50 protein-coding genes and 5 tRNA genes are annotated in these 57,015 nt (G+C 64.3%); 17 read left to right on the forward strand and 38 right to left on the reverse strand.

Annotation, left to right across the window (positions count from 1 at the left end; translation table 11 throughout):
• Positions 1-3: 3 nt before the first annotated feature.
• From AC07P1_RS00340 to apbC, 7 genes are all read right to left on the reverse strand, one after another.
• A tRNA-Ala gene (locus tag AC07P1_RS00340) sits at positions 4-79 on the reverse strand.
• A gap of 67 nt (positions 80-146) precedes the next feature.
• A tRNA-Glu gene (locus tag AC07P1_RS00345) sits at positions 147-222 on the reverse strand.
• Between the two features lie 44 nt (positions 223-266).
• Positions 267-342 (reverse strand) — tRNA-Ala (locus tag AC07P1_RS00350).
• Positions 343-471: 129 nt separating this feature from the next.
• Positions 472-547: transfer RNA gene (locus AC07P1_RS00355), tRNA-Glu, on the reverse strand.
• Positions 548-607: 60 nt separating this feature from the next.
• Positions 608-683 (reverse strand) — tRNA-Ala (locus AC07P1_RS00360).
• An 83-nt stretch (positions 684-766) separates the two neighbouring features.
• Positions 767-2,173: a glutamate--tRNA ligase gene (gene gltX / locus AC07P1_RS00365; protein WP_494693985.1), complete on the reverse strand. Its 1,407-nt coding sequence runs from the start codon at positions 2,171-2,173 to the stop codon at positions 767-769.
• Positions 2,174-2,375: 202 nt separating this feature from the next.
• Positions 2,376-3,464: an iron-sulfur cluster carrier protein ApbC gene (gene apbC / locus AC07P1_RS00370; RefSeq protein WP_494693986.1), complete on the reverse strand. Its 1,089-nt coding sequence runs from the start codon at positions 3,462-3,464 to the stop codon at positions 2,376-2,378.
• A gap of 133 nt (positions 3,465-3,597) precedes the next feature.
• Here apbC and metG point away from each other — a divergent pair, with 133 nt between their 5' ends.
• From metG to AC07P1_RS00390, 4 genes are all read left to right on the forward strand, one after another.
• The gene (metG, locus tag AC07P1_RS00375) at positions 3,598-5,763 is read left to right on the forward strand and encodes a methionine--tRNA ligase (protein WP_494693987.1); all 2,166 of its coding nucleotides are present in this window, start codon (positions 3,598-3,600) and stop codon (positions 5,761-5,763) included.
• Positions 5,764-5,776: 13 nt separating this feature from the next.
• Complete coding sequence (locus AC07P1_RS00380) at positions 5,777-6,256, forward strand: GNAT family N-acetyltransferase (protein ID WP_494693988.1); 480 nt, start codon at positions 5,777-5,779, stop codon at positions 6,254-6,256.
• A 526-nt stretch (positions 6,257-6,782) separates the two neighbouring features.
• On the forward strand, positions 6,783-8,519 hold the full coding sequence (locus AC07P1_RS00385) for an extracellular catalytic domain type 1 short-chain-length polyhydroxyalkanoate depolymerase (RefSeq protein WP_494693989.1): 1,737 nt from the start codon (positions 6,783-6,785) through the stop codon (positions 8,517-8,519).
• Positions 8,520-8,665: 146 nt separating this feature from the next.
• The gene (locus AC07P1_RS00390; protein ID WP_494693990.1) at positions 8,666-9,055 is read left to right on the forward strand and encodes a hypothetical protein; all 390 of its coding nucleotides are present in this window, start codon (positions 8,666-8,668) and stop codon (positions 9,053-9,055) included.
• Positions 9,056-9,109: 54 nt separating this feature from the next.
• Here the strand turns inward: AC07P1_RS00390 and AC07P1_RS00395 are convergent, their stop codons facing one another.
• From AC07P1_RS00395 to AC07P1_RS00410, 4 genes are all read right to left on the reverse strand, one after another.
• Complete coding sequence (locus AC07P1_RS00395; RefSeq protein ID WP_494693991.1) at positions 9,110-10,174, reverse strand: porin; 1,065 nt, start codon at positions 10,172-10,174, stop codon at positions 9,110-9,112.
• A gap of 16 nt (positions 10,175-10,190) precedes the next feature.
• On the reverse strand, positions 10,191-13,814 hold the full coding sequence (locus AC07P1_RS00400; RefSeq protein ID WP_494693992.1) for a hydantoinase B/oxoprolinase family protein: 3,624 nt from the start codon (positions 13,812-13,814) through the stop codon (positions 10,191-10,193).
• A gap of 43 nt (positions 13,815-13,857) precedes the next feature.
• Positions 13,858-15,135, reverse strand: coding sequence for an MFS transporter (locus AC07P1_RS00405; protein WP_494693993.1), 1,278 nt, complete (start codon positions 15,133-15,135; stop codon positions 13,858-13,860).
• An 84-nt stretch (positions 15,136-15,219) separates the two neighbouring features.
• Positions 15,220-16,008 carry a putative hydro-lyase gene (locus tag AC07P1_RS00410; RefSeq protein ID WP_494693994.1) on the reverse strand — a complete coding sequence of 263 codons (789 nt, stop codon included), beginning with the start codon at positions 16,006-16,008 and terminating at the stop codon, positions 15,220-15,222.
• 137 nt (positions 16,009-16,145) lie between these two features.
• Here AC07P1_RS00410 and AC07P1_RS00415 point away from each other — a divergent pair, with 137 nt between their 5' ends.
• Positions 16,146-17,081, forward strand: coding sequence for a LysR family transcriptional regulator (locus tag AC07P1_RS00415; RefSeq protein WP_494693995.1), 936 nt, complete (start codon positions 16,146-16,148; stop codon positions 17,079-17,081).
• Between the two features lie 163 nt (positions 17,082-17,244).
• Here AC07P1_RS00415 and AC07P1_RS00420 read toward each other — a convergent pair whose 3' ends face one another.
• Both AC07P1_RS00420 and AC07P1_RS00425 read right to left on the reverse strand, forming a co-directional pair.
• Entirely contained in the window at positions 17,245-18,219 is a 975-nt protein-coding gene (locus AC07P1_RS00420; protein WP_494693996.1) for a pyridoxamine 5'-phosphate oxidase family protein, read from the reverse strand.
• Between the two features lie 3 nt (positions 18,220-18,222).
• A complete protein-coding gene (locus AC07P1_RS00425; protein WP_494693997.1) occupies positions 18,223-18,846 on the reverse strand; it encodes a glutathione S-transferase family protein in 624 nt (207 codons plus the stop codon).
• 121 nt (positions 18,847-18,967) lie between these two features.
• Here AC07P1_RS00425 and AC07P1_RS00430 point away from each other — a divergent pair, with 121 nt between their 5' ends.
• On the forward strand, positions 18,968-19,879 hold the full coding sequence (locus AC07P1_RS00430; RefSeq protein WP_494693998.1) for a LysR family transcriptional regulator: 912 nt from the start codon (positions 18,968-18,970) through the stop codon (positions 19,877-19,879).
• On the opposite strand, the gene AC07P1_RS00435 is transcribed toward AC07P1_RS00430, so the two are convergent.
• Positions 19,876-20,778 carry a DMT family transporter gene (locus AC07P1_RS00435; RefSeq protein ID WP_494693999.1) on the reverse strand — a complete coding sequence of 301 codons (903 nt, stop codon included), beginning with the start codon at positions 20,776-20,778 and terminating at the stop codon, positions 19,876-19,878. The two genes, AC07P1_RS00430 and AC07P1_RS00435, sit on opposite strands and share 4 nt — an antisense overlap.
• 136 nt (positions 20,779-20,914) lie before the next feature.
• Here AC07P1_RS00435 and AC07P1_RS00440 point away from each other — a divergent pair, with 136 nt between their 5' ends.
• Genes AC07P1_RS00440 through panC form a run of 3 tightly spaced genes read left to right on the forward strand, consistent with a single transcriptional unit; the run spans position 20,915 to position 22,953 of the window.
• Positions 20,915-21,124, forward strand: a complete 210-nt coding sequence (locus AC07P1_RS00440) for a DUF3460 family protein (protein WP_090315205.1) — start codon at positions 20,915-20,917, stop codon at positions 21,122-21,124.
• An 18-nt stretch (positions 21,125-21,142) separates the two neighbouring features.
• Positions 21,143-22,063: a segregation and condensation protein A gene (locus tag AC07P1_RS00445; RefSeq protein ID WP_494694000.1), complete on the forward strand. Its 921-nt coding sequence runs from the start codon at positions 21,143-21,145 to the stop codon at positions 22,061-22,063.
• Between the two features lie 50 nt (positions 22,064-22,113).
• Positions 22,114-22,953, forward strand: a complete 840-nt coding sequence (gene panC / locus AC07P1_RS00450) for a pantoate--beta-alanine ligase (protein ID WP_494694001.1) — start codon at positions 22,114-22,116, stop codon at positions 22,951-22,953.
• Here panC and AC07P1_RS00455 read toward each other — a convergent pair.
• The 18 genes from AC07P1_RS00455 to flhD all read right to left on the reverse strand — a co-directional run bounded on the left by AC07P1_RS00455 (position 22,950) and on the right by flhD (position 38,477).
• Positions 22,950-23,381 carry a hypothetical protein gene (locus AC07P1_RS00455; protein ID WP_494694002.1) on the reverse strand — a complete coding sequence of 144 codons (432 nt, stop codon included), beginning with the start codon at positions 23,379-23,381 and terminating at the stop codon, positions 22,950-22,952. The genes panC and AC07P1_RS00455 overlap by 4 nt on opposite strands.
• A gap of 13 nt (positions 23,382-23,394) precedes the next feature.
• Entirely contained in the window at positions 23,395-23,808 is a 414-nt protein-coding gene (locus AC07P1_RS00460; RefSeq protein ID WP_494694003.1) for a hypothetical protein, read from the reverse strand.
• Between the two features lie 84 nt (positions 23,809-23,892).
• Positions 23,893-25,107, reverse strand: coding sequence for an EAL and HDOD domain-containing protein (locus AC07P1_RS00465; RefSeq protein ID WP_494694004.1), 1,215 nt, complete (start codon positions 25,105-25,107; stop codon positions 23,893-23,895).
• 66 nt (positions 25,108-25,173) lie between these two features.
• Entirely contained in the window at positions 25,174-25,842 is a 669-nt protein-coding gene (gene cheZ / locus AC07P1_RS00470; protein ID WP_494694005.1) for a protein phosphatase CheZ, read from the reverse strand.
• Complete coding sequence (gene cheY / locus AC07P1_RS00475; protein ID WP_008450066.1) at positions 25,842-26,231, reverse strand: chemotaxis response regulator CheY; 390 nt, start codon at positions 26,229-26,231, stop codon at positions 25,842-25,844. Before cheY ends, cheZ begins: the two co-directional genes overlap by 1 nt.
• Before the next feature lie 174 nt (positions 26,232-26,405).
• Positions 26,406-27,476: a protein-glutamate methylesterase/protein-glutamine glutaminase gene (locus tag AC07P1_RS00480; RefSeq protein ID WP_494694006.1), complete on the reverse strand. Its 1,071-nt coding sequence runs from the start codon at positions 27,474-27,476 to the stop codon at positions 26,406-26,408.
• Positions 27,477-27,541: 65 nt separating this feature from the next.
• Complete coding sequence (gene cheD / locus AC07P1_RS00485) at positions 27,542-28,138, reverse strand: chemoreceptor glutamine deamidase CheD (protein ID WP_494694007.1); 597 nt, start codon at positions 28,136-28,138, stop codon at positions 27,542-27,544.
• A gap of 3 nt (positions 28,139-28,141) precedes the next feature.
• Complete coding sequence (locus tag AC07P1_RS00490) at positions 28,142-29,017, reverse strand: CheR family methyltransferase (protein ID WP_494694008.1); 876 nt, start codon at positions 29,015-29,017, stop codon at positions 28,142-28,144.
• Between the two features lie 49 nt (positions 29,018-29,066).
• The gene (locus AC07P1_RS00495) at positions 29,067-30,788 is read right to left on the reverse strand and encodes a methyl-accepting chemotaxis protein (protein ID WP_494694009.1); all 1,722 of its coding nucleotides are present in this window, start codon (positions 30,786-30,788) and stop codon (positions 29,067-29,069) included.
• Between the two features lie 131 nt (positions 30,789-30,919).
• The gene (locus tag AC07P1_RS00500) at positions 30,920-31,408 is read right to left on the reverse strand and encodes a chemotaxis protein CheW (RefSeq protein WP_315214975.1); all 489 of its coding nucleotides are present in this window, start codon (positions 31,406-31,408) and stop codon (positions 30,920-30,922) included.
• 28 nt (positions 31,409-31,436) lie between these two features.
• On the reverse strand, positions 31,437-33,632 hold the full coding sequence (gene cheA, locus AC07P1_RS00505) for a chemotaxis protein CheA (protein ID WP_494694010.1): 2,196 nt from the start codon (positions 33,630-33,632) through the stop codon (positions 31,437-31,439).
• A gap of 39 nt (positions 33,633-33,671) precedes the next feature.
• Positions 33,672-34,037 carry a response regulator gene (locus tag AC07P1_RS00510; RefSeq protein ID WP_090314352.1) on the reverse strand — a complete coding sequence of 122 codons (366 nt, stop codon included), beginning with the start codon at positions 34,035-34,037 and terminating at the stop codon, positions 33,672-33,674.
• Between the two features lie 84 nt (positions 34,038-34,121).
• Positions 34,122-34,670, reverse strand: coding sequence for a chemotaxis protein (locus AC07P1_RS00515; protein ID WP_494694011.1), 549 nt, complete (start codon positions 34,668-34,670; stop codon positions 34,122-34,124).
• Between the two features lie 67 nt (positions 34,671-34,737).
• Positions 34,738-35,700 carry a flagellar motor protein MotB gene (gene motB, locus AC07P1_RS00520; protein ID WP_494694012.1) on the reverse strand — a complete coding sequence of 321 codons (963 nt, stop codon included), beginning with the start codon at positions 35,698-35,700 and terminating at the stop codon, positions 34,738-34,740.
• Between the two features lie 53 nt (positions 35,701-35,753).
• The gene (motA, locus tag AC07P1_RS00525; protein ID WP_494694013.1) at positions 35,754-36,614 is read right to left on the reverse strand and encodes a flagellar motor stator protein MotA; all 861 of its coding nucleotides are present in this window, start codon (positions 36,612-36,614) and stop codon (positions 35,754-35,756) included.
• A gap of 132 nt (positions 36,615-36,746) precedes the next feature.
• A complete protein-coding gene (locus AC07P1_RS00530) occupies positions 36,747-37,547 on the reverse strand; it encodes an SAM-dependent methyltransferase (RefSeq protein WP_494694014.1) in 801 nt (266 codons plus the stop codon).
• Positions 37,544-38,089 (reverse strand): flagellar transcriptional regulator FlhC, encoded by a 546-nt coding sequence (gene flhC, locus AC07P1_RS00535; protein ID WP_494694015.1) that lies wholly within the window; start codon positions 38,087-38,089, stop codon positions 37,544-37,546. Before flhC ends, AC07P1_RS00530 begins: the two co-directional genes overlap by 4 nt.
• Positions 38,090-38,159: 70 nt before the next feature.
• A complete protein-coding gene (gene flhD / locus AC07P1_RS00540; RefSeq protein WP_463449917.1) occupies positions 38,160-38,477 on the reverse strand; it encodes a flagellar transcriptional regulator FlhD in 318 nt (105 codons plus the stop codon).
• Positions 38,478-39,106: 629 nt separating this feature from the next.
• Here flhD and kynU point away from each other — a divergent pair.
• The 3 genes from kynU to AC07P1_RS00555 all read left to right on the forward strand — a co-directional run bounded on the left by kynU (position 39,107) and on the right by AC07P1_RS00555 (position 42,058).
• A complete protein-coding gene (gene kynU, locus AC07P1_RS00545) occupies positions 39,107-40,357 on the forward strand; it encodes a kynureninase (protein ID WP_494694016.1) in 1,251 nt (416 codons plus the stop codon).
• 10 nt (positions 40,358-40,367) lie between these two features.
• The gene (kynA, locus tag AC07P1_RS00550; protein WP_494694017.1) at positions 40,368-41,264 is read left to right on the forward strand and encodes a tryptophan 2,3-dioxygenase; all 897 of its coding nucleotides are present in this window, start codon (positions 40,368-40,370) and stop codon (positions 41,262-41,264) included.
• 248 nt (positions 41,265-41,512) lie between these two features.
• Entirely contained in the window at positions 41,513-42,058 is a 546-nt protein-coding gene (locus AC07P1_RS00555; RefSeq protein ID WP_494694018.1) for an RBBP9/YdeN family alpha/beta hydrolase, read from the forward strand.
• A 191-nt stretch (positions 42,059-42,249) separates the two neighbouring features.
• On the opposite strand, the gene htpG is transcribed toward AC07P1_RS00555, so the two are convergent.
• Positions 42,250-44,169, reverse strand: a complete 1,920-nt coding sequence (gene htpG / locus AC07P1_RS00560) for a molecular chaperone HtpG (protein WP_494694019.1) — start codon at positions 44,167-44,169, stop codon at positions 42,250-42,252.
• Between the two features lie 93 nt (positions 44,170-44,262).
• The gene (locus tag AC07P1_RS00565) at positions 44,263-45,906 is read right to left on the reverse strand and encodes an aminotransferase-like domain-containing protein (RefSeq protein ID WP_494694020.1); all 1,644 of its coding nucleotides are present in this window, start codon (positions 45,904-45,906) and stop codon (positions 44,263-44,265) included.
• A 224-nt stretch (positions 45,907-46,130) separates the two neighbouring features.
• Here AC07P1_RS00565 and AC07P1_RS00570 point away from each other — a divergent pair, with 224 nt between their 5' ends.
• The 4 genes from AC07P1_RS00570 (at position 46,131) to AC07P1_RS00585 (ending at position 50,547) form a co-directional block, all read left to right on the forward strand.
• Positions 46,131-47,018 carry a DMT family transporter gene (locus AC07P1_RS00570; RefSeq protein ID WP_494694782.1) on the forward strand — a complete coding sequence of 296 codons (888 nt, stop codon included), beginning with the start codon at positions 46,131-46,133 and terminating at the stop codon, positions 47,016-47,018.
• Between the two features lie 101 nt (positions 47,019-47,119).
• A complete protein-coding gene (locus AC07P1_RS00575) occupies positions 47,120-47,581 on the forward strand; it encodes a RidA family protein (protein WP_494694021.1) in 462 nt (153 codons plus the stop codon).
• Between the two features lie 108 nt (positions 47,582-47,689).
• Positions 47,690-48,883 carry an aminotransferase-like domain-containing protein gene (locus AC07P1_RS00580; protein ID WP_494694022.1) on the forward strand — a complete coding sequence of 398 codons (1,194 nt, stop codon included), beginning with the start codon at positions 47,690-47,692 and terminating at the stop codon, positions 48,881-48,883.
• Positions 48,884-49,188: 305 nt separating this feature from the next.
• A complete protein-coding gene (locus AC07P1_RS00585; protein WP_494694023.1) occupies positions 49,189-50,547 on the forward strand; it encodes a diguanylate cyclase domain-containing protein in 1,359 nt (452 codons plus the stop codon).
• Here the strand turns inward: AC07P1_RS00585 and AC07P1_RS00590 are convergent.
• The gene (locus tag AC07P1_RS00590) at positions 50,525-51,727 is read right to left on the reverse strand and encodes an MFS transporter (RefSeq protein ID WP_494694024.1); all 1,203 of its coding nucleotides are present in this window, start codon (positions 51,725-51,727) and stop codon (positions 50,525-50,527) included. The two genes, AC07P1_RS00585 and AC07P1_RS00590, sit on opposite strands and share 23 nt — an antisense overlap.
• A 175-nt stretch (positions 51,728-51,902) precedes the next feature.
• Between AC07P1_RS00590 and AC07P1_RS00595 the strand changes: the two genes are divergently transcribed.
• Entirely contained in the window at positions 51,903-52,982 is a 1,080-nt protein-coding gene (locus AC07P1_RS00595; protein ID WP_494694025.1) for an AraC family transcriptional regulator, read from the forward strand.
• 6 nt (positions 52,983-52,988) lie between these two features.
• Here AC07P1_RS00595 and AC07P1_RS00600 read toward each other — a convergent pair whose 3' ends face one another.
• Genes AC07P1_RS00600 through AC07P1_RS00610 form a run of 3 tightly spaced genes read right to left on the reverse strand, consistent with a single transcriptional unit; the run spans position 52,989 to position 56,810 of the window.
• Entirely contained in the window at positions 52,989-53,864 is an 876-nt protein-coding gene (locus tag AC07P1_RS00600) for an SDR family NAD(P)-dependent oxidoreductase (protein WP_494694026.1), read from the reverse strand.
• A gap of 19 nt (positions 53,865-53,883) precedes the next feature.
• Entirely contained in the window at positions 53,884-55,401 is a 1,518-nt protein-coding gene (locus AC07P1_RS00605; protein WP_494694027.1) for an aldehyde dehydrogenase, read from the reverse strand.
• Positions 55,402-55,409: 8 nt separating this feature from the next.
• Positions 55,410-56,810 (reverse strand): flavin-containing monooxygenase, encoded by a 1,401-nt coding sequence (locus AC07P1_RS00610; RefSeq protein ID WP_494694028.1) that lies wholly within the window; start codon positions 56,808-56,810, stop codon positions 55,410-55,412.
• Positions 56,811-57,015: the final 205 nt, after the last annotated feature.

The raw sequence follows: 57,015 nt of genomic DNA on the forward strand, positions 1-57,015 counted from the left end.
TAATGGTGGAGGTAAGCGGGATCGAACCGCTGACCTCTTGCATGCCATGCAAGCGCTCTCCCAGCTGAGCTATACCCCCCGGGCGCAGAAAGTCTTCTGTCGTACTACGGTACTTCTACATCTACTGCTCGCCAGCCTGGCGAAGCTGGCGTCCCCAGGGGGATTCGAACCCCCGTACTCACCGTGAAAGGGTGATGTCCTAGGCCTCTAGACGATGGGGACCTCGGCACTACGGTTACTACTTTGCCGCTATCATCTCCGCGCGGTGGTGGAGGTAAGCGGGATCGAACCGCTGACCTCTTGCATGCCATGCAAGCGCTCTCCCAGCTGAGCTATACCCCCCGGGCGCAGAAATAATAAAAGCCGCTTGCGCGACTTTTGTTTTCACTACTTGTATCTATCCAGCGTGAAGCCAAACATCAAACAAATCAGTACAAACAACGTCAACTACAACTCTACCGCTTTACAACTTGGCGTCCCCAGGGGGATTCGAACCCCCGTACTCACCGTGAAAGGGTGATGTCCTAGGCCTCTAGACGATGGGGACCGCGAACAACCAAACTGCCACTACGTTTCCGCGCATCTTCAACAAACACCAGGTGTTTCTTGGTGGAGGTAAGCGGGATCGAACCGCTGACCTCTTGCATGCCATGCAAGCGCTCTCCCAGCTGAGCTATACCCCCGTTGGCGCAGAAACAAGAGTATAGCAAAGAAGCCGCACTATGCAAATACCCTTTTGCAACTTTGCTCTGGTTTTAATTCAAACTCAGAGAAATTTCGCCAGACGCGCAACAATCGCCTCGCGGCCGAAGATCTGCAACACCGCGTCGATGGCCGGCGTCTGCAGTTGGCCGGTGACGATCAGGCGCAGCGGCATGGCGATCTGCGGCATCTTCAAGCTGTTCGCGGCCAGCACTTCCTTGATCATCGCGGCCAGCGCTTCCTTGCTCCACTCCACCGTCTTGCAGCGGTCGGCGAACTGCGCCAGCGCCGGCTTGACGGCGTCGGTCAGGTGCTGGGCCAGCAGCGCCGCGTCCGGCTGCGGCGCGCGGTAGAACAGCATCGCCGCGTCGGCCAGCTCGTTGACGGTGTTGGCGCGCTCCTTCATCAGCGCCAGCACGGCCGGTAGATCGGGCGCGCCGTCGAACTCGGCGCCGGCCGCCAGCATGCGCGGCTTGGCCAGCTCGGCCAGGCGTGCGTTGTCGGCCTGCTTGATATAGTGGTTGTTGAGCCAGTTCAGTTTTTCGATGTTGAACTGCGCCGCCGAGTTCGACAGGTGCGAGCCGTCGAACCATGCGATCACCTGCTCCATCGAAAACACTTCGTCGTCGCCGTGGCTCCAGCCCAGGCGCGCCAGGTAGTTCAGGATCGCTTCCGGCAGATAACCTTGCGCCGGGTATTCCATGACGTTGACGGCGTCCTTGCGCTTGGACATCTTCTGGCCGTCGGAACCGAGGATCATCGGCAGGTGGCCGTACAGCGGCAGCGGCGCGCCGATCGCGCGCAGGATGTTGATCTGGCGCGGGGTGTTGTTGACGTGGTCGTCGCCGCGCAGCACGTGGCTGATCTGCATGTCCCAGTCGTCGACGGCCACGCAGAAGTTATAGGTCGGCGTGCCGTCGGGACGGGCGATGACCAGATCGTCCAGTTCCTTGTTGCCGATGGTGATGGTGCCTTTGACGAAATCGTCCCAGGTCACTTCGCCGTCGAGCGGATTCTTGAAGCGCACCACCGGCTTGCGGCCTTCCGGAATCGCCGGCAGGGTCTTGCCCGGCTCGGGACGCCAGGTGCCGTCGTAGCGCGGCTTTTCGCCGGCCGCGCGCATGCGCTCGCGCATCGCCTCGACTTCTTCCGGCGACGAGTAGCAGTGGTAGGCGGTGCCGGCGGTCAGCATCTGCGCCACCACCTCGCGGTAGCGGTCCATGCGCTGCATCTGGTAGAACGGGCCCTCGTCGTGGCTCAGGCCCAGCCATTCCATGCCTTCGATGATCGCTTGCACGGCTTCCGGCGTGGAGCGCTCCAGGTCGGTGTCTTCGATGCGCAGCACGAAGGTGCCGCCGAAGTGACGGGCGAAAGCCCACGCATACAGCGCCGTGCGGGCGCCGCCAAGGTGGAGGAAGCCGGTCGGGCTGGGAGCGAAACGGGTACGGACGGGCGTGGTGGGTGTGGTCATCGAGGTAGGAAAGCTGAGATGTGAAAGCAGCTATTTTACCGCGTTGGCCTGCACACCGGTGGGAGCCCGGCCACCGGTCCACGTAGGGCGGATTAGGCGGAACGCCGTAATCGGCCATGATTGCGTCGCCGACGGCGCAACCATGGCCGATTACGCTGCGCTAATCCGCCCTACGTGATTGCGTGGTCCCGCTCCTTCCACCTCAATCGTTCTTGATGACGATGCTCGGGAACTTACTGGTCATGTCCTTGGCCTTCTCGGACACCTGCACCGCGATCTTGCGGGCGATGTCCTTGTAGATGGCGGCGACCTGGCCGTCCGGATCGGCCACCACGGTCGGCTTGCCGGAGTCGGCCTGCTCGCGGATCGCCATCGTCAGCGGCAGCGCGCCGAGGAACTCGACATTGAAGTCCTTGCACATCTTGGCGCCGCCGCCGGCGCCGAAGATTTCCTCCGCGTGGCCGCAGTTCGAGCAAATGTGCGTGCTCATGTTCTCGACGATGCCCAGGATCGGAATGCCGACCTTCTCGAACATTTTGAGGCCCTTGCGCGCGTCCAGCAGCGCGATGTCCTGCGGCGTGGTGACGATGACGGCGCCAGTGACCGGCACCTTCTGCGACAACGTCAGCTGGATGTCGCCCGTGCCCGGCGGCATGTCGACGATCAGATAGTCCAGGTCGCGCCAGTTGGTCTGCTCCAGCAGTTGCTGCAGCGCCTGCGTGACCATCGGGCCGCGCCACACCATCGGCTCGTCCGGGTCGATCAGGAAGCCGATCGACGACACTTGCACGCCGTGGTTTTCCAGCGGCTCCATCGATTTGCCGTCCTTGGTTTCCGGACGGCCCGACACGCCCAGCATCATCGGCTGCGACGGGCCGTAGATGTCGGCGTCGAGCAGGCCGACCGAGGCGCCCTCTGCGGCCAGCGCCAGCGCCAGGTTGACGGCGGTGGTCGATTTGCCCACGCCGCCCTTGCCCGAGGCGATGGCGATGATGTTTTTCACGTTCGGCATGAGTTTCAGGCCGCGCTGCACCGTGTGCGGGATGACCTTGGTCGTGACGCCGACGCTGATGTTGCCCGCGCCCGGCACCGCCTTGAGGCCGGCGATGACGCTGGCGCGGATGCTGTCGACCTGGCTCTTGGCCGGATAGCCCAGCTCGATATCGAGGGAGATATCACCGTTGTCGACCTTCAAATTCTTGACGGCCTTGCCGCTGACGTAGTCTTTCGTTGTATTTGGATCAATGATTTTGGACAGCGCCGCCTTGACGTCTTCTACAGTAATGCTCATGTGACTCTCCGTGAAATGTGCGCCCATTTTAGCGCATCGCGCCATAATTACCGGGCGCGCCCCATTGCCGGAGTGACCGCTTGCCGCTTCCACTGTTAAAATGCTCCTTTTCCACCCACAAAGTGCATCAACCATGACCCGCAAGCTGTTCGTCACCACTGCCCTGCCCTACGCAAACGCCGCTTTCCATATTGGCCACATGATGGAGTACATCCAGGCCGACATCTGGGTCCGGTTCCAGCGAATGCAGCGCGACGAGGTGAATGGACAACTCGCGCCGCGCACGGTGCACTTCGTCGGCGCCGACGACACCCACGGCACGCCGATCATGATCGCGGCCGAAAAAGAAGGCATCACGCCGCAGGAGTTCGTCGCCAAGATCGCCGCCGGCCGCGCCCAGTACCTCGACGGCTTCCACATCGCCTTCGACAACTGGTACTCGACCGACTCGCCGGAAAACGTCGAGTTGTCGCAGGGCATCTACCGCAAGCTGCGCGACGCCGGCCTGATCCAGACCAAGATCGTGCCGCGCTTCTACGACCCGGTCAAAGGCATGTTCCTGGCCGACCGCAACATCAAGGGCGAGTGCCCGGTCTGCCACGCCAAGGACCAGTACGGCGACAATTGCGAAGTGTGCGGCGCGGCCTACCAGCCGACCGAGCTGATCAATCCGTTCTCGGTGTTCACCAACGCCACGCCGGTGCTCAAGGACTCGGAACAGTATTTCTTCAAGCTGTCCGACCCGCGCTGCTACGAATTCCTCAAGGAATGGCTGAACACGCCCGGCCGTTTGCAGCCGGAAATGGTCAACAAGGTCAGCGAGTGGCTGGGCGAGTCCGGCGAAAAGCTGGCCGACTGGGACATCTCGCGCGACGCGCCCTACTTCGGCATCCCGATTCCCGACGCGCCGGGCAAGTTCTTCTACGTCTGGCTGGACGCGCCGGTCGGTTACCTGGCCAGCCTGAAAAACTATTGCGAAAAGCAAGGCATCGACTTCAACGACCTGTTGAACGACCCGGCCACCGAACAGATCCACTTCATCGGCAAGGACATCGTTTCCTTCCACCTGCTGTTCTGGCCGGCGATGCTGAAGTTCGCCGGCCATCCGGTGATCGACAAGCTCAAGGTCAACGTGCACGGCCACCTGACCGTCAACAACGAAAAAATGTCCAAGTCGCGCGGCACCGGCATCTCGCCGCTGCGCTACCTGAACCTGGGCATGAATCCGGAATGGTTGCGCTACTACATCGCCTTCAAGCTCAACTCGAAGGTGGAAGACCTGGACTTCACCGGCGAGGACTTCGTTGCCCGCGTCAATAGCGACCTGATCGGCAAGTACGTGAACATCGCCAGCCGCTGCGCCGGCTTCATCGCCAAGAAATTCGACGGCAAGCTGGCGGCTTCGCTGTCCGAGGGCGCGCAGGGCTGGATCAAGCGCGCGCTGGTGACGGCCGAGGGCGTAGAGCGCCAGGCCAGCATCGGCGCCAATTTCGAGGCGCGCGAGTTCGGCAAGGCGCTGCGCGAAATCATGGAGATCGCCGACATCACCAACCAGTATGTCGACGAGAACAAGCCGTGGATTTTGGCCAAGGACGAAGCGAAAATTGCGGAATTGCACGACGTCTGCACCGCCGCGCTGATCCTGTTCCGCCAGCTGACGATCCTGTTGTCGCCGGTGCTGCCGGGTGTGGCCGCCAACGTCGCCAAGTTCCTCAACGACGAGCAACTGGCATGGGCCGACACCGATGTCGCCAGCGGCGCCGTCTCCCAGGCCATGCTGGGCCGTACCATCGGCGCCTACAGCCACCTGATGACGCGCGTGGACGCCAAGATGATCGAAGAGCTGTTCGACGCGCCCGCTCCCGCCGCCGCCCCGGCCGTCGTCACGGCCGCCGCCCCCGCCGCTGCGGGCGGCACCGCCACGCCGGCGCCCGCCACCGGCATCGAGGAACTGGCGCCGGAGATCAAGATCGACGACTTCGTCAAGATCGATTTGCGCATCGCCAGGATCGTCAACTGCGAACACGTCGACGGCTCCGACAAGCTGCTGCGCCTGACGCTGGACGTCGGCGAAGGCCGCCACCGCAATGTCTTCTCCGGCATCAAATCGATGTACAAGCCGGAAGAGCTGGTCGGCAAGCTGACCGTTCTGGTCGCCAACCTGGCGCCGCGCAAGATGAAGTTCGGCGTCTCCGAAGGCATGGTACTGGCGGCCTCGGCGGCCGACGAGAAGGCCAATCCGGGCATCTACATTTTGAATCCGTGGCCGGGCGCCGAGCCGGGCATGCGCATCCGTTAAGGACAGTCCAGGCATGAACATCGTAGTGCGTGAAGCGACGGAAGAAGATGCCAAACTGATTGCCGAGCTCACGCGCGCCGCGTGGGCCGGCAAGGTCAGCGTCACCTCCAGCGGACACCGCGAAACCGCCGTCGTCGTTGCAGACCATCTGCGCGACGGCGGCGGTTTTGTTTTATTGGTCGACGACGAGCCGGTCGGCTCGGTGCGCTGGCTGCCGCTCGACGCCGACCCCGACGTCTGGGAAATCTGCCGCATGGGCGTGCTGCCGCGTTACCGTGGTAGCAACCTGTCGCAACACCTGCTGGAGGCGGTGATCCACCACGGCCTGGCCTGCGGCCTCGACGAGGTGCGCCTGGCCGTGCGGGCCGACCAGCCCAAGCTGATCGACTTCTACGCCGCCTACGAATTCGAACTGGCGGAGGAGCTCGAATACTCGCACGCCAATCCGCTGGAAACGCCGCCGCTGGTCATGCGCCGCTCGTTGCGCCACTAAATTTTCCACCGACCGCCCGGCGCCGACCCGCGCCGTTCTTTTTCGCGCGCGGGTGACTGCACACACGCAAGTCATATCCACGCCGCGCGTCGTCGCCTTGCGCCATCGTGTCCCCACGAAAAAAATGTGCGCATACACCATTTTCTCGCGGAACTAATTCCTTTGATCCATGTCAAAGCTTTTGAGAGAAGCGAGACCGGGCCTGCGTGACGACGATATCGTTTGTCGTTTGCGCGTACAAGGCGGCGAATTCAACGAGGTGCCGGCGTCCCCGCGATGCCGTCTCACCATCATCTCGATAGCCATCCACTCCCATGCGAAAGGCTAGCGAACGCGGCCGTAAAGGCTTGCGGGGGCTGGCGCGCTCAGGTTCGGACCCGCCATCTCAAATCGCTCGCAGAAGCGAATCACGCACACAACAGTAGAAATACTGGGGTGCTTGTAAGCATATTTTTTTGCACTAATATTTTCCTCACCCGCTTGCTGAGCGGTCGAAAATATACCTACATAACGGAGACAACAAATCATGGCAATCAACATCAAACGCTTGGTGTCGCGCGCGCTCGCCGCTACCGTCATGCTGGCGTCCGCCTGCATGGCCCACGCCGCTACGGCCGGGCCCGGTACGTGGAGCACGCAGCAAAGCTGGGCGACCGATACCGTCAATGGCGGCAAGCTCACCGGCTACTTCTACTGGCCCGCGTCGCAACCGACCTTGGCCGGCAAGCGGGCGCTGGTCCTGGTGCTGCACGGCTGCCAGCAAACGGCCACCAACGACGTCATCAACAGCGGCACCGACGGCGGCTACAACTGGAAGACGGTGGCCGAGAAATACGGCGCCGTCATCATCGCACCCAACGCCACCGGCAACGTCTACGCGAATCACTGCTGGGACTACGCCAGCACCAACCACAACCGCAGCAGCGGCCACGACGCCATCCTGCTCGACGTCGTCAACCGCTTCGTCAGCGATCCGCAATACGCGATCGATCCCAACCAGGTGTATGTGACCGGCCTGTCCTCCGGCGGCGGCGAGACGATGGCGCTGGGCTGTCTGGCGCCGGATGTGTTCGCGGGTATCGGCATCAACGCCGGCCCGACCCCGGGCACCACCACGTTGCAGATCGGCGCGGTGCCATCGGGCTATACCGCCGCCACCGCAGCCAACCGATGCAAGGCGATGGCCGGTGGCAGCGCCAGCAAATTCTCCACGCAAATTGCCGGCACCATCTGGGGCACCTTCGACTACACCGTGGGGCAAGCCTACGGACCGCTCGGCGCGGCCGCGATGCGCCTGGCCTACGGCGGCACGTATAGCGCGGACCCCGCCGCCTCGGTGCCTGGCGGCGGCAGCAACATCCAATACCGCGACGGCAACGGCAAGGTGCGTACCCACGAAATCACCGTGGCCGGCCTGGGCCACTCGTGGCCGGCGGGCGCCGGCGGGCAGAACATGAACTACGTCGACAGCAGCAAGGTCAACTACCCGGAATTCGTCATGGATTTCTGGTACAAGAACAACCTGCGCGTGTCGAGCGTCGCCGGCCCCACGGTGACGTCTTGCTCGGCCAACGTCATCAGCGCCACCAGCGCGACCATTAGCGGCGCCGCCACCACCCCCAGCAGCGTGGCGAACTACACCGTGGCATTGAGCGGGCCAACCCCGGTCAACGACAACGCGGCAGGCAGCGGCCCGAACTTCAGCAAGACGTATAACCTGAGCAACGGCTACTACAGCGGCACCGTCACCGCCACCGACAACCTCGGCCAGACGTCCGCCGCCTGCGCGGTCCCGCAGTTCCTCGTCGGTAGCGCGCCAAGCCTGCCGGCGCCGTCCGGCCTGAGCGCCGGCAGCGCCAGCGCCAGCGCCGTACCGCTGAGCTGGAACGCCGTCAACGGCGCCACCGGTTACAACGTCTACCGCAATGGCGTCAAGGTAACGGCCACCCCGGTGACCACGCTGACCTATACCGCGACCGGACTGACCGCCGGCACCACGTACAGCTTTGCCGTGTCGTCCGTTGGTCCGGACGGCGAGAGCGCGATCTCGGCACCGGTGAGCGTTACCACGACGTCGGGCTTTATCTGCACGACGTTCACCGCCAGCAACTATGCGCATGTGAAGGCCGGCCGCGCCCACCATGTCGGCGGCTACGCGCTGGCCAACGGGTCCGACCAGGTGATGGGACTGTACAGCATCTTCTTCGTGCGGACTTTGGCGCAGACCTCCGCCGGCTACTACATCGTCGGTAGCTGCCCGTAAGCCATAACTTGCCGTCCCGCAGCAGCATGCGGGACGGCATCTTTAACGCGTCGATTCCGACCATGACGCGAGAAATCGTCCTACGCAATTGTTCAGCTTGCTGTGAAAAAATGGGGCTCCATTCATCGAACAACGAGGAGTCACCCATGAACACCAAATTGACCGTAATGATAGCCGCCATGTGCATGAGCGCGGGCGTGTTCGCACAGACCCAGCCAACCGGCCAGTCCGCAACCGGCCAGTCCACTACCGGCCAATCCGCAACGGCTGCGGGCACCAGCAACACCGGCACGCCAAGCGTGGGCCAGAGCACCAACAATAGCGGCGAGCAGAACGCCACCGCCATGCAAAACAACAGCAACACCCAAAACACGGCGACGCCGCGCAACGCCCAGCGCAAGACCGACAAGGCGATGCAACAATCCAAAGTGAACGCCGATTGCGCCCAAGGCCATACCGACGGCCATGCGACCGCGCCAACGCATAGCGGTACCTCGACCGCCCAGGGTTGCGACACCAAGACCATCCAGCGTTGATATGCGTAACAGCACGTGGGGCTGGTCGGCAACCCGACCAGCCCCACCGCTGTTTCAGAAGACGTGGCGGATGCCGAGGTTCACGCCCCGGTTGCCCGTCCCGCCCTCGATGGCGCTGCCCACCGTGTAGCCGGCGCCGTTCTTGTTGCGAATGTACGCGTACACGCCATACAAGTCCGTGCGTTTCGACAGGTAGTAACGATACCCCCCAGCGAACTGCCGCGCGTCTTGATTAAAGCTACTCTTGTCGTTTTTGCGGATGTACGACGCCAGCCAAACCCCGCTCCCGCGAGGCACCGTCACCCCCAACAGCATCACATCGCTGTCGGCGCTCGGCGTCGGCGCGACCGCGTAGCCGAACGGATTGGCCAGGTTGCGCGGCAGCGCGCTGTTCAAACCCTTGTCGATACCGTAGGCCCCGTGCAGCTTCATGAAGCCTGCATCGTATAACGCCGTTAGCACCGTGTTGTTGGCGGCGCTGGTGTTCTTCAGCGTGGCCGTGTCGTTGTCGCGGTGGTGGGTCGCCAGGCGCAGCGTCAACGGGCCGCGACTGTAGATCAGCGATCCGCCCAACTGGCGGCCGGCCGCGCTGTCGCCGGAGACTTCGCCCGCGCCGTACACCAGCTCCACCGCGACACCGCCCAACACCGGCGACACATACTTGATCGCGTTGTCCATGCGGCTGGCGCTATTGCCGGTCGACGCCATCAGGTTTTTGGTGTCGCCCGCCGTGCCGGAGCCGAAGGGATCGACCGTCGCCACGGCGAGATATTGCGGCGTGTACTGGCGCCCCAGGGTGATCGTGCCCGAACGGGTCTGCAGCCCGACATACGCCTGGCGTCCGAATAGCAAACCGCCCTGCCCCATCGCGCCGGTATCGGACTGGAAGCCGTTCTCCAGCAGGAAAACGGCCGACATGCCGCCGCCCAGATCCTCGATGCCCTTGAAGCCGAGCCGCGACCCGGCCTCGACGCCGCTGGTCAGTTTGGTCGTGGCGGCGATGCCGCCGCTTTCACGCACCAGCGCCATGTCGACGATGCCGTACACCGTCACATTCGATTGGGCGACAGCCGTCGCCGCCGATGCGGCCAGCATCAGCGCAAGCATGGTTTTTTTCATTGTGGACTCCCGATAGTTATTGTTTTGAACCGAAGCCGCCGCCGCCCGGCGTTTCAATCGCGAAGACGTCGCCCGCTTGCATGTCCGTGGTGTGGGTGGCGCCGAATTCCTCCACCGAGCCGTCGCCGCGCTCGACCCAGTTGCGTCCCAGCGCGCCCGGCTGCGCGCCCTCCAGCCCGAACGGGGCGATGCGACGGTGGCCGGCCAGGATGTTGGCCGTCATCGCCTCGAGGAAACGGATGCGGCGCAGCGCGCCGTCGCCGCCACGGTGCGTGCCGGCGCCGCCGCTGCCGCGACGGATCGCGTGCGTCTCGACCAGCACCGGGAAACGCCACTCCAGCACCTCCGGATCGGTCATGCGCGAGTTGGTCATGTGGGTCTGCACCGCCGCCGTGCCATTGAAACCGGGGCCTGCGCCGGAACCGCCGGCGATGGTCTCGTAGTACTGGTGCTCGTCGTTCCCGAAGGTGAAATTGTTCATCGTGCCCTGCGAGGCCGACATCACGCCCAGCGCGCCGTACAAGGCGTCGGTGACGGTCTGCGACACCTCCACGTTACCGGCCACCACGGCGGCCGGGTAGCGCGGATTGAGCATCGAGCCTTCCGGGATGATCAGCTTGAGCGGCTTGAGCACGCCCTCGTTCATCGGAATGTCGCTGTCGATCAGGGTGCGGAACACGTACAGCACCGCCGCCTTGCACACCGACAGCGGCGCGTTGAAGTTGGTCGGCCGCTGCGCGCTGGTGCCGGTGAAGTCGACGATGGCGCCGCCGCTGAAATGGTCGATGGTCAGCTTGACCTTGACCACCGCGCCGTCGTCCATCTCGTAGGCGAAGCTGGCGTCGCGCAGGCCGACGATGGCCTTGCGCACCGCCGCCTCGGCGTTGTCCTGCACGTGGCCCATGTAGGCCAGCACCACGTCCTCGCCATAGGTCGACACAGCCTTCAGCAGTTCATTGGCGCCGGTCTCGCAGGCGCCCAGCTGGGCAATCAGGTCCGAGATGTTCTGGTCGATGTTACGGCTAGGCCAAGGGCCGGCGGCGAACAGGCCGCGCACCAGCGGCTCCAGGAACACGCCCTTGTCGACGATCTTGACGTTGTCCAGCAGGACACCCTCCTCTTCGATGGTGGTGCTATTGGGCGGCATCGAGCCGGGCGTGATGCCGCCGACGTCGCCGTGGTGGCCGCGCGCGGCGACGTAGAACAGCGGCGCGCCCCAGCCGGTTTCACCGTACACCGGACACACCACGGTGATATCCGGCAGGTGGGTGCCGCCGTTGTACGGCACGTTGAGCACATAGGCGTCGCCCGGCGCCATGGTCTTGGCGTGCTGGCGGATCACGCACAACACGCTGTCGCTCATCGAACCCAGATGGACCGGAATGTGCGGCGCGTTGGCGATCAGGTTGCCGTCGCGGTCGAAGATCGCGCAGGAGAAGTCCAGCCGCTCCTTCATGTTGACCGAGTAGGCGGTGTTCTCCAGGGTGGTTCCCATCTGGCGGGCGATGGCCATGAACAGGTTGTTGAAGATCTCCAGGTGGATAGGATGCGCGACGGTCGTCATCTTGTGGGCGCTGCCGGCGGCGCCGCTGCGCTCCAGCAGCAAGGTGCGGTCGGGCAGCACGCTGGCGCTCCAGCCGGCATCGACCACCGTGGTGGCGATCTCCTCGCGGATCAGCGCCGGTCCGGCCACGCGGCTGCCGACCGCCAGGTCGGCGCGCACGTGCAGCGCGATCGGCACGGTCTGGCCGTCGACATAGCTGTAGACTCGGCCGGAACCCGTATCGGTGCCGCCGTTGGCCGGCACCTCGATCACAAAGTCCGCCCCATCGCCGGCGCCGATAGCTTCCGCCGACACCGATTCGATCACCAGCGGCTGGCCCTCCATGACGAAGCCGAACCGGCCGCGATACAGCACAGCAAAGGCCTCGGCCATCTCCTCGACGCCGGCCAGCGCGATGACGAATGCAGAATCGCTGTCCTGGTATTTCAGGCGCGCGCACAGTTCGACGCGGATATCGTCTTCCGCCACCTGCTGCACCAGCAGGTCGGCGTGCGCCTGGCGCGCCAGTTCGGCCAACTGCGGCCGCAGAGCCTCCAGCGAGGCGGCGTTCAACGGCTGTTCGACCGCGCCCTCGCGCATCGCCCGGATGTCGGCCAGTCCCATGCCGAAGGCCGACAACACGCCGGCGAACGGATGGATCGCGATCTTGGTCATGCCCAGCACGTCGGCCACGCGGCAAGCGTGCTGGCCGCCGGCGCCGCCGAAGCAGCACATGGCGTAGCGGCTGACGTCATAGCCGCGCTCGACCGAGATCGACTTGATCGCCTGCGCCATATTGTCGACGGCGACCGCCAGGAAGCCGTCGGCGACGGCCGACGGCGACAGGCGCGTGCCGGTCTCGCGCTCGATCTTCGCGGCCAGTTCGCCAAAGGCGCGCACCACCACGTCGCGGTCCAGCGGCAGATCGCCGTCGGGGCCGAAGACGCGCGGGAAGTGCTCCGGCTGGATGCGGCCCAGCATGACGTTACAGTCGGTCACGGTCAGCGGGCCGCCCTTGCGGTAGCTGGCCGGTCCCGGATTGGCGCCGGCCGATTCCGGCCCGACCTTGAAACGGCCGTTCTCGAAGCTGCAAATCGAGCCGCCGCCCGCCGCCACGGTATGAATGTGCATCATCGGCGCGCGCACCCGTACGCCGGCCACCACGGTCTCGAACACGCGCTCGTAGGCGCCGTCGTAGTGGGCGACGTCGGTCGAGGTGCCGCCCATGTCGAAGCCGATCACCTGTTTCAGACCGATCGCCTCGCAGCTCTTGACGGCGCCGACGATGCCGCCGGCCGGGCCGGACAGGATCGCGTCCTTGCCCTGGAAGCGGCCGGCGTCCGTCAAGCCGCCGTTCGACTGCATGAACATGATGCGGGTATCTCCAGTGTCGGCCGACACGCGGGAGACGTAGTCGCGCAGCACCGGCGACAGGTAGGCATCGACCACCGTGGTGTCGCCACGGCCGACGATCTTCATCAGGGGGCTGACCTGGTGGCTGACCGAGATCTGCGTGAAGCCCGCCTCCTCGGCCAGGGCGCGCAAGCGCAGCTCGTGCTGGGGATAGCGGTAGCCGTGCATCAAGACGATGGCGATGGCGGCGATGCCCTTTTCCCGCAGGCCGGCGAATTGGCGGCGCAGCAGATCCTCGTCCAGTGCCTGCAACACGTCGCCGTGGGCGCCGATGCGCTCATCGATCTCGATCACTTCCTCGTAGATCAGGTCCGGCAGCTCGATGTGCATGGCGAAGATGTCGGGCCGGTCCTGGTAACCGATGCGCAGCTGGTCGGCAAAGCCGCGCGTGATCGCCAGCGCGGTGCGCGCGCCCTTGCGCTCCAACAGCGCGTTGGTGGCGACGGTGGTGCCCATCTTGATCACTTCGATCTGCTCCGACGGCAACGGATCGCCGGCTTTCAATCCCAGCATGTCGCGCATGCCCTGGGTGACAGCGTCGTCGTAGCGCTCCGGGTACTCGGACAACAGCTTGTGCGTCACCAGCTTGCCGTCCGGGCGGCGGGCGACGATGTCGGTGAAGGTGCCGCCACGGTCGACCCAGAATTGCCACAGCATGGATTGGGTAGGAATGTCGTTTTTCATGTTGATGCCTTTGATCTTTTGTACGGTGAAATCAGCTTATTGGTCAGGACTCGAGTTTTTTGCCGGCGGTTTCCGGCAAGGTCAGCGCCGCCAGGATCATCACGCCGTAGGCGGTGCCGGCGAAGACGCCGATCGCCTCGCCCAGCGCCATGGAGTTGCTGCTCAAGCCGATCATCAGCGGGAACAGCGAGCCGATGGCGCGGCCCATGTTGTAGCTGAATCCCTGGCCCGAACCGCGCATCGAGGTCGGGAACAACTCGGTCAGGAAGGCGCCCATGCCGCTGAAGACGCCCGAAACGCAGAAGCCGAGCGGGAAGCCGAGGAACAGCATCACGCTGTCGTTGACCGGCAGCCGGGTGTAGGCCAGGGCGATGCACATCGAGCCGGTGGCGAACAGGATGAAGTTCTTCTTGCGTCCCAGGTAGTCGGTCAGGAAGGCGCTGACGATGTAGCCCACATACGAGCCGACGATGACCATCGCCAGATAGCCGCCGGTGCCCAGCACCGTCAGATGGCGCTCGGTCTTGAGGAAGGTCGGCAGCCAGGTCGTGATGGCGTAGTAGCCGCCCTGGGCGCCGGTGGTCAGCAGCACGGCGCGCACGGTCACGCTGAGCATCTTCGGCGCGAAGATGGCGGTGAACTTGACGCGGTCCTCGCTGTTGACCCGCACTTTGTTTTGCTCGGCGATGAAAACATCCGGTTCATCGACGAAACGGCGGATGAAGATCACGAACAACGCCGGCAAAATCCCCAGCAGGAACAGCGACCGCCACGCCCATTCCGGCGGCAGCAGCGAGAACATCAGCGCGTACAGCAAGGCCGACATGCCCCAGCCCAGCGCCCATCCCGCCTGCACCATGCCGACCGCCTTGCCACGGTCCTTGGCGCGTATCACCTCGCCGATCAGGATGGCGCCGGCGGTCCACTCGCCACCCATGCCAAAGCCCATCAGGCCGCGCGCCCACAGCAACTGCTCGAAGTTCTGCGCGAAGCCGCACAACACGGTGAAGAAGGCGAACCACAGGATGGTGATCTGCAGCGTCTTGACGCGGCCGATACGGTCCGACATGATGCCGGCGATCCAGCCGCCGGCGGCGGAGGTCAGCAAGGTGACGGTGCCGATCATGCCGGCGTCGCCCTTGGACAGGCCCCAGGTGGCGATCAAGGTCGGAATCACGAAGCTGAGGAACTGCGTGTCCATCGCGTCGAGCGCGTAACCGATCTTGCAGCTCCAGAAGGTGCGGCGCTCCTTGCTGGTCAAGGCGTGGAACCAGGCGAAATATCCCTCCGGCTGGCTGGTGCTGGCTACTTTTGTGTTCATCGTGCTCTCCCTTTTTTTAGAATGCGGCGGTCCCCCGGGTGCCTGTGCGGACCCGATAGCGGGGACGTTGCCATGTTGGTTAACTTAGAATGCGGCTAGCGAGGCGTTGCGTATATCCGTCACCAGCATGTAGCCCGGCTGGTGGGTGATCACCAGCGGCAGTCGCGCGTGGCGTATGGCTTCCTGCGGCGTGACGCCGCACGGCCAGAAGACTGGAATTTCGTCGGGCATGACCTCGACCGCGTCGCCGTAGTCGGGTTGGCCGAGGTTGGCGATGCCGATCAGCGCCGGATCGCCCAAATGAATCGGGGCGCCATGAACGGCCGGGAAGCGGCTGGTGATCTGGATCGCGCGGATGGCGTCGGCGGCCTTCATCGGCCGCATCGACACCACCATCTCGCCGCCGAACGGACCGGCGGCCTGGTTTCTGATATTGGTGCGGTACATGGCGACGTTGCGGCGCTGCTCGATGTGGCGCAGTGGTATGCCGGCGTCCATCAGCATCTGTTCGAACGAGAACGAACAGCCGATAGCGAACACCACCAGGTCGTCGCGCCAGATGTCATGCAGCGCCGCCGTTTGCGCCGACAGCACGCCTTCGCGGTAGACGTTGTAGCCGGGCGTGTCGGTGCGCAGGTCCATGTCGGCGCCAAGGCTGGCGACATTCCATTGACCGGGTTCACCGACCGCCAGCAGTGGACAGGCGCGCGGATTGCGCTGGCAGAAAAGCAGGAAGGCGTCGGCATGCGTCTGCGGCAGTATCACCAGATTGGCCTGCGCGTATTCGCCGCAGTAGCCCGCCGTCGGCAAGCGGAATTCGCCGCCGCGCACTTTATGTCTGAGTTCAAGAGGAGTCATGGTCGTTTCGCTCATAGTGATGTGAAAACTGCATGAGTTCAGAATAAACGTGAATATCACATCATGCTATCTAGTTATTTTTGCTGTTGTTGCATAGTTTTTCTTATCGTCGTGCGCTATCCCGGTGCATACGGTTAAGGTATTCTTGTTCCATGAATACCCGATTCCTCGAAACCTTCGTCGCGCTGGCGCAGTTGCGCAGCTTCCGTGCCACCGCCCGCGCACTGCACGCGACGCCAGCCGCGATCTCGCTGCGCATCAAGTCGCTAGAGGAGGAATTGCAGACGGAGCTGATCGATCGGACCTGCAAGGACTTCCGGCTGACGGCCAACGCCGAGTACCTGTTGGGCCATGCGAAAGCGGTGGTCGACGCCACCCGCAGGCTGCAGGCGGCGGCGCACAAAGATAGTGCGGTGCGCGGCCGCTTGCGTCTCGGCGTGATCGAATCGGTGGTCCACAGCTGGCTGGCGCAGTACATCCGGCAGCTCAATGTGTTGTATCCGGAGCTTGAAGTCGATCTGGCGGTCGATATCAGCAATGTGCTGGAGCGCCGCCTGCGGGCGCGCGAGCTCGATCTGGTGATCCAGGTCGAGGGCGTGGAGAGCAACGACATCGTCTCGGAGGCGCTGGCGGTCTATCCGCTGCACTGGATCGCCCGCCGTGGCTTGCTCGACACGCGCAAGGAGGGTTTGAACCAGCGCTTGCTGCAGCTGCCGCTCCTGACCTTCGGACGCGGCACCGCGCCCCAGCGCGCGCTGGAGGAAATCGTCAGCAAGATGGCCAATCTGGCGGCGATCCCGCTGGAGCAGACGCGCATCACCTGCTCGCCGTCGGTGGCGGCGATCGTCCAGCTGGTCAAGGACGGCTACGGCGTGGCGGCGATTCCCAGTCTGTTCGTGGTGTCGTCGCTGGAGAGCGGAGAGTTCATCGAGCTGCCGGTGCAGCCGGAGCCGCCGTCGATCATCGTCTCGCTGTGCTTCCACACCAACGCCGAGATGCTGGTGCACGCGGCGGCCAACGCCGCCCGCCACGCCTGCGCCACCTATTGCGCGCAGGTCGACCCGCGCTACATCAAATCGCTGGGCTAGCGGCCACTTGCGCTGCGTCTCCGGCCACACGCGCTGGCGCCTTCCGGCCACCTGCGCTGGCGGCTTCTAAACCACGTAGGGCGGATTAGCGAAGCGTAATCCGCCATGCATGCGTCTCGACGGCTCATCGAGTGGCGGATTACGGCGTTCCGCCTAATCCGCCCTACGTGTCTCCATGTTCCGCTTGGGTCCAACTCCCGGTGCGGGCGATCTGCACCGCAGGCTGCGGCTCTGTCCAGCGAAACGGCAGCGCGCCGGCGTTGCGCACCACTTCGCGTATATGAAACCGCAGCAGGCGCTCGGCCCCGGTGAAGGCCTCCACCTCGGGTCCTTCCCAGATGATCTCCGCCTCCACCGCCAGATGCAGCAGGTCGCCGCGCTCGAAGTCGATGAACAGCAAGCCGGCACGCGGATGCTCCAGCAAATTCCCCGCCGTGTTGAAGAAAAAATTACCGCGAAACTCGGGCGATGTCAGCCTGTTAGCGTCATCGACCCGCACGAAGCCGGGCCGCCCTCCCCGATGCGAAACATCCACACCGCGCGCGCGGCCGGCATCGGCGTCCAGGTTGGCGCTGGCGATGAAAAAGGTATCCGACCGCGCGATCAACGCCCGGTCCTCGTCGCTGAGCGCCGTGGCGCGCGACACCCGCTCGGCGCCAGCCGTGCCGATATCAGGCGCCGCGCCATGCTGGCGATGCTGGATGTACTGCGGGCAGTTGCCAAAGCTCTGCGCGACCGCGATGCGCATGCCGTCGCCGTCGATCGCCGTGATCACCCCATTGACGCGGTTGCGGCGGCGCGTCGTCGGCGCCAGTCCCAGGCCGCCGACATGGTCGCCCGCGCGCAGCCTGCCTTGCAGCGGATCGCCTGCGAGCATGCCGCCGACGATGTCCAGCGTCCGCGCATCCGGCGTGCCGATGAAGCCAGGATCGGCTGCCAGCACCGTCGCCCACGGCTGGCCCGCCTCGTCCAGCGCGCCGATGAAGAAGAACGGCAGCTCCGCAAAGAACTGGCGGTGCTGGTCCGGCATGTGATCGCGCACGCCGGCGCTGCCGGCGGCGGCGATCCGCTCGCGCATGCCGACGCGCTGCTGGATCGCCAGTTCGCCTGCGTGGAATGGGGAGACCGGAGCGTCCATGGCCTACACCTGTTCCGGCGCCACGCCCGCTTGCGTGGCCGGCATGGCGACAAAACCCGGCAGCGCACGTACATTGGCCAGCCAGGCGCGGACGTTCGGATAAGGTTTTAGCGACACACCGCCCTCCGGCGCATGCTCGATATAGCTGAAGGCGGCGACATCGGCGATGGTGGCGTGCCCGCCGACCAGGTAGCGGCGCCCTTCCAGCTCGCGCTCCATCACGTCGAACAGGCGCACGGCCACGCCTTTGACAAACTCGTGATCGAATTTGGCGCCGAACACCGTGACCATGCGCGCGGCGGCGGGACCGTAGGCGATCTTGCCCGAGGCGGCCGACAGCCAGCGCTGCACCTGGGCGGCGGCCAGCGGATCGCGTGGCAGCCAGCGGCCGCTGTCGTCGTATTTGGCGGCCAGGTACACCAGGATAGCGGTCGAGTCGGACAGCACCGCGTCCCCGTCCTCCAGCACTGGCACCTCGCCGAAACCGTTCAGCGCCAGGAATTCCGGCGTGCGGTGTTTGCCGCCGGCCAAGGGCATAGGCACGAATTCGTACGGCAACTTGAGCAGGTTGAGGCACAGTTCGGCGCGGTGCGAGTGGCCGGAAAGCGGGAAACCGTAGAGTTTCATGAAGAATCCTTTTGTGGATGGGCGAATAAGCCCAGTATAGGGAGGCGCAGGCGTGCTGATAAGCCGGACAATAGCGGAATCACAGTTCACTAAAAGTGGACAATCGAGGCATAATGAGTCCATGGTCGATCTGAATACCGTTAATCTGAACCGCCTGATTACCTTCGTCGCCGTTGTCGAGGCCGGCTCGTTGACGGCCGCCGCAGAGCGGCTGGGCCTGGCCAAGTCCATGGTCAGCAAGCACATGCAACTGCTGGAAGCGGAAATCGGCGTCGGCCTGCTGGTGCGCTCGACCCGCAAGCTGAGCCTGACAGAGGCCGGACGGGCCTTCTATGAGTCCAGTCGTCGGCTGCTACAATCGGCCGAGCAAGCCATCGAGCAGGCACGCACCGGGCTGGACAGCCCGCAAGGCACGCTGCGCGTGGCATCGCCGATCGACTACGGGGCGATGGTGGTGGCGCCGGTGCTGGCGCGGTTGCGCGCGCGCTACCCGGCGCTGCACATCGAGCTGGTCTGCGCGGACCATGTGATCGACCTGATCGCGGAAGGCATCGACGTCACGGTCCGGCTGGGCAAGCTGGCCGATTCCGGGCATATGGCAAGCCGCGTGGGGCCGCTGCGGCGTTGGCTGGTGGCCGCGCCGGACTTCATCGCCCGGCATGGCATGCCCGACAATCCGGACGTGCTGGAAGCGTTGCCGTTCATCGCGCTGTCCGTGCTACCGCAGCCGAGGGTGTTCACTTTGGACGACGGTGCCGGCCGGGTGCGCGAGATACGCATGCGCAATACGGTGTTCTCCACCAACACCGCCTACGCCAGCCGCGCCGCCGCCTTGGCCGGCGTGGGCGTGCTGCGCGCCACCACCTTCCTGACCCAGGAGGACGTGGCCGCCGGCAGGCTGGTGCGGCTGCTGCCGGCCTGGTCGCAGGCCGAAACCGACATCCACGCCGTGTACCCGGCCTCGCCCCACGTGCCGCACAAAGTGCGGGTGTTTATCGATGCACTGAAGGCGGCGACGTTACCGTCGACTTAGCCTTTGCGCGCCGACACCACGATGCCGGCGACGATCAGCGCGAACGCCACCGCGTGATAGGCGTGCGGCGCCTCGCCCAGGAAGGCCGACGACAGCAGCGCGGTAAATAGCGGCGTCAGGTTGACGAAGAAGGCGCCGATGGCCGGTCCGGCGCGCTGCACCCCTTCGCCCCAGCAACGGAAAGCGATCACCGCCGGGAAAATCGCGACATAAAGCAAGGCGGCGGCCAGCCACCAGCTCCATTGCACCGGCATCGCCCCCAACCATTGCTCGCCCAGCGCGAAACCGCCCGACCAGAGCGCGCCGAACGCCACCTGCGCCGCCAGGAAGCTGGCCCAGTTGGCGCGAATCGCGGCCGGTTCCCTGGTCCGCATCAGCATCCAGCTATAGAAAGACCAGGCGATGGTGGCCAGGATCATGAACAAATCCCCCGCCACCAGCCGCAGCTCCAGCACATGCCGCCATTCCCCGCGCGCCAGCACCACCAGCACGCCGACGATCGACAACGCGGCGCCGGCCATCTGGCGACCCGAGACCGGCACGCCGAAGAACAACCGGCCCGTCAGCATCATCCATACCGGCAATCCCGAGGCGACCAGCGTGACGTTGATCGGCGTCGAGCTTTGCAGGGCCATATACTGGAACGTGTTATACAAACCGATACCCATCAGCCCCAACAGGGCGTACTGCTTCCAGTATCGCCACAGCGCGCTGTCCCGGCGGAACACCGGGCCGGCCAGCGGCAACAGGATCAGCAAGGCGATCACCCAGCGCAGGAAATTGAGCAGCACCGGCGGCAACATATCGTGCACCAGGCGGCCGACGATGGCGTTGCCGGCCCACAGCAGCGGCGGCAGGGTCAGCAGAAAGATGGTTTTGGCGGTCAGGCGTGCGGTCATTGTCGTTATATCTTTGCAACATTACGCCTTTGAGCATACCCGATTCCGCCGCTTTGCGTGCCGGCGGCGATAGAATTAGCGCGTCGGCGCCGCGGCGCGGTAAAATACCCATTGCTGAGCCACTCACTTGGACTATATGAAATTCTCTAAACAACATTCGATGTACGAATCCGACCATACCTTGTTCATCAAGTCGCTGAAGGAAAAGAACCCGGCGATCGAAGAAGGTCAACGTCTGGGCCGCGCGCTGCTGTGGGACAAGGCGCCACTGTCGCTCGACGAGCAGGAACGCCAGCTCGAGTCGGCCGTCAAGCAACAAGCTTACGTCTACCAGAACAAAGTCTAAGGACTTGGGGCGGCACGGATGTTGCCAGACGATACGGCTGAACAGCCGGCCGGCGAGGTGCCAAGCCCGCCGCCGGCGGTAACCGCCGACGGCGGCGCCGCTGCGGAAGCCCCCGTGTCGCCGGAAGTCGCCGACGTGGCGGCCGCCGTGACGTCGGAAGTTGCCGCCCTCGCCCGCCTGTACGGCGAGCCGCTGCTCAAGCTGCCCAACGACCTGTACATTCCGCCGGACGCGCTGGAAATCTTCCTCGACGCCTTCGAAGGGCCGCTCGACCTGCTGCTTTATCTGATCCGCAAGCAAAACTTCAACATCCTCGACATCCCGATGGCGCAGCTGACGCTGCAGTACCTGAAGTATGTCGACCAGATCCGCCTGTCGAACCTGGAGCTGGCCGCCGAGTACCTGCTGATGGCCGCGATGCTGATCGAGATTAAGTCGCGCATGCTGTTGCCGCAGCGGCAGTCGGACCTGGAGATCGAGCATGACGATCCGCGCGCCGAGCTGGTGCGCCGCCTGCTGGAATACGAGCAGATCAAGCTGGCCGCCTACGACCTGAACGCGATCCCGCAGGTCGACCGCGATTTCGTGCGCACCCAGATCTTCATCGAGCAAAGCCTGGTGCCGACCTGGCCGGACGTGGCGCCGGTGGACCTGCAGCAGGCCTGGCTGGACGTGATCAAGCGCGCCAAGCTGACCCAGCACCACAAGATCAGCCGCGAGGAGCTGTCCGTGCGCGAGCACATGACCGGCATCCTGCGGCGCCTGCAATCGAGCCGGTTCGTCGAGTTCGCCGACCTGTTCGACATCGCCGGCGGCGTACCGGTGGTGGTGGTGAACTTTGTCGCGCTGCTCGAGCTGGCCAAGGAAACGCTGATCGAGATCACCCAGGCCGAACCGTTCGCCCCCATCTATGTGCGCCTGGCCTACTCGCCCGCCTGAACCCGGCCCGCGCTAACCGAATTCCCTTTTACGCTGATAGCGAACATGTCATGAAAATCATCACCACCATTGAAGAACTGCGCGACCAACTGAGCGGTCAACTGCGCACCGCCTTCGTTCCGACGATGGGCAATCTGCACGAAGGCCACCTGTCGCTGATGCGCCTGGCGCGCAAGCATGGCGATCCGGTGGTCGCATCGATCTTCGTCAACCGCCTGCAGTTCGGCCCCAACGAGGACTTCGACAAGTATCCGCGCACCTTCCAGGCCGACGTCGAGAAGCTGGAGAAGGAAGGCGTCTACGTGCTGTTCGCGCCGACCGAGAAGGATTTGTATCCGGAGCCGCAGGAGTTCCGCGTCAATCCGCCAGCCGACCTGGGCAACACGCTGGAAGGCGAATTCCGCCCCGGCTTCTTCACCGGCGTGACCACCATCGTGCTCAAGCTGTTCTCGTGCGTGCAGCCGAAAGTGGCCGTGTTCGGCAAGAAGGATTACCAGCAGCTGATGATGGTGCGCAACATGGCGCGCCAGTTCGCGCTGCCGACCGAGATCATCGGCGCCGAAACCTACCGCGCCGACGACGGCCTGGCGCTGTCGTCGCGCAATATGTATTTGTCGGAAGCGGAGCGCGCGGAGGCGCCGGCGCTGTTCCAGAGCCTGAACTACGTGGCCAACGAAATGCGCGCCGGCCACCTGGATATCTTCCAGGTCGAGCACAAGGCGATGGAGGATCTGGCCAAGCGCGGCTGGAAGCCCGACTATGTGTCGATCCGCAAGCGCAGCGATTTGCAGCCTCCGAGCGCCGGCGACCTGGCGCAAGGCGCGCCGCTGGTGGTGCTGGCCGCCGCCAAGCTCGGCTCGACCCGCCTGATCGACAATCTCGAGATTTAAGGCTGGGGTTTCGCCGCCGGTGCGGCCGGTGGCGGGATAGTCAAGCCCTGCGGCGAAAGCTGGATGATCACCGGCGGCGTTGCCGGCGCGGCTTTCGGCACGGCGTTGTTCAGCACGAAGGTCATGAGCGTAATGAAAATCGCCATGGAGGCGAGGAAGATGCCGACCATCCACTGCACCATGCGTGCACTGAATTCCGCGATGTCCTTACGCAGGTCGGCGACCGACTTGTCTATCTTGGCGTTAAGCTCGGCGACCGACTTGTCGATCTTGGCGTTAAGCTCGGCGACCGACTTGTCGATCTTGGCGTTCAGCTCGGCGAACCGGCCATTCACATTCGCCTCGAATGAGTCGAGCCTGCCATCCATACCGGCCCGGGCCGCCTCAATCTTGGCGTCGATGTAGTCTTTGTCGGAATTGGCGTTCATCGTCGGCACTTTTTCAAGGTTTTGCCGCCGCCGCCGACATGGGCGGCAGTTGGATGACGATGGGTGGCAGGACCTGTGTCGGTGAGGCCTGCAACTTTGGAATCGCGGTATTCAGCAAAAACACCATCGAGCTGAAGAAAATGGTGAGCGTGGCGACGAATATGCCGACCATCCATTTGACCATCTGGGAAGTCATGCGTTCGGCCGACTCTCTAATTTCGGTCCTCACTTGGGCAAAGCTCGCGTCCACGGCCGCGAATTTTCCATTCACCTCGGCGAATTTTCCATTTACCTCGGCGAATTTCGCGTTCACCTCGGCGAATTTCGCATTGACATTTGCCTCGAACGCACCCAACGCCCCATCCATGCCAGCACGGATGGAGTCGGTCTTGGCGTCGATATAGTCTTTGTCGGGGTTCGCGTTCATCCGTTTATGATCGACCTGACCCGCAGCCGTGTCAACGCGCGCACGGAAGTTATTCGGGCGGCGTTTGCGCCAGCGTAAGCTGCGCTACGCGGCCACGCTTTGCGCCCACGCCAGCGCCGACAGGTGCGCCGTGTTGACGTCTTCCGGGCTCAGCTTTAGCGTCGCCGCCAGCGAGGCCACCAGGTCGGAATTGAGCTCGCAGGCCTCGGCCAGCGCCAGATACGGCCCGTACTTGCCGCCGCGCGTCAACAATGCCGCCACCACATCGTCCGACAACTGAATGTTGGCCAGCACCTCTTTCATACTGATGCCCAGCAACCGGTCCAGCAGCGAGAACATGCCGGCGACGAAGATATTCTCGGCCGCGCTCTTGCCCAGCGCGGCCTGCCCCAGCAGCTCGGCCAGGCGTCCGCGCACCACCGCCGTCTCCAACAGCACCGGCGAATAGCCGGACGTGCTGGCCGTCGCCAGCAGCAGGGTCAGCCAGCGGTACAGCGGCGTATAGCCCAGCAAGGCCAATGCCTGCCGGATCGACTGCACCTCGCGGCCGGCGCCGAAACCGGCCGAGTTGATGAAGCGCAGCAGCTTGTACGACAGGGTGGCGTCATGCTTGAGCACGGTTTCGATGTGGACGATGTCGGCGTTCTGCCGCACCATCTGCATCAGCTGCATGATGATCGTTTGCGCCGGATTCATTCCGCTCGACATCAAGCTGGTGCGTGGAGTCAGGTGCAGCTTGCCGACGAAGGCGTTCAGGCCCAGCGCGGCGCAGGCGTCGAAGTCGGCCCAGTTGCTGACCGGCCGCGCGATCATGCCCACCGTCGACTGCTTGAATGCGGCATAGGTGCGCGCCTGCGTGGCGACGTCGGCGCCGGAAAAGCGCACCTCGACGTAGGAGGCCAGGGTCGGCAGGCGGGCGCCGCTGCGCGCCAGGTCGGCCTCGCGCAGCAGGATGCCGACGCCGCCGGCGCGCAGCGCCTGCACCGCCGCCAGCGTGTCAGGATTGGCCAGCGCGGCCGCCTTGAGCGAGAGCACCGTGCGCTCCGGCGGCAGGCGGTGCAAGGCATCGGTCGACAGCATGGCCGGCACGGCTTCTAAAAAGAGGATTTTGTCGCGCAGCAGCCAGTTGCCGTTGTCCTCGTCGACCATTTGCTCGGCGACGAAGTCGACCAGCAACTCCAGGTCGGCCGGCGTCGAGGCCGGCGCGGACTTTTGCTGCTGCCACGACAACTCATAGCCCACCACCCGCTGCTTGGCATCCAACAACGGCTCACGAACGAGGAAATTGGTCTGGTGCATGGTTATGAAGGGTGAAGCCAGCGGCCCGGGCGCCAGGCGCGGGCTACGGGCGGTACAGCGCCAAGGTCAGAAGCCCAGACTGTCGAGCAGGTCGTCCACCTGCTCCTGGTCGGCCACCACGCCCTCGCCTTTCGGATCGATCTGCGGTCCGTTGAGCAAGCCGTTGTCGATTTCCTTCTTCATCTGTTCCGGCGCAAAATCGATCAACATCTGCACCAACTGCTTTTCCAGGTTTTGCGCGATCGACGTCACCTTCTTGATCACCTGCCCGGTCAAGTCCTGGAAGTCCTGGGCCATCATGATGTCCATCAGATGGGCCTTGGTCTCGGACGAGCCGGCGGCAGCGCCGTCGAGCGCGGCGATGGTCTGCCGCGCCAGCGCGCGCCACTGTTCATCGGCCGGGGCGCCGGCGCCGTCGGCGGAGGCCGCCAGCAGGCCGCTCCACGACGCGCTCAACTGCCTGGCGTCGCCGGCGATGCGGTCCTGCAGCGGACTGGCGGCGTCGGTGGCGTTTAACACTTTCTGCGCCGCGTCCTCGCTCAGACGGGCCACATAATCGAGGCGGTCGCGGGCGTCGGGAATGTCCGACGCCGCTTTCTCGATCAACTTGTCCAGGCCGAGACCGCGCAAACTCTCATGCAAGGCCCGGGTCATGTGACCGATACGCGACAAAAACTCCTCGTTCGGCTCCGCCGCTGACAACGCGACGGCGCCGCTTTGTTGCTCAACCATCATCAAGCCCCGAGTTTTTCGAAGATCTTGTTCAGCTTTTCATCCAGCGTGGCGGCGGTGAATGGTTTGACCACGTAACCGTTGGCGCCGGCCTGGGCGGCGGCGATGATGTTTTCCTTCTTCGCTTCGGCCGTCACCATCAGCACCGGCAGCTTGGCCAGCGCCGGGTCGGCACGGATGTTTTGCAGCATCGTCAGACCGTCCATGTTCGGCATGTTCCAGTCGGACACGACGAAGTCGAACGATTCGGCGCGCAGCTTGGCCAGCGCCATCACGCCGTCTTCGGCCTCGTCGACATTGGCATAACCCAGTTCTTTCAACAGATTCCGGACGATGCGACGCATCGTCGAAAAATCGTCAACAACTAAAAATTTCATCTTTGGATCAGCCATGAATTACTCCGTTGATTCTCTACGCGGTTGTGAATAATGCCTACAATTTCCATCAAGTTGTAGGATAGCATTTTCGTTGCTCTAAGGCGAACAAAGTAGCAGTAAAACGTCACCCGGGACACATTTAGCCCGGGTTCCTCGCAATTACACGGGTAATCGCACAAACAATTGCCATTACACCCGCAGCGCGCGCGAGCCGTGCGCGGCCAGGTGGCCCAGCACCATGCCCGGCAGCGCCTGCAGCGCGCCGACCTCGTGGGCGGCGCCGACCGCGATCGCCTCGCGCGGCATGCCGAACACCACGCAACTGGCCTCGTCCTGGGCGAAATTATACGCCCCGGCCGTGCGCATCTCCAGCATGCCGGCGGCGCCGTCCTTGCCCATGCCGGTCAGGATCACGCCGACCGCGTTCTTGCCGGCCGCCTGGGCCGCCGAGCGGAACAGCACGTCGACCGACGGCCGGTGGCGGTTGACCGGATCGGCCTGGTCGATGCGGGTCATGTAGTTGGCGCCGCTGCGGGTCAGGTACAGGTGCGAGTGGCCCGGCGCGATGTAGGCGTGGCCCGGCAGCACCCGCTCGTTGCCGGCCGCCTCCTGCACCGAGATCTTGCACAGGCTGTCGAGCCGCTTGGCGAACGAGCGGGTAAAGCCCTCGGGCATGTGCTGGGCGATCAGGATGCCGGGGCAGTCCGACGGCATCTGCATCAGGAATTCGCGGATCGCCTCGGTGCCGCCGGTGGAGGCGCCGATGATGATCAGCTTTTCCGACGACGTCAGCGGGTTGCGCAGCTGCGGCAGCGGCACCTGCCCCTCGGCGCCCGGCTGGGGCAGCACGCGCGCGCGCACGCGGGCCTTGGCGGCGGCGCGGATCTTGTCGGTGATGAGGTCGGTGTACTCGCGCATGCCCGCCTGGATCGAGATTTTCGGTTTGGTGACGAAATCGACCGCGCCCAGTTCCAGCGCGCGCATCGTGATTTCCGAGCCCCGCTCGGTCAGCGAGGATACCATCACCACCGGCATCGGACGCAAACGCATCAATTTCTCCAGAAAATCGAGGCCGTCCATCTTCGGCATCTCGACGTCCAGGGTCAGCACGTCGGGATTGGTCTGTTTGATCAATTCGCGCGCCACCAGCGGATCGGGCGCCACGCCCACCACTTCCATGTCGGCCTGGCTGTTGATGATCTCGCTCATGACGCTGCGGATCAACGCGGAGTCATCGACGATGAGGACTTTGATCTTCATAAAACGCTACTTTCCGGGCCTGGCCCTGTATCTACTGTGTCTACTGTATCCGTCCCGACGTTCGGTCAGAACAGATCGATCTCGCCGCCCACCGGCGCCTTTTTGAGGCGGCTGGCGTATTCGTTCTCGCGCTTGGCCAGGGTATCGTTATGGGTTTGCATCAGCTTCTTGACCAGCACCTTGCCGGTGCGGGGGAAGAAGTACACCTTGCGCGGGTGGATGTCGTTCAAGTCCTCGGCCACCACGCGGATCTTCTCGGTCTTGAGGAAGCTGAGCACGAAGGCGGCGTTGCGCTCGCCGACATTGATCGCCGTGAAGCCCTTGAGCACGGCGCCGCCGCCGAACACCTTGGCCTCCATGTTCTCGCGCTTGGCGCCGGCCTTGAGCAGGTCGTTGATCAGGATTTCCATCGCGTAGGTGCCGTAGCGCGCCGAGGCCGACACCGGGCTGCCGTCGCCGCCGCCGTCGGGCAGCATGAAGTGGTTCATGCCGCCCAGGCCGGTGACCCGGTCGCGGATGCAGGCCGACACGCATGAGCCGAGCACGGTCACGATCAACATGTCCTTGTTGGTGAAATAATACTCGCCGGGCAATATCTTGGCGGCGTCGCAGTCGAACGTGCGATCGAAATACACGTTCGTGGCAAATTGTTCGAGGTCCATGGGTTATCTCGTGTTGGTCGCGCCGCTTTTCGAAGCGGCGCCGCGGTGTTGATCGTCCAACTCGTACACCGTCTTGCCGCGTAGTTTGAGCGACTCGGACACGTAGAGGAAATTCTCCGAATGGCCCGCGAAGAGCAAGGCGTCCGGCTTCATCAGTGGGACAAAGCGCGACAGGATCTTGCGCTGCGTCGGCTTGTCGAAATAAATCATCACGTTGCGGCAAAAGATGACGTCGAACTGGCCGCTGACGGGCCAGCCGTCGGCCAGCAGGTTGAGCGGCTTGAACGTGATCATATTGCGCAGTTCGGGGCGCACGCGCGCCATGCCCTCGCGGTCGCCCTTGCCCTTGAGGAAGAAGCGGCGCGAGCGCTCGGGCGACATCTTGTCGAGCCGGTCCATCGTATAGACGCCGTTTTCGGCGTGGGCCAGCACGTTGGTGTCGATGTCGGTGGCGATGATGTGGCAGTTCGGCGTGAGCGTGTTGAACGCCTCGCACACCGTCATGGCGATCGAATACGGCTCCTCGCCGGTGGAGGCGGCCGAGCACCAGATGGTGATCGGCTCGCGCTTGTTCTTCACATGCTCGGCCAGCAGCGGGAAGTGGTGCGCCTCGCGGAAGAACGACGTCAGGTTGGTGGTCAGCGCGTTGGTGAACGACTCCCACTCCTCGCCAAGGCGGCCCGCCTCGAGGTCGTCGAGGTACTTGGCGAACGAGGCGATGCCGGTGGCGCGCAGCCGCCGCGCCAGGCGGCTGTACACCATTTCCTGCTTGCTGTCGGCCAGCGAGATGCCGGCGCGTTTGTAGATGAGGCCGCGAACACGTTCGAAATCCTTGGCATTGAAATCGAACTCTTTGACGGTGTCTTTAGTATGCGGCATTGGGTGTTCCTTGGTTTACTGCACTGGTGCTGCTGTTTAACGCTATGGTTTAAAATTCTTCCCACTCGTCGCCGCTGGTCTGCGACGACGTGGTCAGCTTCTTCGGCGCCGCCGGCGCCTTGGGCTTGGGCGCCGGCGCGGCCGGGGCGCTTACCTGCCTGGGCGCGGCGCGCGCGACCGGCTTGGGCGCGGCGACGGCGGGGGCTGGCCGGCGCATGCCGCCATCCTCGGCCAGCTTGAACACGCTGACCGCCTGCGCCAGCAGCTCGGCCTGCTCCTGCATGCTCTCGGCGGCGGCGGCCGACTGTTCGACCAGCGCGGCGTTCTGCTGCGTCATCTCGTCCATTTGCGTGATGGCCTGGTTGACTTCCTCGATGCCGTTGCTCTGTTCCTGCGTGGCGGCGGTGATCTCGCCCATGATGTCGGCCACCTGGCGGATCGACGTCACGATCAGGTCCATCGTCTGTCCGGCCTCGTCGACCAGGCGGCTGCCGGCATCGACCTTGTTGACCGAGTCGCCGATCAATTCCTTGATCTCCTTGGCCGCGCCGGCCGAGCGTTGCGCCAGGTTGCGCACTTCCGACGCCACCACCGCGAAGCCCCGGCCCTGCTCGCCGGCGCGCGCCGCTTCCACGGCCGCGTTCAGCGCCAGGATGTTGGTCTGGAAGGCGATGCCGTCGATGACGCCGATGATGTCGACGATCTTGCTGGAGCTGGCCTTGATCGAGCCCATGGTCTCGACCACCTGCGACACCACGCTGCCGCCCTTCTCCGCCACCGACGAGGCGGTCACCGCCAGCTGGTTGGCCTGGCGGGCGTTGTCGGCGTTCTGCTTGACGGTCGACGTCAATTCTTCCATCGACGACGCGGTTTCCTCCAGCGAGCTCGCTTGCGATTCGGTGCGCGACGACAGGTCGGCGTTGCCGGCGGCGATCTCGTGCGAGGCCGTGGTGATCAGTTCGGTACCGCTGCGCACGTCGCCCACCGTCTTGGCCAGGCTCTCGTTCATGTCCCGCAGCGCCTGCAGCAGCTCGCTCGTTTCATCCTTGCCCTCGACCCGCACGTCCGAGGTCAGCTCGCCCGAGGCCACGCGCTGGGCCACGGCCACCGCGCCCGACAGCGGCACCACGATCGACCGGGTGATCACCACCGCGCACACCACGCCCAGCGCCACGGCCACCGCGCCCAGGCCGAACAGCACGAACATCAGCGAGCGGTCGGCTGTGACGGAACCCTCCATCACATGCTTGGCGGCGGCCTGCTGCATGTCGACCAGTTTGTTGATCTGCGCCAAGGTTTGCTGGTTGAGCGGATCGATGCGGCCGGAAATGACCTTGGCCGCGCCCTCGCTGTTAAACGCCAGCACTTGCCCGATCGCCTCCTTGAAGGCGCTGTCGGTGTCGGCGTCGAGCTTGGAGATATCGGCCAGCACCTTTTTCTCGTCGTCGCTCAGGCCCAGCGCCTTGAGGTCGGCGATCGCCTTGTCGTAGTGGGCGCGGTGGTCCTTGACCTTCTGCTCCTCCTTTTGCATCAGGCTCACGTCCGATTGCAGGCCGATGTTGCGCATGGCGATGCCGGTTTCCAGCATCGCGCTTTTCATGGCGGCCGCCTGCAGGTTCTTGGCGGTGCTCAGCTCCAGGCCCGTGGTCAGCTTGCTCTTGTTGCTGAAGTTGAGGTAGTTGGTCATCAAGACCATGGCCACCAGGATCAGCAAAATGCCGCCGAAGCCGATGCGCAGTCGTGTACCGATGGTGAAATCGCGTAAGTTCATGGTGTTTCTCCCCTATTGCTGTGTGCTTGTGCTCGCCGGAACGCTGCTACCAGGCCGATGATCGTAATAGTCGTTGGGCACGCCCTCTGTGGAGCGCTTCCGCGGCCGACGCGGCCGCTTCGGGGCAAGGTTTAGGCCGCCAGTTGTTCCATCAAGCCCATCTCGGCGCTCGACATCAGTTTGTCGATGTTCACCAGGATCAGCATGCGCTCGTCGATGGTGCCCAGGCCGATCATGTAGTCGGAGCTGAAGGCGGTGCCCATCTCCGGCGCCGGCTTGACCTGCTCCGGCGTCAGGGTGGTCACGTCGGACACCGAATCGACCACCATGCCGACGATGCGGCCGCTGATGTTGAGGATGATGACGACGGTGAACTGGTCGTACACCGGCTCGCCCAGGTTGAACTTGATGCGCATGTCCACCACCGGGATGATGATGCCGCGCAGGTTGATCACGCCCTTGATGAACTCGGGCGCGTTGGCGATGCGGGTGACCACCTCGTAGCCGCGGATCTCCTGCACCTTGAGGATGTCGATGCCGTATTCCTCCGAGCCCAGCGTGAACGCCAGGTATTCGTGGCCGGCGATCTCGTTTGCGCCTGTGGTTAGTACGTCTGCCATGATGGTTTCCTATTTACGTTGCGTTGGGTCAGGAGAAAATTTGTTCGTCGGACAGCTGGCGCGACGAGCGTATCAGCGCGGCGACATCGAGGATCAGCGACACGCCGCCGTCGCCCAGGATGGTGGCCCCGGAAATGCCGGCCACCTTGCGGTAATTCGATTCCAGGTTCTTGACCACCACCTGCTGCTGGCCGACCAGGTCGTCGATGAACAGGCCCGCCTTGCGGCCGTCCGTCTCGATGATGACCACGATGCCCTGGGTCGGATCGGTGAAGCGCGGCGTGATGTCGAACATCTGGTACAGGGGCACCAGCGGCAGGTACTCGCCGCGCACCTTGATGACGCGGCCCTTGCCGCTGATTTCCTTGACGTCGTCGGCCACCGGCTGCAGCGACTCGATGACAAAGCCCAGCGGCAGGATGTAGACCTCCTCGCCGACCCGGATCGACATGCCGTCCAGGATCGCCAGGGTCAGCGGCAGCGAGATCGAAATCGTGGTGCCGAAACCCTTGGCCGAGCGGATGTCGACCACGCCGCCCATGGCGGTGATGTTGCGCTTGACGACATCCATGCCGACGCCGCGTCCGGAAACGTCGGTCACCGTTTCGGCGGTCGAGAAGCCGGGCGCGAAGATCAGTTGCCAGACCTCGGCGTCGCTCATGTTTTCGGACAGCGGCAGGCCGTTTTGCTCGGCCTTGGCCAGGATGCGCTCGCGGTTCAAGCCGCCGCCGTCGTCCGACACCTCGATGATGATGTTGCCGCCCTGGTGGGAGGCCGACAGGAACAGCCGGCCCGACTCGCTCTTGCCGGCGGCGCGCCGCACGTCCGGCATCTCGATGCCGTGGTCGATCGAGTTGCGCACCAGGTGCGTCAGCGGATCGACGATGCGCTCGATCAGGCCCTTGTCCAGTTCCGTGGCGGCGCCGTTGGTGATGAAGTCGACCTTCTTGCCCAGCTTGGCGGCCAGGTCGCGCACCATGCGCGGGAAGCGCGAGAACACGAAGTCCATCGGCATCATGCGGATCGACATCACCGCTTCCTGCAGGTCGCGGGTGTTGCGGGTCAGCTGGCTGACGCTGTTCAACAGGCGCTCGTGCGCCATCGGATCGAGCGTGTCGACGCGCTGCTCGATCATCGCCTGCGTGATCACCAGCTCGCCCACCAGGTTGATCAACTGGTCGACCTTCTCGATCGACACGCGGATCGACGACGATTCGGCGCCCGCGCCGGGCGTGCCCTTCTCGTCCTTCTTGGCGGCTTTCTTTTCCTGTTCCTCGACCACGGCCGGCGTCGGCGGCGCCTCGATCACGATGCCGGCGGCGGAGCGGATCTGCTCGACCGGCTGGAAGAAGCCGTAGCCGTTGGCGTCGTCGTTGCCTTCCTTGGCGTTGGCGCGGATCTCGTCGAGCGGCTGGAAGAAGCCGTAGCCCTGGCCGCCGCCCGCCATAGTCGGATGCAATTCGGTTTCGTCGAAAAAGCCGTAACCGAGGTCGCTCTCGACCTTCGAACGTTCGGCCTTTTCGGCCCGGGCCTGCTTGTCGCTCAGCGCCGGCAATTCGGTCACCACCATGTCGTCCGGATTGAGCACGAACGAGCAGATGGCGATGATGTCGTCGAGGCTCTCGTGCGTGGTCACGACCATCGCGTTGCGGTCCTTGTCGAGCGGCGTGATCGACACATGGCCCATCAATCCCAGCTCGGCGCCGAGCGCGGTCACCTCGCGGTGCACCATGACGGGCAGTTCGAGCCGGTAGCGGCGTCCGCCGCTGTGGTCGACCACCTTGGCCTCCGTCGCGTTGAACGCCGGCGCCACCGGCGACAGCGCCACCACCGGCACGTCCTGGGTCAGCGACTGCAGCATCATGCGCACGTCGCCGACGGCGTCCTGGTCGACGGTGCTGCCCAGGCGATGGCCGTCGAGCTGCATCTTGAGGATGTCCTTGGCGGCCAGGAAGGCGTCGACGTGCTCGGACGTCAGCGCCATCTCGCCCTTGCGGATGCGGTCGAGCAAGGTCTCGAGGATGTGCGTGACCTCCGTCATGTCGGTCACGCCGAACGTGGAGGCGCCACCCTTGACGGAATGGGCGGTGCGGAAGATCGCGTTCAGATCCTCGGCATCGGGGGCGGCGACGTCCACGGCCAGCAGCAGCCGCTCCATTTCAGCCAGCAGTTCCTCGGCCTCATCGAAGAAGACCTGGAAAAACTGACTTATGTCGATGGTCATGGTGATACTCCGTAAAGTTCGCTCATTGCTCGCGCCTTATCAGCCGATGACCTTCTTCACTACCTCGATGAGGCGCTGCGGATCGAACGGTTTGACCAGCCAGCCGTTGGCGCCGGCCGCGCGGCCCTTGGCCTTCATCTCGTCGGACGACTCGGTGGTCAGCATCAGGATCGGCGTCTTGGCGTAGGTCGGCAGCTCGCGCAGCAGCGCGATCAGCTGCAGGCCGTCCATGCGCGGCATGTTCTGGTCGGTCAGCACCAGGTCGACGCTTTGCAGCTTGGCTTTTTCCAGGCCGTCCTGGCCGTCAACCGCTTCCACCACCAGATAACCGGCGGCCTTCAGGCTGAAGGCCACCATCTGGCGCAGGGAACTGGAATCATCAACTGCAAGTATTGTCTTGGCCATCTTGGTTCTCACTCTTATCAATGCTGGACGCGCACGTCCATTTTTTTTAAAACAATCGGTGTTCAGCGGGGGTCTGGTCGACCCTTAAAACAATTCGATGTCGCCGCTCTCCAGGTGTTGCTGACTTACCGCCTTGCGCAACACGCTGCGCAGTTCCAAACTCTGTATCGCCAGCGCCATGCTGACCTTGCCCAGCAGCGCGACGATCTCCTCGTTGTCGCTCTCGGGCAGCATCTCGGCGCCGTGCGCGCCCAGGGTGCCGAGGAACTCGCGCAGGCCGGTGACGCGCTTGAGCGTGCGGTCGATCAGCTGGCTCGTCATGTCCTGGAACTGCATGCTGGTGATGGCGGCGTTGACATAGCCGCCCACCTGGCCCTGCAGCGCCTGCAGCTGCGCGCGCTGCTCGGGCGAGGCGATGCCGCCGTCGAGCAGCAGCTGGATCGTGGCCTGCTCGGCCTCCACCGTCTGGTGGATGGCCATGAAGTTGAACGACAGCTTCTCGATGGCCTCCTCCAGCAGCAGCCGGGTCTGGATCAGATCGGTCTCGACCTCGGTCAAATGCTTGCGCCCGTGGTCAGACACGCCCGACAGCAGGCGTTTTACATGCGACCCAAGGATTTTTTTTCTCGTCATAACATTCTCGTTGTTCTACTCTTCGCTGCGCGCTTTACGCCTTACCGTGTGCGACCTGTTGCACCGTCTATTTGCGGACCGGCGGCCCCGGCGGCGCTGCCGACCCGGCCGGCGGCGCCGCCAAGGCCGCCGCCGCTTCCTCCTCGGCGCCGACCTCGATCTGGCGGCCGCCGTCGCGGATCACGCTCTCCTCGGTCCGCTTGTTCATCACCAGGATGCTGATGCGGCGGTTGATCGGATTGAACGGATCGGCCTTGTCCAGATTGGCGGCCGAGGCCAGCCCCACCACCCGCAGCACCTTGGCGTCGGCCATGCCGCCGACGATCAGTTCGCGCCGCGAGGCGTTGGCGCGGTCGGCCGACAATTCCCAGTTGCTGTAGCCGGTCTCGCTCATGTACGGCGTCGAATCGGTATGGCCCGACAGGCCGATGCGGTTCGGCACGTCGTTCAGCACAAAACCGATCTCGTGCAAAATCTCCTTGGTGTACGACTGCAACTCGGCCTTGGCCAGCGCGAACATCGGACGGTTCTGCTCGTCGACGATCTGGATCCGCAAGCCCTCGGTCGTGATATCGAGCAGCAACTGGTTCTTGTACTTGACCAGCACCGGATTGGTTTCAATCTTGGCCTCGATCTTTTCCTTCAGCGCCTTCAGGCGCTGCGCGTCCTCGGCCTCGATGGCGGCGCGCGCGGCCGTCAGGTTGAAGGTCTTCTTGACCGCCGGCTCGTCGCTGGCCTGCACCTGGCCGTCCTTGCGGGTCAGGTCCTTGCCGCCGCCGGGAATCACCGACGAGCTGTCGCCGCTGCCCGAGCCGCCCTGCATGGCCACCTTCAGCGGCGTCTTGAAGTAATCCGAGATCCCTTTCAAGTCGCCCTTGGAGGTCGACCCAAGCAGCCACATCAACAGGAAGAACGCCATCATCGCGGTCACGAAGTCGGCGTACGCGATCTTCCACGCGCCGCCATGGTGGCCGCCGCCGCCCTTCTTGATGCGCTTGACGATAATTGGCCGTAAGCCTTCTTCAGCCATGACGATTCCTCAATGAGTCCAACATGATTCCAATAGCGCGTTTCATCCCGGGCTTACTTCGCCTTCGATTTCTTGATATGGTCTTCCAGCTCGCCGAAGGTCGGACGCTCGGTCGAGTACAGCACCTTGCGGCCGAACTCGACGGCCAGCGCCGGCGCGTAGCCGTTCAGGCTGGCCAGCAGGGTGACCTTGACGCACTGGTACATCTTGGTCGACTCCTCCAGTTTTTGCTCAAGCAGGCTCGACAGCGGAGCGACGAAACCGTAGGCCAGCAAAATCCCGAGGAAGGTGCCGACCAGCGCGTGCGCGATCAGAATCCCCAGCTCGGCCGGCGGCAAGCCGACGTTTTCCATCGTGTGCACCACCCCCATCACCGCCGCCACGATGCCGAACGCCGGCAGGCCGTCGCCCAGCTTGGCGATGGCGTGCGACGGCGCAGCGCCCTCGTGGTGGTGGGTCTCGATCTCGTTGTCCATCAGGTTCTCGATCTGGAACGCATCCATATTCCCCGACACCATCAGGCGCAGGTAATCGGTCATGAATTCGACGATGTGATGATCCTCCAGCACGCTCGGATACTTGCTGAACAGCGGGCTTTGCTCCGGGCTGTCGATGTCGCCTTCGATCGACATCAAGCCTTCCTTGCGCACCTTGGACAGGACGTCGAACAGCAGCGACATCATCTCCATATACAAATCCTTGGTGTAGCGCGAGCCCTTGAACAGGGTCGGCAGCGCGCCCAGCGTGGCCTTGATGGTCTTGCCATTGTTACCAACAATGAAAGCCCCAATCGCGCCGCCGCCGATCATCACCAGCTCCAGCGGCTGGAACAGCGCGGCCAAATGCCCGCCCGCCATCGCGTAACCACCGAAGACGCCGACCAGCACCACCACATATCCGATTATGACTAACAAGTGACCTGACTCCCCATAGTGAAACAAGGCCAAAATGTCAACTAACGCCGGCCCGATTTCAATAAATTTACGTGTAGAACTACAATAACGTGTCCGGGGGTGGCCGAGCAAGTGAATAACGCCAAATGATGCTTAAAAGTACCATTTATAGAGTGGGGCGGTGTCGTCTGTGGCGAGAATGGTCTGATCGGGCGCCCGCGCGTCGATTGCAAATTCATAGCTTATAAGTATGGCATCAGGACACATTTCGGCCTCCGCCTTGCGCCATAAACCACCCATCGCGGCCGGCGACAGATAGGCGAACACCAGATCGAATTGGCCGAAATCGAGGCGCTCGTAATCGCCGAGCAGGAAGCGCGCGCGGCCGCCGCCCATGGCGGTGCGCACGCGGCTATATAACCAGGGCAGTGGCGCCAGCTCGATGCCGACGCATTCGATATCCGGCCGCGTCCGGGCCAGATACATCACCAACCCGCCCAGCCCGCTGCCGATGTCGATCACGCGCAGCGGCCGGCCGTCGGCGCGGGGCGGCGGCAACTGCTGGCGCACCGCGTCCCACACGGCCGGGCGCGACGGGTAATAAGGAACCTGCGTGCGGAAGGTCGACCAGTACAGGCCCAGCAACACCAGGAAGACCGCCAGGAACAGCCACGGCGGCAGCCGCAGCGACAAGGCCGCCAGCACCGCCAGCGGGAAAAAGAATTCGATCGCGCGCCACCACACGGCCAGTCCCGCCAGCCAGGTGATGGCGGCGGCGACCACGCCGTGCACGACGGCGACGGTCAGGTAATCGACGGGAAAATGGAAGCTGGCCAGCAGGTACACCAGGCCGAGGCTGAGCGGCGCGGCGCCGCATTGGATCAGCAAGGCCCGCACGGCGGGCGCGCGGACGATGCGTCGGAGATAGGAAGCTTGGGGAATGTGGCGGGTCACGCGGCCAGGGCGTCGGCGTCGCGGGACTTCTTGGTCTTGCCGGCGCGCGAAGGCATGTGGCACAGGCCGCAGACATAGCTGCCGTTCAGGTCCATGCAGTTGACCACGTATTTACCCTGGCATTTGCCGCATGGGGCCAGTTCCAGCATCTTGCTGCCGAAAAAGCGCACCAGGGTCCAGGCGCGGGTCAGCGACAGCAGCGGCTCTTCGCCCGGTTCCGGCGGCATTTGTTCCAGATACAGCTTGTAGGCCTTCATGACCGCTTCGATGCCGGTGGCGCCGGCATGCTCGACCAGGAATTTATGGATGTTGATGAACAACGAGGAATGGATGTTCGGCTGCCAGGTCAGGAACCAGTCGGTCGAGAACGGCAGCATGCCCTTCGGCGGCGACACGCCGCGCAGCTCTTTGTACAGCTTGAGCAGGCGCTCGCGCGACAGCGACACTTCGGTTTCCAGCAGTTGCAGGCGCGCGCCCAGCTGGATCAGTTCAATCGCAAGCTGAATTTCCTGTGCTTCGGACACTACGCTTTTCTTGGTCATGATCCCTGCTCCCGGCTGTCTAGATGATGGTAATGCGCTTTGCGATGCGATGGCGTTCAGTACGAACGACTTAAGCGATTTCTTCGACAGCCTGGCCGGCCATCAGGATGGCGGCGTGCGACTGGGCCAGGGAACGGTCTTTATTATAGTTGGTCAGCATCGACAGGATGGCGCCATCGTCGAAGCGGAAGCGGGCCAGCATCATGTTGCCGCCTGCCAGCTTGAGGATTTGAGCGTTGCTCATGCCTTCGATCAGGTCGGCGATGTCGGCGGCGATGCCCAGACGGAAGATCGCGGTGACTTTGTCGGCGCGGATCATCTGCTGCGCGAGCATCAGGTAGCTCAGGTTAGCATCGCGAATTTCAGCCATCATATCGTTTGCGGTCATTTCCATCTCCCAGTATTTGTTTCACTGCGGAACACAATTGCGTTTCCAGTGAGATACATTCTGCGGGAGCAACAAAAATACGAGTAGAGGAGACTTTCCGTATTTTCCGTCGGGAAATAGCGAACGCGACCCGTCGGTGTTTGTCTGACAAACACTCGTGGATCTAGGCCCTACGCCCTTGCGGCGGGGCAATTATGTGGCTGAGAATCTTCAAAAAAGTCCTGTCATGACACGAAAAAATAGTTCGTATGGCGACTCTTTTTTGCTACATCTAACCCGGTTACGGCAGCTTTTTCGGGAACTTTAGGGTTTCCACAGAAAAATTTTAAATTATTTTCGACTACATCCATGCAAGCCGAGCTGCGTTTTACTTCCTTTTACGCGCTTCATGAATCTGGTAACGGCAAGGTCTCCGGGAACTTTAGGGATTTTTTGAATTTATTTGAAAAAAATCGAAAATAATTTTGGAACAGCCCGCAAAGCCAGCATCCATGCGGGTTTGCGGGGCGCGGCGTGGCGCCCCGGGTGGGCCGTTCGCGGCCGGAACCAGCGGATTTTCCTGTTACACTGGCGTATCAGACAACTTGTTTAAGCCTAAAGCATCAACGGCCTCAAAAGAAGGTAACTTAATGACAACTCGCAATGACTGCCTGCAACGCGACGCGCAAGATCCGCTCGCCGCGCTGCGCGACCGCTTCGATCTGCCGGCCGGCGTGATATATCTGGACGGCAATTCTCTGGGCGCCCGGCCGAAAGCCGCCCTCACCCGCGCCCAGCACGTCATCGCGCAGGAATGGGGACACGACCTGATCCGTAGTTGGAATACCGCCGGTTGGTTTGACCTGCCAAAAAGGCTGGGAAACCGCCTGGCGCCGCTGATCGGCGGCGCCCCGGACGAAGTGGTCATCACCGACACCACCTCGCTCAACCTGTTCAAGGCGCTGGCCGCCGCGCTGAACATGCAGGCCAGCGACCCGGTCTCCGCGACCCGGCGCGTGATCGTCACCGAACGCTCCAACTTCCCGACCGACATCTATATGGCCCAGGGCCTGAGCGGTTGGCTCGATCGTGGTTATACCGTCAAGCTGGTCGACTCGGTCGGGGAACTGGCGGCCGCCATCGGCGCGGACACCGCCGTCGTCATGCTGACCCACGTGAACTACCGCACCGGCTACCAGCACGACATGCGCGCCACCAGCGCCCTCGCCCACGCCGCCGGCGCGCTGATCGTCTGGGACCTGGCCCACTCGGCCGGCGCGGTGCCGCTGGACCTGAACGGCGACGGCGCCGACCTGGCCGTCGGCTGCACCTACAAGTACTTGAACGGCGGCCCCGGCGCCCCGGCCTACATCTGGGTGCCGCGCCGGCACCAGGCCCGCTTCACGCAGCCGCTGTCGGGCTGGTGGGGCCACGCCGCGCCGTTCGCCATGGCGCCGGACTTCGCCCCGGCCGACGGCATCGGCCGCGCGCTGTGCGGCACCCAGCCGGTGGTGTCGCTGGCGATGGTCGAGAGCGGGCTGGAGGTGTTCGAACAAACGTCGATGGCCGCGATCCGCGACAAATCGCTGGCGCTCACCGACCTGTTCATCGAACTGGTGGAGCGGCGCTGCGCCGACCACCCTTTGGGACTGGTCACGCCCCGGGAGCACGCGCGCCGGGGCAGCCAGGTCGGCTTCACGCATCCGCACGGCTACGCGGTGATGTCGGCGCTGATCGCGCGCGGCGTCATCGGCGACTACCGCGAGCCGGCCATCATGCGCTTCGGTTTCACGCCGCTCTACACCAGCCATACGGAAGTATGGGACGCGGTCGAAATCCTGCGCGACATCCTGGACCGCAAAGACTACGACGTCGACGCCAAGCGCGACGCCGTCACCTGACGAGATCATCATGACCGAACACAAACCGGCGGCCAGTGGCTGCCCGATGCACGCGACCGCCGATGCGAGCGCCCCGGGCGTCGGCGACGCCACATGGCACGGCGCGCAGATGGACTTCAGCAACTCGATGAGCTACGGCGACTATCTGGGCCTGAACCAGATCCTCAACGCCCAGCATCCGCTGTCGCCCAACCACAACGAAATGCTGTTTATCGTCCAGCATCAGACCAGCGAGCTGTGGATGAAGCTGATGCTGCACGAAATGCACGCCGTGCGTGCGCACCTGCAATCGAACGACCTGGCGCCGGCCTTCAAGATGCTGGCGCGGGTGGCGCGCATCATGGACCAGCTGGTGCACGCCTGGGATGTGCTGGCGACGATGACGCCGCCCGAATACACCGCGATCCGCCCGTACCTGGGCGCCTCGTCGGGCTTCCAGTCGTATCAATACCGCGAGATCGAATTTATCCTCGGCAACAAAAACGCTGCCCTGCTGAGTGTCCACAACACCGCGCCGGACGCCTTCGCGGTGCTGGACAAGGCCCTGCGCGAGCCGTCGGTGTACGACGAAGCGATCAAGCTACTGGCCCGCAACGGCCTGCCGATCGCCGCCGAGCGGCTCGACGCCGACTGGACCCTGCCGACGGCCGCCGACGACTCGGTGCAGAACGCGTGGCTGGAGGTGTACCGCGACCCGTCGAAGCACTGGGCCCTGTACGAGCTGGCCGAAAAGCTGGTCGACCTGGAGACGGCGTTCCGTTTCTGGCGCTTCCGCCACGTCACCACGGTCGAGCGCATCATCGGCTTCAAGACCGGCACCGGCGGCACGGCCGGCGTCAGCTACCTGCGCAAGATGCTCGACGTGGTGCTGTTCCCCGAGCTGTTCGCGTTGCGCACGGCGCTGTAAAGCTGGCGTCCCCGGCGGCGCATGGCGGATTACGCCTTCGGCTAATCCGCCCTACGTGTTTCAGAACGACTAGAAGGCGCCGGACCGCCACAGTGACACGTAGGGCGGATTAGCGTAGCGTAATCCGCCATGCATGCATCACCGCCGGCTCCCGCATTGTCCCCGCTTGCGCATATCACACGGGCCGCCCCGGCACGGCCCCGTGCCTGGGTTAAGATGCCAGCCATCCAACCCAGCAAGGAACGCACATGGACTACGAAGTACTCACCCTGGCCGGCCTGTGGAACTCCGGCCCCGCCCACTGGCAAACCCGATGGGAGCAAAACCACCCGACCTGGGTCCGCGTGCCCCACCGCGACTGGGAAACCCCGGACCGCGACGAATGGGTGGCCGAGCTGGACGCCGCCATCGCCCTGTGCCAACGTCCGCCGGTGGTGGCCGCGCACAGCCTGAGCTGCTCCCTGGTGGCGCGCTGGGCCGCCTCCGGCTCCGCGCACCGCATCGCCGGCGCCTTCCTGGTCGCGCCCAGCGACACCGACGCCCCCTCCTATCCCGACTGCACCACCGGCTTCCAGCCGATGCTGCTGGAGCGCCTGCCTTTTCCCAGCATCGTCATCGCCAGCGCGAACGATCCCTACGTCGGCACGGCACGCGCGCGGCAGTTCGCAAAGGCCTGGGGAAGCGACTACACCGAGATCGGCGACGCCGGCCATATCAACGGCGACGCCGGCTACGGCCCCTGGCCGGAAGGTGAAAAACTCTTGCTGGACCTCTGCGAAAAAGTCCAGCGCTAGAGGACCAGGGGCATGCCGATGCTGGCACGGCGGCGCTCGAAAAATTCGCTCAGATCACAACGATTTCTAAAACACGCAGGGCGGATTAGCGAAGCGTAATCGGCCATGCATGCGTCGTCGACGACTCATGCATGGCCGATTACGGCGTTCCGCCTAATCCGCCCTACGTGGATCTGTGGTGGTTCGTGCGCTTACTTGCTCGCGCCGCTCAACAGCATCTCATTGAGACGCTTGACGAACGTGGCCGGGTCGCTCAGCGAACCGCCTTCGGCCAGCAAGGCCTGGTCGAACAGGATATTCGCCCAGTCACCGAACAAGGTGCCCGATTCCTCGTACTTCAAACGCGTCACCAGCGGGTGGTTCGGATTGATCTCGAGGATAGGCTTGGACTCCGGAGCGCTCTGCCCCGCCGCCTTCAGCATGCGCAGCAGATTACCCGACAGCTCATGCTCGTCCGCCACCAGGCAGGCCGGCGAATCGGTCAGGCGGAACGTCACGCGCACGTCCTTGGCTTTGTCCGACAAGGCTTCCTTCATTTTGCCGACCAAATCCTTGTACGAGTTCTCGGTCTCCTCGTGCTCTTTCTTCTCTTCCTCGTCTTCCAGCGCGCCCAGATCCAGGCCGCCCTTGGCCACCGACACCAGCTCCTTGCCTTCGAACTCGGTCAGGAACGACAGCATCCACTCGTCGACACGGTCGGTCAGCAGCAGCACTTCGACGCCCTTCTTGCGGAAGATTTCCAGGTGCGGGCTGTTCTTCGCGGCGACGTAGTTATCGGCCGTGACGTAGTAGATCTTGTCCTGGCCTTCCTTCAGGCGCGCGACATACTGCTCCAGCGAGACGCTTTGCTCGTCGTTCTCGTTGGCGGTCGAGGCGAAGCGCAGCAGCTTGGCCAGACGGTCCTTGTTGGTGGCGTCCTCGCCGATGCCCTCTTTCAGCACCTGGCCGAACTCCTTCCAGAAGGTGGCGTACTTGTCCTTCTTCTCCTGTTCTTCGGCGTTGGCCAGTTCCTCCAGCATGCCGATCACGCGCTTGGTCGAGCCGTCGCGGATCACTTTGACGTCGCGCGACTCCTGCAGGATCTCGCGCGAGACATTCAGCGGCAGGTCGGCCGAGTCGATCACACCCTTGACCATGCGCAGGTAGGCCGGCATCAGCTGCTCGGCGTCGTCCATGATGAACACGCGCTTGACGTACAGCTTGATGCCGCCGCGCTTGTTGCGGTCCCACAGGTCGAACGGCGCCTTGGCCGGAATGTACAACAGCTGCGTGTACTCGCTGCGGCCTTCGACGCGGTTGTGCGTGTACGCCAGCGGCGCCTGGAAGTCGTGCGAGACGTGCTTGTAGAATTCCTCGTACTGCTCCGGCGTGATCTCTGATTTGCTGCGCGCCCACAGCGCGCTGGCCTGGTTGACGGTCTCGAATTCGTCTTTAAGAACGGTTTCCTTCTTCTCGTCGTCCCATTCCTCTTTCTGCATCACGATCGGCAGCGAGATGTGGTCCGAGTACTTGCGGATGATGGATTTGATCTTCCACGACGATAGCAGCTCGTCCTCGCCTTCGCGCAGGTGCAGGATGATGTCGGTGCCACGGCCGGTCTTCTCGATCTGTTCGACCGAGTAATCGCCCTCGCCGGCCGATTCCCAGCGCACGCCCTCGGACGCCTCGGCGCCCGCGCGGCGGGTTTCGACGGTGATCTTGTCGGCGACGATGAAGCCGGAGTAGAAGCCCACGCCGAACTGGCCGATCAGGGCCGCGTCCTGCTGCTGGTCGCCCGACAGCTTGCCGAAGAATTCCTTGGTGCCCGATTTGGCGATGGTGCCCAGGTGCGAGATCGCCTCGTCGCGGCTCATGCCGATGCCGTTGTCGGAAATGGTGATGGTGCGGGCGGCCTTGTCGAACGAGACCTTGATCTTCAGTTCATGGTCGTTGCCGTACAGGGCGTCGTTGTTGATCGCCTCGAAGCGTAGCTTGTCGGACGCGTCGGACGCGTTCGAGATCAACTCGCGCAGGAAAATCTCTTTATTCGAGTACAGGGAGTGGATCATCAGCTGCAACAGCTGTTTCACTTCAGCCTGGAAACCAAGGGTTTGCTTATCGTTATCTGCCATTTTTAAAGCCTCTAATAGTCTTAGTGTGCGTGCGCGAAGTCGCACGGGTGTGGCGAAAGTGGGGATTATAAAATGGTTTTCAAGAGCAGCTTGCTATTTTCCCAACTGCTGCTCCAGGAACTTCCACACGCCCGGCTCCTGCATCGCCGCCACATTGAGCCGCATGCGGGTCGACGGCAGCTGCGTGGGCGAGAACAGGCTGCCCGGCGCCAGCAGCAGATTGTCGGCCATGGCGCGCTCGGTCAGCATGCTGGTGTCGCAGCCGGCGTCCGCCCAGACGAACATCCCGGCCGGCGAAGCCACATCCACCTTCAGGCCGACGCGCTCCATCTGCCGCACCGCCTTGGCGCGGATGCCGTCGAGCCGTGTGCGCACCCGGTCCGCGTGCTTGCGGTAGGAGCCCTCGGACAGCACTTTATAGACCACCCGCTCGCCGATGTCGCTGGTGGTCAGGGTGGACAGCATCTTGCGGTCGGCCAGCCTCTCGGCCCGCTCGGCCGACGTGGCGATGAAGCCAACCCGCAGGTTGGCCGCCATCGTCTTCGAAAAGCCGCCCAGGTAAATCACCCGCTGCAGCTGGTCCAGCGCCGACAGCCGCGTGGCCGGCTGCACCGCGCTGCCGGGGTGCAGGTCGCAATAGATATCGTCTTCGACGATGATGAAGTCGTGCTCCTCCGACAGCCGCAGCACCTGGAACGCCTTGGCCGCCGACAGCGACGTCGAACTGGGGTTGTGCAGCACCGAGTTAATAATATAGAGCTTGGGCTTGTGGATAGCCGCCAGCTCGGCCAGCCGGGCGATATCCGGGCCGTCGGCCAGACGCGGGATGCCGATCACGTTCGCACCCAGCGCGGCGAAGGAGCCGAACATCAGGAACCAGGCCGGATCGTCGACGAAGATGGTGTCGCCGGGGCGGGTGAACTCGCGCGCCACCATGTCCAGCGCCTGCGTGACGCCGGCGGTGGTGACGATTTGCTCCGGCGCGGCGGCGATTTCCAGCTCGGCGAGCTTGTGCTGCAGTTGCTGGCGCAGCGGCAGGAAGCCCTGCGGCAGCCCGTAGCTCACCAGCAGATTGGGATTCTGGCGACTGACCGCGCGCAGCGCGTTGGCGATCGCGGTGCCGTCCAGCCATTCCGGCGGCAGCACGCCGGAGCCGGGCATCTGGTGGTGCGGCATCTGGCGGAACATGTTCCGCACCAGCCAGACCACGTCGATCGGCTTGGCGTCCAGCCGGGAACGGGAGGCGCCCGCCCCGGCCGGGGCGCTTGCCGCGTCGGTGGCGTTGAGCGCCATCGGCGCCCGCTCGCGCACGAAAAAGCCGGCGCCCCGGCGCGACTCCAGGTAGCCGGTCGCCACCAGCTTGTCGTAGCTGGCCACCACGGTGAAGGCGGACACGCCATGCGCCGCCGCGAACGCGCGGATCGACGGCATGCGCGCCCCGCCCCGCAGCAGCCGGTCGTCGATGCGCGCCGCCACCGAGCGCACGATCTGGTCGATCAGCGTTTCGCCCGATTCGCGAGACAGCAATCCCACCAACGGTCCGGCGGCGGACCTGGGCCTGGACGCCGATTTAACCGCCTTGGCATTCACGCCCGCCGGCACCGACGCCACCGCCGGTCCGGGCGCGGCGGCGGCCACAGCGCGGGCGTGCGCGGCCGCCAACGCCTCATTAACAGCCTCGGCTGCGGCCGACGCGGCGGCGCCTAAAAGCGATGTGCGCTTGCGTGTATTGGTCATGCTACCGTCACAGTATAAGAAATTAAGTTTAAAGTGTACTGGCACTGTACTGGCTTTTGTACCGTAGGATACACCCATAGGACGAGCAAATTCAAGCAAATCCAAGCAAACCCACCGGAGCCAGCATGACCCGCATCGCCACCCACAGCGCCCCACCCACCACGGTAGCCCCGATCCCGACCCACGGTTCCCGCCTGGGCGGCATCAGCGACGAAACGGCCGGCATGCTGCTGGGCCTCATCGGGGTCGCCATCTTCAGCCTGACCCTGCCCTTCACCCGGCTTGCCGTCGGCGCCGCCGGCGATACCGGTGGCGCCGGCGGCCTGTCGCCGATGTTCGTCGCGCTGGCGCGCGCGCTGGTCGCCGCCGCGCTGGCCGGCGCCTGGCTGCTGTGGAAGCGCGCGCCGCTGCCTCCGCGCGCCGCATTGGCGCCGCTGGCGATGGTGGCCGTCGGCTGCGTGATCGGCTTCCCGTGGCTGACCTCCGTCGCCATGCGCTCGCTGCCCGCCGCCCACGGCGCCGTCCTGATCGGCATCCTGCCGCTGGCCACCGCCGTCTTCGCGGCCCTGCTGGGCGGCGAAAAACCTTCGGCCGGCTTCTGGATCATGGCCTTGTGCGGCTCGGCGCTGGTGGCCGGCTTCGCGCTGCGCCAGAGCGGCGGCGGCCTGCATCCGGCCGACCTGGCGATTTTCGCCGCCGTGTTGCTGGCGGCCATGGGCTACGCCGCCGGCGGGCGCCTGTCGCAGACCCTGGGCGGCCAGCAAACCATCTGCTGGGCGCTGGTGCTGGCCGCGCCGGTGCTGCTCCCGGTGGTCGGCTGGCTGTGCTGGCACGACGCCGGCCGGATCGCCGCCGCCGGCGCGGCCGCCTGGACCGGCTTCGCCTACGTTTCGGTGTTTTCGATGTTCATCGGCTTCTTCTTCTGGTATCGCGGCATGGCGCTGGGCGGCGTGGCGCGGGTCGGCCAGGTGCAACTGGTGCAGCCCTTCCTGTCGCTGCTCGGCGCGGCCGTGATCCTGGGCGAGTCGCTGGAGTGGCCGACGGTGATATTTGCAATCGCCGTCATCGCCACGGTGGGCGTCGGCCGCAAAATGCAGGTGAAACGCCGCTAAAACCGTGGACTATTCTGATTTTGGCCCGATTGCAGGCATGGCCTGTCTCAAGAGTACAATATCGGTCTACAGCCCCACCCACTTACTATATGGATAAGCACATGTCTGTCTACGAAAAACTGAAAGCGCTCGATATCACCCTGGCCGCACCGGCCACCCCGGCCGCCGCCTACGTCATGTACGCGCAAACCGGCAACACGGTGTTCATCTCGGGTCACATCGCCAAACGCGCCGACGGCAGCGTGTGGGGGGGCCAGCTGGGCAAGAACATCGACACGGCCGAAGGCAAGCAAGCCGCGCGCGCCATCGCCATCGACTTGATCGGCACCCTGCAGGCGGCCGTCGGCGGCGATTTGAACCGCGTGCGCCGCATCGTCAAGCTGATGAGCCTGGTGAACTCCACCCCTGATTTTACCGAACAGCACCTGGTCACCAACGGCGCTTCCGAGCTGCTGGGCGAAGTCTTCGGCGACGCCGGCAAGCACGCCCGCTCGGCCTTTGGTGTCGCACAAATCCCGCTTGGCGCCTGCGTCGAAATCGAACTGATCGCGGAAGTCGCGTAAGCGGGCGGCGTCCTATCCGGCGCCGTTCCTTTTATAAAAGCCGCCACAAGCGCGCTTGTTGAATCGCCGGGCCGTCTTCGGCCGGGGCACACATCTAGTGAGACATGTATGAAAATCGAAAACCCGAACCCGATCCAGTGGCGCTTCTCCGAACGCGCCGACCAGCTGCAATCGTCCTTCATCCGCGAGATCCTGAAGATCACGCAGCAGCCCGAGATCATCTCCTTCGCCGGCGGCCTGCCGTCGCCGCTGACCTTCCCGGTCGACGAAATGAAGGTCGCCTTCGACAAGGTCCTCGAGACCAACGGCAAAGTGGCGCTGCAATACGGCCCGACCGACGGCTACCTGCCGCTGCGCCAGTGGATCGCCGACTCGCTGTCGACCAACGGCGCCAAAATCATCCCTGAACAGGTGCTGATGACGTCCGGCTCGCAGCAGGCGCTGGACCTGCTGGGCAAAGTGCTGATCGACGAAGGCAGCCGCGTGCTGGTCGAGACCCCGTCCTACCTGGGCGCGCTGCAAGCCTTCTCGGTCTACCGTCCGGAGTTCAAATCCGTCGATACCGACGAACATGGCCTGGTGCCGTCGTCGCTGGACCCGGTCGCCGCCGGCGCGCGCCTGCTGTACGCGCTGCCGAACTTCCAAAACCCGACCGGCCGCACCCTGTCCGTCGAGCGCCGCCTGGAGCTGGTCGAGACCTGCGCCCGTCTGGGCCTGCCGCTGATCGAGGACGATCCGTACGGCGCCTTGAGCTACAAGGGCGACCCGCTGCCGAAGATGGTGGCGATGAACCCGGAAGGCGTGATCTACATGGGTTCCTTCTCCAAGGTGCTGACGCCGGGCATCCGCCTGGGCTACGTGGTGGCCCCGCTGCCGCTGGTGCGCCGCCTGGAGCTGGCCAAGCAGGCCGCCGACCTGCACACCTCGCAACTGACGCAGATGGTGGTGCATGAAGTGATCAAGGACGGCTTCCTGGAGCAGCACATCCCTAAAATCCGCACACTGTACGGCAACCAGTGCCAGGTCATGCTGGACGCGATGGCCCAGTACTTCCCGGCCGGCGTCGAGTGGACCAAGCCCGAAGGGGGCATGTTCATCTGGGTCACGCTGCCCAAGCATATCGACGCCATGAAACTGCTGGACGAGGCGATCGCCCAGAAGGTGGCCTTCGTACCGGGTTCGCCGTTCTACGCCAACGAACCGGAAACCAACACTTTGCGCCTGTCGTTCGTGACCGTGCCGCCGGAACGCATCCGCGCCGGCATCGAGATCCTCGGCAAACTGATCGCCGCCAAGATTTAAAGTAGTATCCCGTGGGCGGCGTTCGCCGCCCACACTCTGCTTCTTGTCATCCCTGCAAAAAAAAGCACGGTCCCTGCTGGCCATTGGGTCCGAGTCGCTTTCAAGCCTGAAGCATCCCTCCAAAATCATGCGCCGAATTTTTACATATCGGGCGGGCAACGCGGTATCATTTGATCGATAGCCACTTGGTAAGGCAAGCCTTTGTTCATGCGTGTACAAACTTCCCCAGCTCGCCCCTTGCGCCGCGTCCCGGCGCGATCGCGGCCCCACGCCGGGACGCCCCACCAGGTTAAAGGCGACGCGCAATGAACCCCGTCAGTTCCGGATTGGCCACGCGGCGCGATGCCGCCATCCTGATCGTCGACGACGCGCCGGAGAATCTGGCCGTGCTGCGCAAGCTGATGGTCGAACAGGGCTATCAGACGTTTGTCGCCACTTCCGGCGAGCGGGCGCTCAAGATCGCGCGCCGCGTCCATCCGGATTTGATACTGCTCGACGTGGTGATGCCGGGCATGGATGGCCTGGAGACCTGCCGCCAGCTCAAAAGCCACGCGGCCACGCAACGCATTCCCGTCATTTTCATGAGCGCCAGGACCGACACCGACGACGTCGTCGCCGGCTTCGACATCGGCGCCGTCGATTACATCGGCAAGCCGCTGCGCATGGCCGAAGTGTGCGCCCGCGTGCGCACGCAGCTGCAAATCCGCAGCAACAGCGAGACCCAGGAAGAACAGGCCGAGCGCCTGCGCACCATCGTCAACAACATGGCCGAGGGCCTGTTGATCATCGAGGCGGACGGCCGCATCCAGTTCACCAATCCGGCCTGCGACAAATACCTGGGCTACCAGGAGAACGAGCTGGCCGGCCGCGCGATCTCGGAGCTGCTCAACCCCATGGTGGCACAGGAATACCTGGAATACTTCGCCCGCTACGCCGCTTCGCCCGAGATGGCGCACAGCCACGGCACGCGCGAGGTGATCATCCGCCACCGCAACGGCAGTTCGGTGTGCATGGACCTGACGCTCACGCCGATGTACCTGCGCCAGCCGCTGTTTATCGGCCTGCTGCACGACATCACGCACCACAAGCAATCGGAGGACGCGCTGCAGCGCGCCGCCATGGTCGATCCGCTGACGCAAATCGCCAACCGGCGCCATTTCGACACCTTCCTGGAAAAGGAGTGGCAGCGCTCCATGCGCAGCGGCCAGCCATTGTCGCTGGTGGTGCTGGACGTCGACCACTTCAAACTGTACAACGACACGCTGGGCCATCCCGCGGGCGACGCCTGCCTGCAGCGGGTGGCGGCGGCCATCGCCTCGCACGCGCTGCGCCCCACCGACCTGGCGGCGCGCTACGGCGGCGAGGAATTCGTGCTGCTGTTCGCCGAGACGGGAGCCGAAACGGCCACCATGATGGCCGAGGCGATCCGCGCCCACATCGAATCGCTGCGCATTCCGCACCCGCGCTCGACGACGTCCGACTGGCTGACCGTCAGCATCGGCGTGGCCACCATCCACCCGCACCAGCTGGACAACACCGAATCGCTGTTCGTCGCCGCCGACCGCGCCATGTACGTCGCCAAGGAGGGCGGCCGCAATCAGGTGCGCTCGACCAGCAGCGGCGGCGCCGCGCTGGAAGCGGTCAAAGCGCTGGTGATGCGCTGACCCGGCCACGCAACGCCTTCAACCCGAGCGGCACGCTGACGGCCAGCGCCAGCAGCGAGAACACGATCACGCCCAAGCCGCCGGCGTTCTGGAACAGCTCCCCCGCGCCAACGGTGCCCACCGCCACGGCGGCGAAGGTCACCACCACCGATTGCGACAGCAAGCTGCCGTCGCGGTCCTGCGCCGAGATAAAGCTGTTCAGCACCGCCATGATGGCGTAGAAGGCCATGTTCAGCATCAATTGGCCGACGAAGAACAGCACCACACCGCCGGCGGTGAAGAAGCAGGCGACCGAGGCGAACATCACCAGCAGCGCGCCCATGACGGTCAGACCGCGCCGCGCAGCCAGCGCCGGTATCGCCGGCACCACCGCGCCGAAGAACCCCAGCAGCGAGGACACCGCCAGCAGGGTTCCAATGGTCGGCAGCGACAGGCCGATACGCTCGCCCTGCAGGGCCGATACCGCCCACACGCCGGCCTGCACGCTGTAGACGCCGACGAACACGCCCCACGCCAGCCATACGCCGGCGCCGACGCGGCGCCGGCGCATACCCGGCTCCTTCGGCGCCGTGGGCAGCGGCGCGCGCGCGGGCACCAGCGCCGGTGTGCGCGCGGCCGCCACGCCCAGCACCGTCGCCAGCAGCGCAAGGCCGATCCAGACCCCGTCGCCCGCCGCCACATCCGGCAGCAGCGACACCAGCGTGAACACGCCGGCGACGGCCAATCCCGACAACAGCAGCACCACGCCCCATAACCGCTCGGCGTCGCGGTGGCAGGCCAGGCAAATGCCGACCATGACGATCATCTGCGCTTCGCAGACGCCGACCACCAGCCGCAGCGCGCCAAACAGCGGCGGCGACAACGTCAACGCCGTCAACATCTGGCACAGCGCCAGCAGCACCAGGGCAACGGCGGTGCATCGCGCCGGCCAGCGGCGCGCCATCGGCGGCAGCAGGACGCAGCCGGCCAGCATGCCGATCATCTCGACGCCGGTCATCAAGGTGGCCTGGCCCTCGTCGAAACGCAGCCGCGCCATCGTGTTGGTCACCAATAGCGGCATCATGGTGGTGCCGCCTATGCCCAGCGCCCACGCGGAAGAAAGTATCAGGGTTGAACCGGCCGTGGTTTTCACGGCGACGACGTCGATGTCTGGCAGGGGCGCTGCGGGTGTGGTGGTCATCGCTGGTCCATGGTGATGGCGGCACGATTTGCCGTGCTCAAAGCATACGACGGAAGCCACGATAGACGGGGCCAAAACGGCCAAAAAAGACACACAGGCGGCCATTTAACGCGACCCGACGCGCCGGCGCGTACATCCTGTGCTAGCCTCGTTCATCAACTTGAAGGAGTGGCCCATGCCGGTAAAACCGCACCTCCCCGACGCCGAAGCCGACGTTCCACCCCATGTGATACGCCAGGTGCTGCAACTGCTGGCCAGCCGTGGCCACTCGGGCGAAAGGCTGTGCAAGGGCCTGGGATTCACGCCGGAGAATCTGTGCGACGCCGGCTTTCGGGTCTCCTACCGGCAAACCAGCATGCTGGTGCGGCGCGCCATGCAGCGCTGGGGCGATCCGGCCATCGGCATCGCCACCGGCGCGCGGCAGACGGTGGTGTGCTTCGGCCTGCCCGGCCTGGGCATGCTCACCTGCCCCACCCTGGGCGAGGCGCTGCTCTACCTGATCAAATACCAGCGCGCGGCGGGGGCGCTGACCATCAACGAGCTGGCCGTGGTCGACGAGCGCCATTTCACGATCGAAGTGGCGCCCCGATTCCACGACCCGGAATTGGAGCCGTTTTTCATCGAGGAGATCTTCGTCAGCGGCGTTGAGGTGGCGCGCGCGATGGTCGGCTCGCATTTCCGGCCGGCGCGGCTCGAGCTGCGCTATCCGCGTCCGGTCTACGCCAGCGCCTACAGCGAGTACTTCCGCTGCCCGGTGGTGTTCAACGCACCGCTCAATCGCCTGATCTGCGAGATGACCTGGTACCACTGCCCGCTGCCGACCCATGACCGCTTCATGCAGGACAGCCTGCAGGCGCAGATCGACCAGTTGCTGTCGATCGACACGCCGCGCAACGATCTGGTAGAGTCGATCATGAACGTGCTGCGGGCCTCGGTCGACGAAATGCCCGGGCTGGCGCAGACCGGGGCGGCCCTCAACATGAGCGAACGCACGCTGCGCCGCCGCCTGGCGGAGCTGGACACCTCCTACCAGCGGCTGGTGGACCAGGTCCGCTACGAGTGCGCGCTCGATCTGCTGAGGCGCAGCGCGATGCCGCTGGTCGATATCGCGATGGCGACCGGATTCACCGACGCCCGCAACTTCCGCCGCGCCTTCAAACGCTGGTCCGGCATCCTGCCGAACCAGATACGGCAAGGCATGCCAGCCCCACGGCTGTTGATGCCGGAGCGGGGCGGACCAAACCTGATGGACTGACCACCGTCAGGGAATTTCCCATTTTCCGGCGCGGAGCACCACCAGGCCGCGCCGGCGCAGCGACTCCAGATAGCGCGCGTGGCCGCGCACACCTTTTTTGCGGAACAGCGGTATCAGCTTGGGCAGCATGTTCGGCAGCAGCATCGCCAACCTGACCGTCCACGATTCGCTGACGCGCGGATAGCGTTCCAGGCATGGGCGGTCCAGCATCCGCATGACCTGGCGCGCGACGTCCTCCGGCTGCTGCGGCGGATCCATGAACTGCAGCGTGTTGCCGCCTTCGATCGCCTCGCGCATCAGCATCTGCGTCTCGGTCGCCGACGGCAGCACGCTGCCGACATGCACGCCGTGGCGCTCGCGGTCCAGGCCCAGGCACAGCATGGCACCGCGCAGGCCGAACTTGGTGGCCGAGTAGATCCCGGTTTCCGGCAACGGGAAGATCCCGCCCAACGACACCGTGTTGATCACGCGGCCATCGTCCGCCCGCTGCAAGGCGCCAAAGGCCAGCCGGGTCAGCACGATCGGCGACAGCAGGTTGATATTCAATTCGGCCAGGATGTGATCGACCGAACGCTCCTCGAAATGCCCCGTCCCCGTCATGGCGGCGTTGTTGACCAGGATGTCGAGCCGGCCGAAACGTTCCTGGATAAAGGCCAGCAAGGAAGGCAGTTTATTCAAGTCGTCCAGGTCGACCCGCACGCCCACCGCCCCCGCCCCCAGCTCCGCCGTCGCCCGGTCCAGCGCCGCCTGGTCGCGGTCGGCCAGCACGCAGGTGATGCCACGCTCGATGAAACCGCGGCAGATCGCCCGGCCTATGCCGCCAGCGCCGCCCGTGACCAGGGCCACCCGCCCCTCCCGGCCGGCGTTCGTTGTTGTCGCCATGTGTATTCCTCTTGTGGTCTTAGTTGTTTTTATGGCCGGCCGCGCCCAGCTGCATCCAGATGGTCTTGGTCTCGGTGTACTGGTCGTGTGCCAGCAGCGATTTTTCGCGCCCGCCGAAACCAGACTCCTTGTAGCCGCCGAACGGCACCCCGGTATCGCCTTCGGAGAAGCAGTTGATCGACACGGTGCCGGCGCGGATGGACTTGGCAACGCCGTGGGCGGAATCCAGGTTGCTGGTATAGACCGACGACGCCAGGCCATAGCTTGTGTCGTTGGCGATGGCCACGCCCTGCGCCAGGTCGTCGAACTCCATCACCGACAGCACCGGCCCGAATATCTCCTCGCGCGCGATCGTCATCGACGGCAGCACGGCGTCGAAAATGGTGGGCTCGACGAAGCTGCCGCCACTGTCCAGGCGCACCTGGGCGCCGCCGTGCACCAGTTGCGCGCCCTGCTCCCTGCCGCCGGCGATATACCCCAGCACGCGCCGCATGTGTCCCGGCTCGATCAGCGCGCCGACGCGGGTGGCCGGATCGAGCGGGTCGCCGACCCGCCATTCGTCGAAGGCGCGCTTGACCTCCGCCAGCAACTCGTCCTTGCGCGAACGATGGACGATCAGGCGCGAACCGGCGCTGCAATTCTCGCCCTGGCAGAACAACGCGCCGGTTGCGACCTGCTGCGCCACACGCGGCAGATCGAAGGCGTCGGCCAGCACCAGCGCCGGACTCTTGCCCCCGCATTCCAGCACCACCCGCTTCAGATTCGACTCGGCCGAGTACTTCAGGAATAGCCTCCCCACCTCGCCCGAACCGGTAAAGCTGATGCAGTCGATGTCGCGGTGCCGGCCCATGGCCTGCCCCACGGTCTCGCCATAGCCCGGCACGATATTGAGCACGCCGTCGGGAATGCCCGCTTCCAGCGCCAGCCGGCCCAGCATCAGCGCGGTCAGGGTGGTTTGCTCGGCGGGCTTGATGACGATCGAGTTGCCGCTGGCGAGCGATGGGCCGATCTTCCATCCCGCCAGATAGATCGGAAAATTCCACGGCAGGACCGCGCCCACCACGCCGATCGGCTCGCGCACGATCATCGCCACCACATCCGGCGCGGTCGGCGCCACCTGGTCGTACAGTTTGTCGGCCGCCTCCGCGTGCCAGCGCAGGCTCTCGATCATGTCCGGCAGGTCGGCGGACAGCGCGTCGCGTATCGGCTTGCCCGAATCCAGGCTTTCCATCAGCGCCAGCGTTTCCAGATTGGCCTCGACCAGGTCGGCCAGCCGCAATAGCACCTTTTTGCGGTGCTTGGGCGAGGCCCGCGACCAGTCGCCGTTATCGAAGGCACGCCGTGCCGCGCCCACCGCGAGGTCGACATCGGCCTCGCCGCAACTGGCGATGCTTGCCAGGCGGGCGCCGTTGGCGGGATTGACGGTATCCAGGCGATTGCCAGAGATGGCGTCGACGAAGCGTCCGCCGATCAGGGCCCGCGTTTCGACATCCAGGCCGGCGGCCCGTGCTTGGTAGTACTGCAGTGTCTTATCCATGTTCATCCTCAAGCGGCGGCGCGCAAGCCGGCGGCGGGCCGCGAGGCGGCCACGCTGTCGCGCAGGTTGTCGTAATAGGACTCGCTCAATTCCGGCCATCCCATTTTCTTGCGCAGGCGCTTCAGATAGGACTTGAGCGCGTGCGCCTCCAGATACACCTCGTGGCGCTGCGACTTGACGAATTTGAGCCCGCCCGACAGATCGGGATCGTCGCTGGCGATGAGCGCGTCGAAAGGGCTGGCCTTGCCGGGGTTGTCCAGCTGGTCGCGCAGGTAGGCGGCGATCATGAAAGCCTCGGTGTCGAACAGCTTGTAGGCGCTGGAGTTGGTTTCGACATAGCCGATGCCGAACAGATTGCGGTGGTCGCGGCTGAACATCGACAGATACAGTTGCGGCCTGCCGCCGCGCCATTCGAAGTATTCGCCGGCGTATTTGCAGCTCCACTTGTAGCCGGTGGCGTAGATCACCAGGTCGAGCGCCTCGCGGCTGCCGTCCTTGAAGACGACGTCGTCGCCGTCGTAATGCGAGACGTCCGGTTTGACCGCGATGTTCCCGTGCTGTAGGTTGTGCAGCAGCTGGGAATTGAGCAGCGGATGGCTCTCGAACAGGCGGTGGTCCGGCTTGGGCAGGCCGAAGCGCGTCAGATCGCCGGTGAACATTTTCAGCAGCAAGCTCATGACCGGGCGCGCGACCCAGATCGGCAGCGGGGGACCGCTCTCGCCCACCTGGTCGGCGGGAAGCCCAAACAGATGCTTGGGAATGAAATGGTAGCCGCGCCGCATGCTGATGAAGGCCTTGTCGGCGCGGGTGGCGGCGTCGCAGGCGATGTCCGCGCCGGAATTGCCCGCGCCGACGATCATGACCCGCTTGCCCTTGAATTCATCGCTGCTCTTGAAGGTGACCGAATGGCGGATCTCGCCGTTGAATTGGCCTTTGATCTCGGGCATGTTGGGGTCCCAGTTGCAGCCGGTGGCGCAGATCACGGCCAGGTAGCGCCGGCGGGCGCCGTCGCCGAGGGTCACCACCCATTTGCCGTCATGGTCCTTGCGCACGTCCCGCACGGGGGTATTGAAGCGGATCGCCTCGCGCAGGCCGAAGGCGTCGGCATAGCTGCGCACATAGCTTAATATCTGCTGGTTGGTCGGATAGTCCGGATAGGACTTCGGCATCGGAAAGCCGATGAAGCCCGACAGGTCGCGCGACGAGATGAAGTGTGCCGATTCGTAAATCGGGCTGCCGGGATTGTGCATGTCCCAAATGCCGCCCACGTCCGAGTGACGTTCGAACTGCTCGTACGGCAGCTTCATTCCTTTCAGGGCCCGGGCGGCGGACAGGCCGCCGGGCCCCGCGCCGATCACGCAGACGGCGTTGCCGCAGTCGGTAATCTGGTCCATGTGCTCTTGTGCCATCTCAGTCTCCCATGTATGTCGTTGCGTTGTGCGAACTCATTATGCGAGTTCATTGTGCAAACAAAGTGGCCGCCGCACGGGGGCCAAAGGGACAGGCAGGGAGCATTTCCGGCCAACGCCGCCGTTCGGGCGGCCACGCAACACCGGGGCCTGTTTGGCCACACCGGCGTCCTCCGGTGTCCGATCCGGCCCCTTTGCCGGTCCG

It is taken from the genome of Duganella sp. GW821-FHT07F09 (assembly GCF_059418705.1).

Excerpts from the sequence above, each read along its gene's own strand:
- gltX (WP_494693985.1), bottom strand. The coding sequence starts at position 2,173 with ATGACCACACCCACCACGCCCGTCCGTACCCGTTTCGCTCCCAGCCCG.
- apbC (WP_494693986.1), bottom strand. The coding sequence starts at position 3,464 with ATGAGCATTACTGTAGAAGACGTCAAGGCGGCGCTGTCCAAAATCATT.
- metG (WP_494693987.1), top strand. The coding sequence starts at position 3,598 with ATGACCCGCAAGCTGTTCGTCACCACTGCCCTGCCCTACGCAAACGCC.
- AC07P1_RS00380 (WP_494693988.1), top strand. The coding sequence starts at position 5,777 with ATGAACATCGTAGTGCGTGAAGCGACGGAAGAAGATGCCAAACTGATT.
- AC07P1_RS00385 (WP_494693989.1), top strand. The coding sequence starts at position 6,783 with ATGGCAATCAACATCAAACGCTTGGTGTCGCGCGCGCTCGCCGCTACC.
- AC07P1_RS00390 (WP_494693990.1), top strand. The coding sequence starts at position 8,666 with ATGAACACCAAATTGACCGTAATGATAGCCGCCATGTGCATGAGCGCG.
- AC07P1_RS00395 (WP_494693991.1), bottom strand. The coding sequence starts at position 10,174 with ATGAAAAAAACCATGCTTGCGCTGATGCTGGCCGCATCGGCGGCGACG.
- AC07P1_RS00400 (WP_494693992.1), bottom strand. The coding sequence starts at position 13,814 with ATGAAAAACGACATTCCTACCCAATCCATGCTGTGGCAATTCTGGGTC.
- AC07P1_RS00405 (WP_494693993.1), bottom strand. The coding sequence starts at position 15,135 with ATGAACACAAAAGTAGCCAGCACCAGCCAGCCGGAGGGATATTTCGCC.
- AC07P1_RS00410 (WP_494693994.1), bottom strand. The coding sequence starts at position 16,008 with ATGAGCGAAACGACCATGACTCCTCTTGAACTCAGACATAAAGTGCGC.
- AC07P1_RS00415 (WP_494693995.1), top strand. The coding sequence starts at position 16,146 with ATGAATACCCGATTCCTCGAAACCTTCGTCGCGCTGGCGCAGTTGCGC.
- AC07P1_RS00420 (WP_494693996.1), bottom strand. The coding sequence starts at position 18,219 with ATGGACGCTCCGGTCTCCCCATTCCACGCAGGCGAACTGGCGATCCAG.
- AC07P1_RS00425 (WP_494693997.1), bottom strand. The coding sequence starts at position 18,846 with ATGAAACTCTACGGTTTCCCGCTTTCCGGCCACTCGCACCGCGCCGAA.
- AC07P1_RS00430 (WP_494693998.1), top strand. The coding sequence starts at position 18,968 with ATGGTCGATCTGAATACCGTTAATCTGAACCGCCTGATTACCTTCGTC.
- AC07P1_RS00435 (WP_494693999.1), bottom strand. The coding sequence starts at position 20,778 with ATGACCGCACGCCTGACCGCCAAAACCATCTTTCTGCTGACCCTGCCG.
- AC07P1_RS00440 (WP_090315205.1), top strand. The coding sequence starts at position 20,915 with ATGAAATTCTCTAAACAACATTCGATGTACGAATCCGACCATACCTTG.
- AC07P1_RS00445 (WP_494694000.1), top strand. The coding sequence starts at position 21,143 with ATGTTGCCAGACGATACGGCTGAACAGCCGGCCGGCGAGGTGCCAAGC.
- panC (WP_494694001.1), top strand. The coding sequence starts at position 22,114 with ATGAAAATCATCACCACCATTGAAGAACTGCGCGACCAACTGAGCGGT.
- AC07P1_RS00455 (WP_494694002.1), bottom strand. The coding sequence starts at position 23,381 with ATGAACGCCAATTCCGACAAAGACTACATCGACGCCAAGATTGAGGCG.
- AC07P1_RS00460 (WP_494694003.1), bottom strand. The coding sequence starts at position 23,808 with ATGAACGCGAACCCCGACAAAGACTATATCGACGCCAAGACCGACTCC.
- AC07P1_RS00465 (WP_494694004.1), bottom strand. The coding sequence starts at position 25,107 with ATGCACCAGACCAATTTCCTCGTTCGTGAGCCGTTGTTGGATGCCAAG.
- cheZ (WP_494694005.1), bottom strand. The coding sequence starts at position 25,842 with ATGATGGTTGAGCAACAAAGCGGCGCCGTCGCGTTGTCAGCGGCGGAG.
- cheY (WP_008450066.1), bottom strand. The coding sequence starts at position 26,231 with ATGGCTGATCCAAAGATGAAATTTTTAGTTGTTGACGATTTTTCGACG.
- AC07P1_RS00480 (WP_494694006.1), bottom strand. The coding sequence starts at position 27,476 with ATGAAGATCAAAGTCCTCATCGTCGATGACTCCGCGTTGATCCGCAGC.
- cheD (WP_494694007.1), bottom strand. The coding sequence starts at position 28,138 with ATGGACCTCGAACAATTTGCCACGAACGTGTATTTCGATCGCACGTTC.
- AC07P1_RS00490 (WP_494694008.1), bottom strand. The coding sequence starts at position 29,017 with ATGCCGCATACTAAAGACACCGTCAAAGAGTTCGATTTCAATGCCAAG.
- AC07P1_RS00495 (WP_494694009.1), bottom strand. The coding sequence starts at position 30,788 with ATGAACTTACGCGATTTCACCATCGGTACACGACTGCGCATCGGCTTC.
- AC07P1_RS00500 (WP_315214975.1), bottom strand. The coding sequence starts at position 31,408 with ATGGCAGACGTACTAACCACAGGCGCAAACGAGATCGCCGGCCACGAA.
- cheA (WP_494694010.1), bottom strand. The coding sequence starts at position 33,632 with ATGACCATCGACATAAGTCAGTTTTTCCAGGTCTTCTTCGATGAGGCC.
- AC07P1_RS00510 (WP_090314352.1), bottom strand. The coding sequence starts at position 34,037 with ATGGCCAAGACAATACTTGCAGTTGATGATTCCAGTTCCCTGCGCCAG.
- AC07P1_RS00515 (WP_494694011.1), bottom strand. The coding sequence starts at position 34,670 with ATGACGAGAAAAAAAATCCTTGGGTCGCATGTAAAACGCCTGCTGTCG.
- motB (WP_494694012.1), bottom strand. The coding sequence starts at position 35,700 with ATGGCTGAAGAAGGCTTACGGCCAATTATCGTCAAGCGCATCAAGAAG.
- flhC (WP_494694015.1), bottom strand. The coding sequence starts at position 38,089 with ATGACCAAGAAAAGCGTAGTGTCCGAAGCACAGGAAATTCAGCTTGCG.
- flhD (WP_463449917.1), bottom strand. The coding sequence starts at position 38,477 with ATGACCGCAAACGATATGATGGCTGAAATTCGCGATGCTAACCTGAGC.
- kynU (WP_494694016.1), top strand. The coding sequence starts at position 39,107 with ATGACAACTCGCAATGACTGCCTGCAACGCGACGCGCAAGATCCGCTC.
- kynA (WP_494694017.1), top strand. The coding sequence starts at position 40,368 with ATGACCGAACACAAACCGGCGGCCAGTGGCTGCCCGATGCACGCGACC.
- AC07P1_RS00555 (WP_494694018.1), top strand. The coding sequence starts at position 41,513 with ATGGACTACGAAGTACTCACCCTGGCCGGCCTGTGGAACTCCGGCCCC.
- htpG (WP_494694019.1), bottom strand. The coding sequence starts at position 44,169 with ATGGCAGATAACGATAAGCAAACCCTTGGTTTCCAGGCTGAAGTGAAA.
- AC07P1_RS00565 (WP_494694020.1), bottom strand. The coding sequence starts at position 45,906 with ATGACCAATACACGCAAGCGCACATCGCTTTTAGGCGCCGCCGCGTCG.
- AC07P1_RS00570 (WP_494694782.1), top strand. The coding sequence starts at position 46,131 with ATGCTGCTGGGCCTCATCGGGGTCGCCATCTTCAGCCTGACCCTGCCC.
- AC07P1_RS00575 (WP_494694021.1), top strand. The coding sequence starts at position 47,120 with ATGTCTGTCTACGAAAAACTGAAAGCGCTCGATATCACCCTGGCCGCA.
- AC07P1_RS00580 (WP_494694022.1), top strand. The coding sequence starts at position 47,690 with ATGAAAATCGAAAACCCGAACCCGATCCAGTGGCGCTTCTCCGAACGC.
- AC07P1_RS00585 (WP_494694023.1), top strand. The coding sequence starts at position 49,189 with ATGAACCCCGTCAGTTCCGGATTGGCCACGCGGCGCGATGCCGCCATC.
- AC07P1_RS00590 (WP_494694024.1), bottom strand. The coding sequence starts at position 51,727 with ATGACCACCACACCCGCAGCGCCCCTGCCAGACATCGACGTCGTCGCC.
- AC07P1_RS00595 (WP_494694025.1), top strand. The coding sequence starts at position 51,903 with ATGCCGGTAAAACCGCACCTCCCCGACGCCGAAGCCGACGTTCCACCC.
- AC07P1_RS00600 (WP_494694026.1), bottom strand. The coding sequence starts at position 53,864 with ATGGCGACAACAACGAACGCCGGCCGGGAGGGGCGGGTGGCCCTGGTC.
- AC07P1_RS00605 (WP_494694027.1), bottom strand. The coding sequence starts at position 55,401 with ATGGATAAGACACTGCAGTACTACCAAGCACGGGCCGCCGGCCTGGAT.
- AC07P1_RS00610 (WP_494694028.1), bottom strand. The coding sequence starts at position 56,810 with ATGGCACAAGAGCACATGGACCAGATTACCGACTGCGGCAACGCCGTC.